Source organism: Georgenia sp. SUBG003, assembly GCF_000715355.2.
Lineage (GTDB): Bacteria > Actinomycetota > Actinomycetes > Actinomycetales > Actinomycetaceae > Georgenia.
In genome coordinates this window covers 2904520-2959756 of sequence record NZ_CP180204.1, presented here as the reverse complement: position 1 = coordinate 2959756, position 55237 = coordinate 2904520, and the positions used below count along the sequence as shown (strand labels likewise).

Here is a 55237-nt window from a genome sequence, read left to right as displayed (position 1 = left end):
CGGGGATGTCGGGAATGGCCATGCGTCCAAGGGTAGGCGGGGACGGGAGTGCCTGCGTGACGGGCCCGCGCGGCCGCCGCGACACCTGAAGGAGACTCCGTGTCCATGCCGACGTCGGTGGGCGGTGGCAGTATCGGGCCATGCACGAGCGCGCCGGCACCCCAGCCCTGCCCGAGGACCTCATCGACGTCGACGCGGTCGTCTCCGCGTACTACGACCGCACGCCCGATCTCGACGACCCGGCCCAGCAGGTCGTCTTCGGCACGTCGGGCCACCGCGGCTCCAGCCTCGACGGTGCGTTCAACGAGGCGCACATCGTCGCCACCACGGCCGCGATCGTCGAGTACCGCCGCGCGCAGGGCTACGACGGCGCCCTCTACCTCGGCCGGGACACCCACGCCCTGTCCGAGCCGGCCTGGCGCACCGCGCTCGAGGTGCTGGCCGCCGCGGGCGTGGAGACGCGGATCGACGCCCGCGACTCGTGGACGCCGACGCCCGCGCTCTCGCACGCGATCCTGCGGGACAACGGCGCCGGCACCTCCGGCGGCGTGCGCACCGAGGGGCCTGGCCTCGCGGACGGCATCGTCGTCACGCCGTCCCACAACCCCCCCGCGCGACGGCGGCTTCAAGTACAACCCGCCGCACGGCGGCCCGGCCGGCTCCGACGCCACCAGCGTGATCGCCGCGCGCGCGAACGAGATCCTGCGCGAGGGCTGGCAGAAGGTGGGGCGCGTCCCCTTCGATCGCGCCGTGGCGGCCGGGACGACGCGGAAGAACGACTTCATCACCGCCTACGTCGACGACCTCGCCAACGTCCTCGACCTCGCCGCGATCCGCCGGGCCGGGGTGCGCATCGGCGCCGACCCGCTCGGCGGTGCGTCCGTGGAGTACTGGGCGGCGATCGCGGAGCGCCACGGCCTCGAGCTGACGGTGGTCAACCCCGAGGTCGACCCGCGCTGGTCCTTCATGACGCTGGACTGGGACGGCAAGATCCGCATGGACTGCTCCTCCCCGTACGCGATGGCCTCCCTGCGGGAGAAGATGCGCGGCGACGGCGGAGCCGCGCCCTTCGACGTCGCCACCGGGAACGACGCCGACTCCGACCGGCACGGCATCGTCACCCCGGACGGTGGCCTGATGAACCCCAACCACTACCTCGCCGTCGCGATCGAGTACCTCTTCTCCCACCGGCCCGACTGGCCGGCGACGGCCGCCGTCGGCAAGACGCTCGTCTCCTCGGCGCTGATCGACCGGGTGGCCGGGGGCCTGGGACGGAAGCTCATCGAGGTGCCGGTGGGCTTCAAGTACTTCGTGCCCGGGCTGATCGACGGCTCCGTCGGGTTCGGCGGGGAGGAGTCCGCGGGGGCGTCGTTCCTGCGCAAGGACGGCACGGTGTGGACCACGGACAAGGACGGGATCCTCCTGGCGCTGCTCGCCTCGGAGATCATCGCGGTCACCGGGAAGTCCCCGAGCCAGCTGCACGCCGAGCTGGTCGAGCGCTACGGAGCCAGCTCCTACGCCCGCATCGACGCCGCCGCCACCAAGGCGCAGAAGGCGAAGCTGGGCAAGCTCCGGCCCGCCGACGTCACCGCCACCGAGGTCGCCGGCGAGCCGATCGTGGCCCGGCTCGTCGACGCGCCCGGCAACGGCGAGGCGATCGGCGGGCTGAAGGTCACCACCGACAACGCCTGGTTCGCCGCCCGCCCGTCCGGCACGGAGGACGTCTACAAGATATACGCCGAGTCCTTCCGCGGCGACGACCACCTCGCGCAGGTCCAGGCGGAGGCGAAGAAGGTCGTCGACGCGGCGCTGGCCGAGTAGCTCGGCCGGCCGGCCGGCGCGGAGGGAGGTGCCCCGGGCCGGCCGCGGAGAGCCTGGCGTCAGGCCGGTGTCAGGACCTCGGCCTCGAGGCGGGCGTAGCTCATCTCCTGGCCGTCGACCATGCCGGTCGCGAGCACCTGGTCGCGGGTCTGTGGGTCCGGGTAGGTGATGACGACGGTGAGCAGCGTGCCGCCCTCGACAGGGGTGAGGGTCAGCTCGTTGACGGTGCCCGGCCCCTCGACGCCGACCATCCGCTCGGTCGTGACGGCGCGGTGCGGCGGCAGCGACTCGAGCAGCTCACCGGTGAACCCGAACCTGCCCCCGCCGCCCTCCTGCTCCCACTCGAACCGGTAGGAGTCTCCGACCTTGGTCGCGACCTCGCACACGGGCATCGTCCAGCCGTCGGGGCCGAGCATCCAGCGCCGCAGCAGCGCCGGGTCGTGGTGGGCGTCCCACACGGACCGGAGCGGGCCCCGGATGACGCGGCTCACCCGGACCTGCGCGTCGCTGAGGATCTGCAGCTCGGCGGCCCGGCCCGCGGCGAAGGACGCGAGGTCGGCGACGACGGCATCCATCTGGCCCATGGCGGCCGTCATGCCTTCCTGCATGCCCATCTCGAGCAGCTTCTGCAGGTCGTCGAGGGAGTCGAACGACGTGGTCGTCGTGACGCGCGCACCGGCGCCGGTCTCCTCGAACGTGCAGGTCATGCGCGTGGTCGGCATCGCCGGGTCGGGCGTGCCGTCCGGGCCGGCGAACCCGTCGAGCACCTCGAAGGACCGCTCCGGCTCGACGGCGAGGAACTCCCAGTACGCACCCGCCCGCTCACCGCCCGGGCCGGTCATGTAGTAGCTGGACCGACCGCCCGGCGCCATGTCGTGGCGGGCGAACGTGGCCGGCCACCCGGGCGGGCCCCAGAACTTCTCGATCTGCCGGGGATCGGCGTACGCGTCCCAGAGCCGGCGGACGGGCACCGGGAACTCGGCGACGATGGTCATCGTGAGGGCGTCGAGGTCCTTCTCGACGGAGCTGATGGGCATGGCTACGCCTTCCTGAAGCGAGATCACTCGTCGGTGAGGAGCGCGTCGAGCCGGTCGACCCGTCCGCGCCAGATCTGCTCGTACTGGTCCAGCAGGGTCTGCGCCCTGCGGATGGTGTCGGGGTTCCCGCGCACGTATCTCTCCCGGCCCTGCTGGTGCTTCGTCACGAGGCCGGCCCCTTCCAGGACGGCGACGTGCTTCTGCACCGCCGCGAACGACATGGCGTACGCAGCGGCGAGCTGCGTCACGCTCGCCTCCTCGGTGAGGGTGCGGCGGACGATGTCGCGCCGGGTGGCGTCGGCGAGCGCCCGGAAGATCCGGTCGACCTCGTCGTCCGCGAGCGCTGGCCACTCTCCGCTACGTACAACCATTTGGTTGTACGTTAGGGGGCGGCCCCGGCACCCGTCAAGAGGTCCACCGCCGGCAGCACCGCCGCGGGGAACGCCGCGTCGACCGGTCCGGCGCGGGCGGTCAGCGGCCGCGGAGCACGACGAGCTGCTGGGTGGCCCGTGTCATCGCGACGTAGCGGTCGACCGCTCCCGCGATCCCCGTCCCGAACGCCTCCGGCTCGACGAGCACGACCAGGTCGAACTCGAGGCCCTTCACCAGCTCCGGGGTGAGCGAGCGGACGCGGGAGGTCTCCCGGAAGGTGGGGTCGCCGACGACGCACGCGGTCCCCTCGGCATGCTCGGCGAGCCAGGACTCGAGGACCGGGCCCAGCTCCGCCGTCGTCCTGTGACTGACCGGAGTTCCGCCGGTGCGGACGGAGGTGGGCACGTTGGCGTCCGGGAGGGCGGCGCGGATGACCGGCTCCGCCTCCGCCATGATCTCCTTCGGCGTGCGGTAGTTGATGTCCAGCGAGGCCACCTCGACCGTGCCGAACCCGAGCCGGCCCAGCCGTTCCTGCCAGGACTCCGCAAACCCGTGCCGGGCCTGCGCCCGGTCCCCGACGACGGTGAAGCTGCGCGACGGGCAGCGGCCCAGCAGCATCTGCCACTCGGCGTCCGTGAGCTCCTGCGCCTCGTCGACGACGACGTGGGCGAACGGCCCGGCGAGCAGGTCCTGTCCGGCGCCCGGTGGCGCGGCGGCGCCGTCGAGCGCGTCACGCAGGTCCTGCCCACGGAGCATCGACATGATCTGCAGGTCGCTGTCGTCGGTCTCGACCAGGTGGTCGACGACCCGGGCCATCTCCTCGCGCCGCGCCGCGGCGGCCGCCACCTGCCGCCGCCTGCGCCGGGACGGCGGCGACGTCGTGCGGCGCGGCCAGCAGCCCCGTTGTCGCGGTCCCGCACCGCCTCGGCGACGCCGCCGGCGGTGGTGGCGACGACGGGCAGGCCGCAGGCGAGCGCCTCGACGACGACGTTCGGCACGCCGTCCCGGTCGCCGTCGGCGGTGACGAAGGGGGTGAGGGCGAAGAGGTCGGACCGGCGCAGGGCCGCGACGACGAGGTCGTTCGTCCGCTCCCCGGCGAACGTGACGAGCCGGCGCAGGCCGAGCCGGTCGCGCAGGCGCTCCAGCTCGGCACGCTGGGGGCCGTCCCCGTAGACGGTCAGGGCGACGTCACGCCCTGCGGCGACGACGGCGAACGCGCGCAGGAGGTCGGGAAAGCCCTTCTTCTCGACGAGCCGGCCGACCGAGACGATCCGGACCGTCCCGCCGTCGGGGCGGGCGGGGCCGGGCGTGAGCCGCCGCAGGTCGACTCCGTGGTGGATCACGCGGACCCGCGCCGCGTCCGCCGGGGCCAGGTGGGCCTCCAGGTAGGCGCGGTTCGCGTGGCAGCAGGTCAGGACGGCCTTCGCGGCGCTGGCACGGACGCGGAGGTTGTGGACGGGGGTCTGGTACAGGTCACGGGCGTGGGCGGTGACGGTGTACGGCACACCGGTCAGCCGGCCCACGAGGTGGGCGACCAGCGCCGGGTCGTGGGCGAAGTGCGCGTGCAGGTGGGTGACCGGAGTGCCCCGGGCCGCCAGCCGCAGGCACCTGGCCGCCACCTGCACGGCGAGGTCGAAGCACTGGCCGGTGGTCGCCGTCGCGTAGCCGGCGGCCAGGCCGGGGTGGGTGCGGGCGAACCGGGCCGTGTCGGCGTAGCGGCCGGGCTCGTGCCGGGCGACGAGGAGGTGGTCGTGCCGTGCGGACCCGGGGGACGCGCGATCGAGGTAGGTAACGGGTGCGCGCACCTCCTCGACCTGCGGCTGGCGCAACACCTCGCCCGACGCCGTGAGTGCGACGATCTCGAGGTCCGCCCCCAGCCTCTCGAGGGCGAGCACCTCGCCCACGATGAACGTCTGCGAGAGTCGTGGCCAGCTGCGGGTGAGGTACATCAGCCGGGCAGGCACGACAGCCCCCTCGCGAGCCGGCGGACGCCCCTCAGGACCAGCTCCTCGGTCAGCCGGCCCGCGAGCTCCTGCTTGGTGATCTTCAGCTGGGTGTAGGCGTGGAAGAAGGCGAGCCGCAGGCCGGGATCGGGGCCGGTGGGCGGCCCGTACGCCTCCAGCAGGGCGTCCCGGACCAAGAGCGCGCCCGCGGCCCCCGCGTCGTCGACGTAGGCGGACAGGTGCGCGAGGTCGAGGAGCGGATCGCCCATCCTCGCCTCGTCCAGGTCGATCACGGTGGCGGTCCCGTCGTCCTCGACCAGCACGTGCCCGAGGTGGAGGTCCTTGTGGATCGGTGCGTCGAGGACGACCGGCAGGTCCGCGACGGTGGCCGACAGGCGGGCGGCGAGCCGACGGGCCGGGGTCGTGAGCAGCTCGTCGGCCCCCGCCACGTCCTCCGCCCACCGACCGAGGTTCCGGGCCTCCTGCTCCAGGTCGAGCGTGCGGTTCAGGGCGAGCCGGCTGGTGTGGAGCGCCCTCAGCCAGGTGCCGAAGCGGCGTGCGACGTCGAGCAGCTGCTCCGGAGGCGAGTCCAGGGCGACGTCGGACAGCGGACGCCCGTCCACCGCGCCGAGCAGGACGATGCCACGGTCGGGCAGGAGCCCGACCGGACGCGGGGTCCCGACCCGCGTGGCGGGGTCGTGCAGGCGGTCGAGCAGGACGAGGTGGCGGTGGACCAGCGCTGCGCGGGCCGGGTCGGCGTACGCCTTGGCGATGAGATCCGCCCCGCCGTCGGCCCCTCCGGCCACGTGGTAGCGCACCACGACGCGCCGACCGTGGGCGACCCGGAGCGTCCGGGCCGACGTCACGGTGACCGGTCCCGCGCCGCGTGCGTCGAGGACCGGGCGCAGCAGGCCGGTCATCGTCTGCGGATCGGTGAGGTCGGGGCCCCCGTGGGGGCGGCGGAGGGGGGTGCCCTCGTCGGCGGGGGAGTCCGTCAGGAGCGCCGTCGCGCGGGCGGCCGGTTCGCCGGGCTCGACCTGCTCGGCGTCGCCGACCTCCTCGGCCCGCACGAGCGCGCCCGCCTGGCCGAGGTGCACCACCTGGCGCAGACGCGTCTGCGCCACCAGTCGGTCGAGCCGTGGAACCGGGAGGAGTTCGCCCCCGACCTCCTCGCCGTGCTCGCCGACGCCGGGCTGGGGGCACTCCAGCTCTCGGGAACCAGCGCCCTCTTCCGCGGCCTCGTCCACGCCGAGGTGGCCCGCGCCGACCTGTCGATGTCCACCGTCCTGGGCGTTCACAACGAGCTCGTCGTCGGGCTGATCGACGCGCTCGGCTCACCCGAGCAGCGGCGCACCCTCCTGCCGCGTCTCGCCGCCATGCGCACCCTCGGGGCGTTCGCGCTCACCGAGCCGGACCACGGCTCCGACGTCGCCCGCGGACTCACCACCACCGCACGGCGCGACGGCGCGGGGTGGGTGCTCGACGGCGCCAAGCGGTGGATCGGGCTGGCCACCGTCGCCGACTTCGCGATCGTTTGGGCGCGGGACGTGACGGACGGGACGGTCCGGGCGTTCGTCGTCGGGACGGATACCCCGGGCCTCGCCGTCGTCCCGATCCGGAACAAGATCGGCCTGCGCATCGTGCAGAACGCCGACGTCACCCTCGACTGCGTCCGCGTCCCGGACGACGCCCGTCTGCCCGGCGCGGCGGGGTTCGCCTCCGTCAACACCGTGCTGCGCCACTCGCGCGCCTGGGTCGGCTGGCAGGCCGTCGGTCTTCAGCTGGCGGCCCTCGACGTGGCCCGGCGGTACACGGTCGACCGGCAGCAGTTCGGCCGTCCGCTGGCCGCGTCCCAGCTGGTCCAGCATTCCCTCGCGCGCGTGGCCGGCAACGCGGCGTCCTCCCTCGCGCTCATGGTGCAGGTGGCCCGGCTGCAGGACGCCGGCACGCTGGAGATGCCGCACGCGGCGATGGCCAAGGCGACGTGCACGGCCCACGCCCGCGAGACCGTGGCGCTCGGCCGGAACCTCCTCGGCGGCAACGGCATGACCACCGACTTCGAGATGGCCAAGCTCTTCGGCGACGCCGAGGCCATGTACACCTACGAGGGGACGCGGGAGATCAACCAGCTCATCGTCGGGCGGGCGCTGACGGGGCTGTCGGCGTTCGTGTGACCGGCGGGCGCTCGAGGGACGGCGGCGGAGCGGCCGCCTCGAGCTCCACCGTGCTCACCACGGTCACGTGGCTGGGGGCGGCGGGCGTGGAGCTGAACCCGAAGCGGGCGGGCGGGTCGACGGGCCGCAGGTCGCCGAGGTCGGTGCCGTCCCACCGCAGCCGAGCGGCGCGGACCCCGCGAGCCCGCAGTCGACGTGGGCGGGGCCGCGCAGCGGGCGCGGCGTGATGAGCAGGTCCGCGCCGTCGTCCCCGGCAGGCTCGACCGACACCCCCAGCGCCCGCAGCGCCCGGACCATGAGCTCGGAGTCCCGCGAGTGCAGCGGCCGGACGAGCTCGGTGGGGCCGGACGCGAGCGCGGCGAGGACGAGGTAGCGGTTGGTCAGCGACTTCGAGCCGGGCACGTCGACGACGGCGTCCAGGGGCTCGGTGGCGGTGGGAGCGGGCCAGGCGGCCGTGGACAGGGTCATACCGCGCCAGCGTAGTCAGTCGGAGTAACGGTCCTTCACGTGGGCCTTGGCCTGGCGCAGCTCGGAGCGGTGCTCGCGCGCGTTGCTCACGCGCCAGCCCCAGGAGGGCTTGCCGGCGAGGTCGGCGGCCGCGAGGAGCAGGCCGCCGCCGAGGCTCAGGCCCCTGACCAGACCGCTGAGGTACTGCTTGCGCTGCTGCCCGCCGTGCGCGGCCCAGACGGGGTTGTTGACCACCGTCATGGGGACGTTGAGCAGCGCCAGGGTGAGCGCGGCGCTGCGCGGACGGCGGCCGGTGGCGAGCATGAGGCCGGAGACGGCGGAGACGGCGCCGCTGACGCGGGCGAGCCTCTTCGGGTCCGCGTACAGCGCCTGGGGGGACGCCTGCTCGCTCGAGCGCGGGGGTGATCTTCCGGAACCTCTCCGCGTGCGCCTCGGGATGGATGACGGCGTCGACCCCGTCCGTGACGAACGTGGCGGCGAGCATCGGGCGCGCGAGCAGGCGAAGGAGGTTCATGCCACATTGCTACCGCACAACCGCTCCGACGGCGAGCGCTTCGGCGGTCGCGCGGGCCCGCGGACGCAAATCCCGGGGCGGGTGCCCGGAATGCGCGGCACGGGTCCTCGGTTGTACCTCGCATGACCAGCCCGTCCCTCGTCCTGCACGCGCCCGCGCCTCCTCCTGCGGCGGTGGCGGCCACCGGGGGCTGGGCACCTGAAGCGGGGCTAGGCTCGTCGATGATGACCGAGACGAACGAGGGGAACCTCGACCGCACGCCCGACGGCGAGTCCGACGCCGATCGGGCGACGCGCTTCGAGCAGGAGGCGCTGCCGTACCTCGACCAGCTCTACGGCGCGGCGATGCGCATGACGCGTAACCCCACGGACGCCGAGGACCTCGTCCAGGAGACGTTCGCGAAGGCGTTCGCGTCCTTCCACCAGTACCGGCCGGGGACCAACCTCAAGGCCTGGCTGTACCGGATCCTGACGAACACGTTCATCAACTCGTACCGCAAGAAGCAGCGCGAGCCGCAGCAGTCCGACGCCGAGCAGGTCGAGGACTGGCAGATCCACCGGGCCGCGTCCCACACCTCCACCGGGCTGCGCTCCGCCGAGGCGGAGGCAATGGATCTCCTGCCCGACTCGGAGATCAAGGACGCCATGAACGAGCTGCCCGAGGACTTCCGTATCGCGGTGTACCTCGCCGACGTCGAGGGCTTCGCGTACAAGGAGATCGCCGAGATCATGGGCACCCCGATCGGGACGGTGATGTCGCGGCTGCACCGCGGGCGGCGGCAGCTGAGGGAGCTCCTGGTCGACCACGCACGCGCGATGGGAATCCGGACGGAGGCCAAGGCATGAGCGAGGACGCCGCGAACCTCACCGAACGGGCCGAGCAGGCCGTTCGTCGGCGGGCGGGGGGACGTGCGACCCCCTGCAGCTGCGACGAGCTCCTCGAGCATCTCTTCGAGTTCCTCGACTCCGAGCTCGACGACGACCAGCAGGCCCGCTTCCGCAGGCACGCCGAGGAGTGCCCGACGTGCACCGAGGCCACCGACGCGGAGCAGCACATCCGTGCGCTCGTGCGGCGCTCGTGCGCCGAGGTCGCCCCGAGCTCGCTGCGGGTGCGCGTGCAGTCGCAGCTGACCGTCCTCCGGGTCAACGGGATCCGGACGGTCGACTGAGGCCCCGGGTGCCCACGCCGTGAGCTCCGCCGTCCCCGCCAGGATCGTCCGGGCGGTGGACGCGCTCGGCCTCGCCGGCGGTGAGCGGGTGCTGGAGATCGGGTGCGGGAACGGCGCCGCCGCTCAGCTCGTGCTCGACCGGCACCCGGACGTGACGTACGTCGCCGTCGACCGGTCCGCGGTCGCCGTCGCGCGGACCGCCGAACGCAACGCCGCCGCGGCCAGGGCGGGACGGCTGCGGGTCGTCCGCAGCCCAGTGGAACGCCTCGCCGAGGAGCTCTCGGGCCCGTTCGACCTCGCCTTCGCCGTCAACGTCAACGTCTTCTGGACCTCGGTGGCGACCGGGCCCGCGCAGGTTCTCGCCGACCTCCTGGTCCCCGGCGGGGCGATCTGGCTCTTCTACGACGGCCCGGACGGCGCAGGCGCCCGCCGCACGGTCGCTCCCGTGCTGCGCTCGCTCGCGGTGCCGGCACTCCGCGCGCACGAGGCAGACGTTCCCGTGCCGGCGGCTGTGCGCGCCGTCCGCGGGTGAGCAGGGTTGCGCGCGGGAGGGCGGCGATGTGTGGGACGATGTGGTGCTGAAATCCGCCCTCGGGCAGCAACAGATCGGGAGAGAACCATGAGCAAGCGCGGTCGCAAGCGCCGGTCCCGCAAGGGCAGCGCCGCCAACCACGGCAAGCGCCCCAACGCCTGAGCCGTGGGCGGGCGATCGCCCGCCCGGCTCGACGGGCCGGTCACCGCGCGCGGTGACCGGCCCGTCGCCGTCTGCACGACCAGCGCGCCACCGCACGCCCCTCTGTCTGCACGGCCGCCCGGTCTGGACGGCCGCCCGCCGCCTCCCGCGGCTAGGGTGTGCGCCATGCGCTGCGCCTTCGTCCGGAACCAGGACGCCGAGGACCCGCTCGCAGGGCTCGAGATCGGCGAGCTCGACGTCGAGCCGCCCGCCGGCTGGGTGGCGGTGACGGTGCGCGCGGCGTCGCTCAACCACCACGACCTCTGGTCGTTGCGCGGCGTCGGCCTTCCGGCGGACCGGCTGCCCATGATCCTCGGTACCGACGCCGCCGGCGTCCTCGACGACGGCACCGAGGTCGTGGTGCACTCCGTCATCCCGAGCGAGGGCTGGCACGGGGAGGAGACCCTCGACCCGCGCCGCACCCTCCTCTCCGAGCTCCATCCGGGCACGCTCGCCGAGCGCGTCTGGGTGCCCGCACGCAACGCCGTTCCCAAGGATCCCTCGCTGAGCTGGGCCGAGGCCGCGTGCCTGCCGACCGCCTACCTCACCGCCTACCGGATGCTCTTCGACGCCGCCGCTCTGCGACCCGGCCAGACGGTGCTCGTCCAGGGCGCCGGGGGGAGGGGTGGCGACGGCGGCGATCCTCCTCGCACGGGCCGCGGGCCTACGGGTCTGGTGCACCTCCCGCACAGAGGCCAAGCGTTCGCGTGCGCTCGAGCTCGGCGCCCACGAGGCCTTCGAGACCGGGGCCCGTCTGCCCCAGCAGGTCGACGCGGTGGTGGAGACCGTCGGCGAGGCCACCTGGGCCCACTCCCTCAGGGCGCTGCGACCGGGCGGGACGGTGGCGGTCGCCGGCGCCACGTCCGGTTCCATGCCGCCCGCCGACCTGAACCGGGTGTTCTTCCGCTCCCTGCGCATCGCGGGGACCACCATGGGCACGCGCGAGCAGCTCGTCACGGTGCAGCAGATGCTCGTCGCCGCCGGCGTCGGCCCGCTCGTCGACTCCGTCGTCCCGCTCGACGGCGTCGGGGAGGCCCTGGCCCGGATGGGCGCGGGCGACGTCGTCGGGAAGATCGTGGTCGAGCCCCGGTCCTAGGCCGGTGCCGGACGCGTAGGGTCGGGGCATGGCAACCCGGTCCTGGATCGTCCCGAACCCCTCCCAGCACGACGTCGAGGGCGTGGCCCGCCTCCGCGTGCAGCTCGTGGCCGGCTTGGTCACGGTGGTCGGTCACGACGCGACCGGCGTGCGGGTCGACGTCGCCGAGGTCGACGGCAACCCGCTCGAGCTCACGGTCGAGGGCGACCGGCTCACGATCGGCTACCCGTTCCTCGGCTGGGACGGCTGGGTGAAGCGGCTGCGCTCCTACCGTTCCACGGACACCGCCCGCCTGACGGTGCATGTTCCCCGCGCCACCGCCGTCACGGTCGCGACCGCCCTCGCCGGCGCCTCGGTCGCCGACCTCGCCGAGGACGTCTCCCTCACCACCGCCAGCGGTCAGCTGCGCGTGACCGGGTGCCGCGGCGCGGTGTCGCTGAGGTCGGCCTCGGGCGGGGTGGACGTCTCCGGGCACGACGGCCCCGTGCGGGTCAGCACGGCGGCCGGCCGCACCACGGTCACGGGCGACCTGCCGCGGGTGGAGGCCACGACCGTGGCGGGGGCGGTCGACGTCGCCACCTCGGCGCGAACGTCGATGGTCGACCTCTCCACCGTCTCGGGGGCGCTCAAGGTGTCCCTCCCCACCGGCACGGGGGTGTCGCTGACCGCGCGGACCGTCGCCGGGGCGGTGCGGGTCGACGGCGTCGACCGCCGGTCCCCGGGCCTCGGTGCGACCACCGTGGAGGAGCGAACCGCGGAGGGGATCTGCTTCCTCAGCACCCGGTCCGTCTCCGGCAACCTCGACGTCGTGCGGGCCGCCGTGCTCCCCGGGGCCCCGCGGTGACCGACGACCGGCGGATCGCCCCGGTCGAGGGGATCGCGGACGACACCGTCGCCGGCTTCCGGGCGCAGGTGGCGCAGGCCGCCCGTGACCGTGCCGGCAGCGTCGGCGAGCAGGCGGTTGACGCCTGCGGCGACGGCGTCGCTGCTGCCCGCCGTCCACAGCCGGCGCAGCGCGGGGCGCAGGTCGCGCACCGCCTGCAGCTCGGCTTCGTCGTGGGCGCGCGACCCGGTGAACTCCCAGCGCGTCACGAACGCGTCGAGATCGGCCGGGGTCACGAGCCGGTCCTCGCGGACTCCCCGCGTGTTGACCAGCGCCGCAGCGGTGCTGAGCGCGACCTCGGTGTCGCGGGCGAAGACCATCTTGACCCCTGTCCTCGGCGAACCTACTGTAATGAGCGTAACAAAGTTTGGTCCTGACAGGGGTGCCCTGGCTCGCCGCAGCGGCGAGGCTCCGCCGCGGACGGCGGGACGACGGGGCGCTCCCGGCCGCCGGCTGCGGTTCGTGAGGGCCCGAGGAGGGTGGGTGACCGTGGACGAGACGACCGTGCGGCGCGCGAGCGGCCTGTGGCTCGCGCTGGTCTCCGCGGCCGCGTTCGGCACCTCGGGCTCGCTCGCGAAGTCGCTGCTCGAGACGGGGTGGACCCCGGGGGCCGCGGTGATCACCCGCATCGGCGGTGCCGCGCTCGTCCTCGCTGTCCCGGCCGCTCTCGCCCTGCGGGGCCGCTGGCACCTCCTCCGCCGGCACGCCGGCACGATCGGCGCGTACGGGCTCGTGGCGATGGCCGCCTGCCAGCTCTTCTACTTCAACGCGGTGACCACCCTGTCGGTGGGGGTCGCGCTCCTGCTCGAGTACCTCGGGCCGGTGCTGGTCGTGGGCTGGCTGTGGCTGCGGCACGGCCGCCGTCCCCGACGCTTCACCGTGCTCGGCATCGTGCTGTCCCTCGCCGGCCTCGTACTCGTCCTCGACGTCACCGGGGGCCTGCGCGTGGACCCGGGCGGGGTTCTGTGGGGCCTCGGGGCCGCCGTCGGCCTCGCCGTCTACTTCGTCCTCTCCGCTCACGAGACCTCCGGGCTGCCGCCGATCGTGATGGCCGCGGGCGGGATGGTGGTGGCGACGGCCGCCCTCGCCCTGGCCGGGCTCACCGGCGTCATGCCGCTCGCCTGGTCGACGGCGGACGTGCGCCTGGCGGGCACCGCGCTGCCCTGGGTCGCCCCCCGTGCTGATGCTGGTCGTCGTCGCCGCGGCGCTCGCCTACGCGCTCGGCATCGCCGGCACGCGGCGGCTCGGCTCGACCGTGGCGGCGTTCGTGGGGCTCTCGGAGGTCCTCTTCTCGGTGCTCTTCGCGTGGCTGCTCATCGGCGAGCTGCCGCTGCCGGTCCAGCTCCTCGGCGGGGTGCTCATCGTCGGCGGCGTCGTCGCGGTCCGGTACGACGAGCTGCGCCCGGCCAAGCTGGCGACTCTCGCGTTCCCGTCGCCGAGGTCGCCGAGGTCGCCGAGAGAGCCTGAGGACGCGGCGGGGCGAAGCGGCGGGCCGGCCTACCAGGCCGGCACGAGCTGGATGCGCTCGCTGCGGATCGCACGGAGGAAGAGCGGGTCCTGCAGCAGCCGCAACTCCCACATCCGCTTGCGCCCCTCCGCCCGGTCGAGCAGGCCGGCGGCCGCCGCGGGGGCGGGATGGACGATCAGCTCCGAGACCCCGTCGGGCAGCGAGCGCAGCTGGCTGAGCACGTTGCGGCGCAGCTGCGCGTAGCCGGTGAGCAGCCGGCCGGGCAGCCACGCCCCGATGATCGACTCGGGCAGGCGCACCCCGTAGGCCCCGGCGGCGGCGACCGCCTCGTCGTAACGACGGCGCAGGGGACCACGGACCGTGACGTCCAGCAGGCGGGGGAGCCGGCGCGGCAGGCGGAAACCGAGCGAGTTCTCCGCGCAGAACCGCAGCGCGGTGTCCATGAGCGGCCCGCCCCGGTGGCTGTACAGGACGCCGGAGTGGGAGTCGAGGGCGCCGGGCCGCAGGCCCGCGTCGGTCATCCAGGACAGCTGCGCCTCCATCTCGAGGCCGACGTCGTGCGGGCTCGCGGCGCCCTGCGAGCGTGCGAGCTCGACGTGGAAGAGTCCGTGGCGGTCGGTCAGCGACGGGACGTCGGCGGCGAGCGGGCGCCACGGCCGCAGCTCGCGGGGGCTGGTGAGCGTCACGTGCAGCCGGGGGGTCCGGCAGGCCGGCGGCGCGCATTCGGCCGACCGCGTCGCCGGCGCCGGGCGCGACCGTCATGAGCGTCGACGAGGTGACCGTGCCGCGCTCCATCAGTTCCACGATCGCCTCGTTGGTGGCCGTGCCGAGACCGAGGTCGTCGGCGGTCACCACGAGCTGTCGGGTCATTCGAGGATGCTCCGTCCGAAGGTGATGATCGACGGTAGTCCCAAGTGGTGCCCGGCGCGAACAGGACGGGGGAGACCGTGATCGGTCCCACCGCTCAGCGGGAGTCGGGCACCCCGTACGGCAGCCGGGCGATCCGTGCCGATTCGGCCTCGTCGCGCTGGCGCGCCCGGAGCCCCACGGCGTACTCGCGGTCGCGCCGGGAGACCAGGACGGCGGCGAGGAACCGCTCCGGATGCGTGCCCCACGGCGGCGGCGGGGCGACGAACGGCTCGACCTGGGCCGCCAGGGACGTGCCCATCTGCGCGCGCGCCTGCGGCGTCATCGTGCCGGTGCGGCCCAGGAAGCGCCTCGCCGCGAGGCCGACGCCGTCGGGCAGGGCCCGGATGTCGGCGGACGCCGCCCACGCCTGAAGCTCCGGCGGCATCACGAGCGGCGGCTCGCGGCGCTCGCCGCCGCGCACGCGCACGGCGTAGGTGCCGGCCAGCAGGTCGCCGAGCCGCTTGCCGCGGCGGTTCACCGCGGCCGAGGTGATCGCGACGGCGCCGGCGGTGAGCCACAGCTCTCCGATGCCGACGAGCGCGCGGGCCAGCGAGTGGCGGAACCGCACGGGTCCGCCGTCGTCGCGGACCACGCGGATGCCGGTGGCGACCTTTCCGAGCGAGCGCCCGCGCGTGAGCGTCTCCACGGTCGTGGGGGCGAGCACCTGGACGAGGGCGAACACGCTGACCTGCACCACGCCCAGCTGCGCCGAGTTCAGCGTCCCGAGGAGCCGGCTCGCGGCGAGGACGAGGAGCACCGCCCCGAGCGCGTAGACCGCCGCGTCGAGGACGGCGCCGAGCACCCGGACGCCCACGGACGCGGGCCGGATCTCCAGCGCCACCGCCTCGCCGGTGACGACGAGGTCCTCCTGCAGGCGGGCGCGCGCCAGCGCGGCCTCGGGGCCGGACCTGCGCGCGCTCACGTGTGGCAGGGTACCGGTGTGGATGTCGACGCCTTCGCCGCGGTGCACGAACCGGAGTGGCGCCGGCTCGAGCAGCTCAGCAGGCAGCGCCGGCTCACCGGCCCCGAGGCCGACGAGCTCGTCCGCCTCTACCAGGCCACCGCCGGGCACCTGTCCGCCGTGCGCACCTCGGCCCCCCGACCCCCATCTCGTCGGCCGGCTCTCCGCCGTGCTGGGGCAGGCACGCGGCCGGGTGGCCGGCGCGCACGAGCTGCGCCTCGCCGACGTCTCCCGGTTCTTCGTCCTCACGCTCCCGGCCGCGTTCTACCGCGTGCGGTGGTGGACGGTGGCCGTGATGGCGGCCTGGGTGTCCCTCGCCGTCGTCGTCGGTGCCCATGCCGCCGGCACCCCCGCGGTCCTGGCGTCCCTCGGCTCGCCGAGCCAGCTCGAGAACTACGCGCAGGAGGCCTTCGCGGCCTACTACTCCGACTACCCGGCGCCGGACTTCGCCGCACAGGTCTGGACCAACAACGCGTGGATCGCGGCGCAGTGCATCGGGCTCGGGATCACGGGCGTCTTCCCCGTGTACGTGCTCGCCGTCAACGCCGTCGGCGTGGGTCAGGCCGGGGCCATCATGTCCGTGTACGGGGACCTGGGGGTCTTCTTCGGCCTGATCCTGCCGCACGGCTTCATGGAGCTGACGGCCGTCTTCATCGCGGGCGGGACCGGGCTGAAGCTGTTCTGGACGGCCGTGGCGCCGGGCGGGCGCACCCGGGCGCGGGCGCTCGCGCAGGAGGGTCGCTCGCTGGTCACCGTCGCCGTGGGGCTGGTGCTCGTCCTCGCCGTCTCGGGGCTCGTCGAGGGGTTCGTCACCCCGTCGGCGCTGCCCGGCTGGCTCAAGCTCGTCATCGGCGCGCTCGTCCTGGCGGGGTACTGGACCTACACGATCGTGCTGGGCCGCCGCGCCGTCGCCGCGGGGGAGACCGGGGACCTCGAGGAGGACCTCGCCGGCCACACCCTCGCCCAGGCCGGCTGACCGGGCCCGCCCGACGGCGGGGTCGACCGGGCCGGCCGACCGGCCCGCCGAACTGGTGTCCGCCTCCGGCCGGCGCGCCGACGGCCGGCGCCCGCCCCACCTGGCCGGTGCTCCTCGGCTACACCCTGGCCCTGCAGCTCGCGCTGTGGACCTCCCTCGTCGGGCCCGTGCTCCACGGTGGAGCCGACTTCGCCGGGGGCGTGATCGCTGCCGCGAAGATCGCGCTGGCGTGCGGGTACCTGCTCCTGCTCTACGCCGCCGCGGCACCCCGGCTGCGGGCCGGGGACCACCGGATCCTCGACGTCTGGGCCGCCACCGCCACCGCGGCCGCCCTGGTGGGCGTCGGCGCCAGCGCCCTGTACGCCGCGGGCGTGGACCTCGGCCTGTCCTACTTCTGGAGGGCCTCGGGCACGTTCGAGGACCCCAACGCGTTCAGCGTCTACCTGCTGCTCTCCCTCGGCGTCGTCATCGCCGCCCAGCGCCTGCGCACCGGGCGGCCCTGGTCCTGGCAGGTCGTCGTCATCGTCGTCGCCGTCCTGCTCTCCGGCTCGCGGGCGGCCCTGGCCGCGATGGCGCTGGCCGCCGTCGTCACCGTGCTGCTCACCCTCGGCACCCGGGCGGGGGTCGCGTTCCGGCGCCTCGCCGCCGTCACCGCGGTCCTCGGCGTCGTCGCCGTGGTGGTGCTGCCCGACCAGTGGGTCGGGGACGTGCTGGCCCGCGCCACGAGCGTCTTCACCCCCCGACGACGGCGCCGCGCCGGACGCGCGCTACGAGCTGTGGTCCGTGGCGCTGCAGCAGTGGGCCGGCAGCCCCGTGCTCGGCGTCGGCGCCGGGCAGTACATCCCGGTGGCCCAGCAGATGGTCGGGCCCCAGATGGACACGGTCCCGCACAGCACGTACCTGGGCTTCCTCGCCCAGACCGGCGTGGTGGGGCTGGCGGTGTTCCTGCTCGTGCCCGCGCTCGTGGTCGCCCGGACGCTGCGTGCGGCCCACGCGGGCGACGCGGGAGCGCCGTACCTGCTCTTCTCGGTGCTCTGCCTGCTGGTGCAGGCGGCCACGCTCAGCCTCGAGAACACCCGGCCCATGTGGGCGTTCCTCGGCCTGGTCCTGGCGATGTACGACCCGCTCCGGGGCGGCCCCGTCGAGACGCCCCAACTCGCCACCCCGCACGGGCGTGGTCTGCCACACTCGAGTCCCGCCCGAAGGGGGCTGCGATGGAGCTGAACGGAATTCTGCGCGTGCTGCGCAAGCGGTGGGTCAGCGTGCTCGCCACGCTGGGGGTGGCGCTGCTGCTCGCCGTGGCCGTCACGGCGCTGATGCCCGCCCGGTACACGGCGACGGCGAAGATGTTCTTCTCCGCCCGCTCCGGCCAGTCGATCACCGAGCTGAACGAGGGCACCACGTTCGCGGCGAGCCAGATGAGCTCGCTGGCGGACATCGCCACCTCGCCGCTCGTGCTCGACCCGGTGGCGGAAGACCTCGGCCTCGACGTCACCGCCGAGGAGCTGGCCGAGACGGTGCACGTCACCGTTCCGGAGGGGACGGCGATCCTGCAGATCTCGGCCACGGCGCCGACGGCGCAGGGCGCCGCCGACGTCGCCAACGCCGTTGCCGGGGAGCTCTCCGACGCCGCGGACGGGCTGTTCCCCGTCGCGGCCGACGGCGGCGAGGCGGTACGCGCGACGATCCACACCCCGGGCGCGGTGCCGGTGAGGCCCTCGGTGCCGAACCCGGCGGTGAACCTCGTCCTCGGTGTGGTGCTGGGTCTCCTGGTCGGCGTCGGCGTCGCGGCCCTGCGCGAGGCGCGTGACACGCGCGTGCGCGGGGAGCGCGACCTCGCCGAGGTCACGGACGCCACGGTGCTGGCCCGGCTCGCCTCGTCGACGAGGGCGAGGACGTCGTGTTCATGCAGTCCGACCCGCGGGGCCAGCGCGCCGAGGCGGTGCGCGCCCTGCGGACCAACCTGCACTTCCTCACCGCGACGGGCTCGACGCGCACGATCGTCGTCACCTCCGCCACCGCCGGAGAGGGCAAGACGACGACGGCGGTCAACCTTGCCGTCGCCCTGGCGGACACCGGGACCTCGGTGCTCCTCGTCGACGCCGACATGCGTCGCCCCGCCGTCTGGCGCACCCTCGGGATCGAGGGGCGGGCCGGGCTGTCCACGCTGCTCATCGGCCAGGCGACCCTGGACGACCTCGCCCAGCGCTGGGGCGACCGGCCGCTGGACGTGCTGCCCGCCGGACGGGTGCCCCCGAACCCGAGCGAGCTGCTCTCCTCGGCGGCGATGGCCGACCTGCTGGCCGAGGCCGCGGGCCGCTACGACGTCGTCGTCGTCGACAGCCCCCCCGGTCCTGGCGGTCACCGACGCCGCCGTCCTGAGCACGATCGCGGGCGGGACGCTGATGGTCGTGGCCACCGGCCGGCACCGCAAGACCGAGCTGCGAGAGGCGCTCGGCCGCCTCGAGCACGTCGGTGCCCGGGTGCTGGGGCTGGTGCTCAACCGGGCGAGCGTGGGCAGGGAGGACACCCGCCGGTACGAGGAGTACGTCGAGGACGGTCCGCACGGGCCCGGCGCCGACTCCCGTCCGGCTGAACCTGGCGCGCCAACCCGCGCCGTTGCGCTCGTACAGGCGCCCGTCCGCCGTCGCGACGACGATGGACCGGTCGCCGCGGCCGGCCGTGAGGGAGACGGCCCCCTCCACCACCGGCAGCCGGGTCGCCGGCCCGCCGAGCGGCAGCTGGTGGACGCTCGGCACCGGCTCGGCGGCGGTGGTGCCGAGCACGGCCACCATGCTCTCCTCCACCCAGGCCACGTCGACGGCGTCCGTGAGCCGGCTGCCGAACCGTACGGGCTCGGCAAGGCTTCGGGGCGTCCCGTCCGGGCCGCGCACCACCGCGGCGACGTCCAGCACCGCGTTGCCCGCGCTCTCCCAGATCACCACGACGCGTGCCCCCTCGCGGGAGACCCGCAGTGCGCGCACCGTCCCCTTCTGCAGCCACGGGGCGTCGACCTCGGCGGTCTCGCCGTTGGCGCGCACCGCGCGCAGCGTGCCGTCCGTGCGCGCCGAGGTGGTCCACACCCACCCCTGGCGGTCCGTCGAGGGCGCAACGAGGCCGGTGCCTTCCAGGAGGACGGACGGCTGCCCCTGGGCCGGGGCGCTCACGAGCCGGTCGGGCCCGTCGAGCACCACCGTGGTGGGCGCGTTCTGCTCGTACCCGAGAGCCGGGTCGCGCGGGGTCAGGCCGGCGAGCTGTCCGCCGGCCCGCGGGACGACGTCACCGCCGACGACGTCCGCGAGCGCGCCGTCGCTGACCACGGCGAGCGGGCTGGAGATGTAGGGGTAGGCCGACAGGTCGGGGACCGGCTCCTCGAGCTCGTAGGGCGCGCCCGCCGCGGTGACCTCCACGTCCTGGACCTCCGGCACCTGGTCCAGGGTGCGGTCCAGCTGCGCGTACAGCAGCGAGCGGTCCTCCGCCGCCAGGGAGTCGGCGGACAGGTCCACGCGCGCCGTCCCCTCGGAGACCTGCACGGACTCCACGGTCATGCGTGTGCCCACGGGCACCATGGTGACCACCCCGGGGGGCGAGCCAGCTGGAGGGGCCGCCGAGCAGCGCCCGCACCAGGGAGCTCGCCAGGTCCTGCTGGGGGAACCAGCGCACCTCCGGCACGAGGGCGCTGCGGTCGGGCGTGAGGAAGTACAGGGCGCTCTGGGTGTAGACCGACTGAAAGTTCGGCGCCGGCAGCAGCACGCCGTCGTCGAGCTCGATGATGCGCCACTCGCCGTCGCCGTTGCGGGCCAGGGTGAAGTCGGCGTCGATCGTCGTGCCGGTGGGCGCCTCCGTGTAGCGGCCGGCGGCGTCGAGCGAGGCCTCTCCGGTCACGCTGAGCCGGACCCCGCCGTCGTCCGCCCGGGTGAGCTGGGGCGCGGGTGCGTCCGAGTAGATCCGGACCTGCTCGAGCGGCTGCCACGTCTCGACGGCGGGGCCGGCGAGGAACTCGCGGGCGACCCGGAACTCGTCGGAGTATCCCGCCCACGAGGCGGTGAGGAACCCGTCGACGATCTCCTCCGGGGACGCCCCGGCCTGCGGCCCGCTGGCGAAGAACCCGATCCCCTGCGGCGCCGGCAGGTCGGGGTCGGAGGCCGTCACCGGCCCGGACCTGGGCAGGGCCGCGCAGCCGGCGAGGGCGAGGGCCAGCACGACCAGCGCCAGGTGCCGCCGTCGTCCTCGTCCACGCCGGCCGGCCCGTGGCCGTCGTCGAGCCGGCCGCCGTCCGCGAGGTGCCCTACGAGCAGCGGCCCCTGACGCCCGTGACCGCCGTCGCCCGGCCCCTCTCGCCGCAGCAGGTCGTGTCGGCCCTGAGCGGGCCGCAGGCGGTGACCGCGGTGAGCGTCGCGCAGCACCACGGGCCCGTCGTCGTCCTCCACGACGGCGTCACCGTCCTCGGTGTGGTCGAGGTCGCCGCGGTGGCCCGGGCCCTGCAGGCGCGCCGCCCGTAGACTCGCCCGTCGTGACCAGCGAGCCGGACCTCCAGCCCACCACCAGCCCCGACGGCGAACTCGAGGGCGCCCCGGCGCGCGGCGAGAGCGCGTCCGACCTGCCCGGCCCCGCACGCCGCCGCGGACCGCTGCGCGCGGGGGAGCGCGTCCAGCTGACCGACACCAAGGGCCGGCTCTACACGGTGCTGCTCACCGTCGACGGCTACTTCCAGTCCCAGCGCGGCTCGTTCCGGCACACCGAGCTGATCGGCCGGCCCGAGGGCACCGTGCTGACCACCGCCACCGGGCACCAGCTGCTCGCGCTGCGCCCGCTGCTGAGCGACTACGTGCTCTCCATGCCGCGCGGCGCCGCCGTCGTGTATCCCAAGGACGCCGGGCAGATCGTCCAGATGGGCGACATCTTCCCCGGCGCCACCGTCGTCGAGGCCGGCGTCGGCTCCGGCGCGCTGAGCATGAGCCTGCTCTCCGCGGTCGGGGAGCGTGGCCACCTCATCTCCGTCGAGCGTCGCGACGACTTCGCCGACATCGCCATCGGCAACGTCGAGTCCTGGTTCGGCGGCCCCCACCCCGCCTGGGAGGTCCGCACCGGCGACCTCGCCGACGTCCTTCCCGACGCCGCGGAGCCGGGCTCGGTGGACCGCATGGTGCTGGACATGCTGGCCCCCTGGGAGAACCTCGGCGTCGCGGCGGAGGCGCTGGTCCCCGGCGGCGTGCTGACCGCGTACGTCGCCACCACGACGCAGCTGAGCCGGTTCGTCGAGGACGTGCGCGCCACGGAGCAGTTCACCGAGCCGCAGGCGTGGGAGTCCATGGTGCGGACGTGGCACGTCGAGGGCCTCGCGGTACGCCCGGACCACCGGATGATCGGGCACACCGGCTTCCTCGTCACCACCCGCCGCCTCGCGCCCGGGCACGTGCCGCCGCAGCGCACCCGCCGCCCGGCCAAGGGCGCCTACACGCCCGACGGCGAGTGGAGCCCGGCCGACGTGGGCGAGCGGGCGATCTCCGACAAGAAGATCCGGCGCGTGCGCCGCGACATCCACCGCCGCGCCGAGATCGAGCAGACGGGCATGGCGTCGCAACCGGGGCCGCAGCCCGGGTCGACGACGCAGCCCGGGTCGACGACGCGGCCCGGGTCGACGGCGCAGCCGCCGGCCGCCACGCCGGACGAGGCCTGACGCTAGGCGCGCGCCACCCGCACGAGCACCACGAACGCCAGGAGCGCCGCGACCGTCAGCGCGGGGTGCTGCTTCGCGACCCCGACGAACGCCGCCACAGCGGTCCCGACGGCCTCGATCGGCCGCGCGCCGCTCGGAACCTCCTCGACGTAGGTCCCAGGTGCGTGCGCGCCGCGCCGGCTCTCCGACCTCGTTGTCCCAGCCATGTCGTCCTCCGATCACCCGTCAGGCGGAACTTCCGTCAGGCTCACCCGCACAGACGTTCCGCACAACGGTCCCAGGCGGGTGCCGGCGCAGGCAACGGGAGGCCCGCACAAATCGCGTCGCGCGGTGCCCGGTAGCGCCGTCAGGTGGACCGTGCCCTCGCCGCGTCGGTGCCACCGCCTAGGCTGGACGGGTCGATCGTCGAAGGGACCGTCATGGCAGAGGCCGACCGCTTCAGCGAGGCCCGTGCGCGCGAGCTCGAGCAGCAGGCCATCTCGCTCGCCGGCAAGAACGAGCGGCTGGCGCAGGCGCTCGACGCCGCCCGCCAGCGTCTCGTGCAGCTCCAGGAGCAGCTCGACTCCGTCTCGAGGCCCCCGGGCTCGTACGGCACCTTCCTCGCCGCCCACCTCGACGAGCGCGAGGCCGACGTGTTCGTCGCCGGCCGCAAGATGCGCCTGGCCGTCTCCGCCGCCGTTCCGCTCGGCGCACTGCGCCCCGGGCAGGAGGTGCGGCTGAACGAGCAGCTGCTCGTCATCGGCGCCGGCACGTACGAGGTCACGGGCGAGATCGTCACCGTCAAGGAGGTCCTCGACGGCGACCGCGTGCTGGTCCTCGCCCGCTCCGACGACGAGCGCGTCATGCGGATGGCCGGCCCGCTGCTCACCTCCGGCGTGCGCGTGGGCGACGCGCTGACGGCGGACATGCGCACCGGTTTCGTCAGCGAGCGCGTCGTGCGCTCCGAGGTCGAGGAGCTGCTGCTGGAGGAGGTGCCGGACACCGAGTACTCGGACATCGGCGGTCTGGGCCCGCAGATCGAGCAGATCCGCGACACTGTCGAGCTGCCGTTCCTCCACCCCGACCTCTACCGCGAGCACGGTCTGAAGCCCCCCAAGGGCGTGCTGCTCTACGGTCCGCCCGGGTGCGGCAAGACGCTCATCGCCAAGGCCGTGGCCACCTCGCTGGCGGCGACGGCGGAGCAGACGCGCATCGAGCGGGGCGAGCAGCCGGCCGGGCGGTCGGAGGGTCCGCGCAGCTACTTCCTCAACATCAAGGGACCGGAGCTGCTCAACAAGTACGTCGGCGAGACCGAGCGGCAGGTCCGGGTCATCTTCGCCCGCGCCCGCGAGAAGGCCGCCCGCGGCATCCCCGTGGTCATCTTCTTCGACGAGATGGAGTCCCTGTTCCGCACCCGCGGCACCGGGGTGAGCTCCGACGTCGAGACCACCGTCGTCCCGCAGCTGCTCAGCGAGATCGACGGCGTGGAGAAGCTCGAGAACGTCATCGTCATCGGCGCCTCCAACCGCGAGGACATGATCGACCCGGCGATCCTGCGGCCCGGCCGCCTGGACGTGAAGATCAAGATCGAGCGGCCCGACGCCGAGGGCGCCCGGGAGATCTTCGCCAAGTACCTCACCCCCGACCTGCCGCTGCACGAGGACGAGCTCGCCCGCCACGGCGGCGACCCGGCGGCCACCGTCGAGGCGATGATCGGCACGGTCGTCGAGTCGCTGTACGCCACGACCGCGGAGACCGAGTTCCTCGAGGTCACCTACGCGAGCGGCGACAAGGAGGTCCTGCACTTCAAGGACTTCGCCTCCGGCGCCATGATCGCCAACATCGTCGACCGCGCGAAGAAGCGGGCCATCAAGGACCTGCTCGCCACCGGCGGCCGTGGCCTGCGCACCGGGCACCTGCTCGGCGCGCTGTCCGCGGAGATGCGTGAGAACGAGGACCTGCCCAACACCACCAACCCCGACGACTGGGCACGAGTGAGCGGCAAGAAGGGCGAGCGCATCACCTACCTGCGCACCCTCGCCCACGGCGAGGGCCTCGCCCCCAGGGGCCCCGCCGCGCGCGTCGGCCACCACTCGACCACGCCGACCGCCCTCGCGGGCACCGCGGGGCCGGAGGAGGGCGACGGCGGGGCCGGGTCGCGCCGTCGAGCAGCCAGGTGAACGCGGCCCGGACCCCGTCCGCCGTCGGGTCCGTGCGGAGCATGGCGTGGAGGTCCTGGGCGAGCGGTGCGTGCAGCCCCGCGAGGAGCTCGGCGGCCCGGCGGGGCGCGCGGAAGCCGCACATCGCCCGGAAGGTGGTCAGGGCGAAGACGAGCTCGGGCTTGTGGTTGGGGTCCCGGTAGCTGCGGGTCGGGTCGTCCAGCGCGATGCCGGCGGCGGACTCGGCGGCGAAGCGTTCCCGCGCGCGCTCGACGCTGGGGTGGACCTGGAGCGAGAGCGGCCTCGCGGGCGCGATGAGCTTGAGCAGGAACGGCAGCTCCGGCCCGAAGCGGGAGACGACGTCCTCGCCGAGCGCGCCGACCGGGTCCGCGGCGATGTGGGTGCGCAGGTCCGGGCCGGTGTCCCCGAAGACCGCGTCCAGGCGCGCCGGCGCGTCGGGGTGGGCGCCGAACCACAGCTCGGCCACGGGAGCGCCCGTGGGCTGCCGGCCCAGCAGGGTGGGGATGGCGTCGGGGGACCCCCAGGCGTAGTCGCGCTCGACGCCGACGATCCGCTGCACGCGTCCCTCCCTCCTCGTCGTCCCGGCATCATATGGACCGCGGATGACAGATACGTGCCGATCGACGGTGCGCGGCCCCCGATGTCCCGCGTGAGTTCCGTCTCGTCCGCTCCGGCGGCCCCGTTGCCCGCACCAGTCGTCGAGAGCGTCATTGTGCTCGTCCGGGCGGGCGCTAGGGGTCCGTTCGGCCCCGGACGGGCAGGTTCACGTGCCGGGCGTCGGGCGTTCACCCCGCCGTCGCCTCCGGTCCCTAGCGTCAGCCCCGGACGCCTGACGCACCGCCGGGCGCACGAGAAGGGGGATCAGGACCGATGAAGCGAAGCATCTCGGTGGCAGGCGTGAGCCTGCTCGCCGCACTGACGCCAGCAGCTGCAGCCGCCGCCACCGTGGATGAGCCCGCCGCCGAGCCGGTCCCCGTACAGCTGCTGTCGATCACCGACCTGCACGGGTACTTCGGTGACTACACCACCACGGTCCCGGGCTCGCGCACGGGCGAAGCCGCCGAGACCGTCGGCGGCGGTGCCTACCTGACCACCCACGTCCGGCAGCTCCAGGAGGGCCAGGAAAACTCGATCCTGTTCTCCGCCGGCGACGACTTCTCCGGGTGGCCCGACAGCACCGAGTGGTTCTGGAACGAGCCCACCATCGAGTACCTGAACCACCTCGGGCTGGACTTCTCCACCGTCGGCAACCACGAGCTCGACCGGAACTTCACGTACCTCGAGCATATGACGGACGGCACCTGTGCCGGACGTCCGGACGACGACCTCTGCTTCCCCGACTCGACGGGCCACACCTTCAGCGGCGCCGACTTCCCGTACTACAGCGCGAACGTCGTCGACGAGAGCACGGGGAAAGCCGGCCCTGCCGCCGTACCACGTGCGCCAGATCGACGACGGCGCCGGCGGCACGATCCCGGTCGGCTTCGTCCACGCCACGTTCGAGGGGTCGCTGCGCGAAGGCATGTCCTACACGCCGAGCGGCTACCACGCCGAGGACGAGGCCGACGCGGTCAACAGGTACACAGAGGAGCTGCGGGCGCAGGGCGTCGAGACGGTGGTCGCCGTCGTGCACGAGGGGTTCACCCAGCAGGCCGGCTCGGGGCGTAACGACTGCCGCAACCCCTCGGGCCCGGTGGTCGACGACCTCAACGCGCGCATCAGCCCGGAGGTCGACGCCATCGTCACGGGCCACTGGCACGGCATCGTGAACTGCGTGCTGGAGGACCCGGCCGGCGAGCCGCGGCCCGTCGTCCAGGGCGGCAACCACGGACGGCTGGTCAGCGAGATCAACCTCTTCATCGACCCCGACACCGGCGACGTGCTACGTGACCGGACCGTCTCGACGCTCCACGCCAACACCCAGGACGTCGAGCCCGACGCCGGCACGCTCGCCATCGCGGACCACTGGGAGCAGATGGCGGCGGAGCGCGGCGCGACCAAGGTCGCGGAGGTGAGCGCCGACCTCCCGCGCTCGGCGGGGGACGTGGCGGAGTCCCCGCTGGCCAACCTCACCGCCGACGCCTTCCTGGCGGCCGCACGGACCGACGTCGGCGCCGATCTGGGCCTGGTGCTTCCGGGCACCGTCCTGCGCGACGTGAGCTACGCGCCGTCGTCGCACCCGGCCGACGCTCCGGGGACGGTGCTCTTCGGCGAGGTCGTCGTCGGCACCGTCGTCGACAGCGGGATCGGGCACGGCGTCGTCAGCGGTGACCTGACCGGGCGTGACCTGGACGCGCTGCTCGAGAGCCAGTGGCAGCAGGCGGCGACCGGAGCGGTGACCCACAAGCACCTCGCCGTATCCGGCAACGTGCGCTACACGTACGACCTGGACAGGCCGGTGGGGAGCCGGATCGACCCGGGCGACGTGCGCATCGACGGCAGGCCTCTCAGGCCGAACGCGACGTACCGCGTCGCGTCGACCTCCGGAGCGTTCCTGCAGCCCGGCACCTCGCAGTTCGCCGACATGACGCACGCCGCCGGCCAGGAGCGCAGCCTGTTCAACGCCAACGACGCGCTGTGGCACCACATGGCCGACGGGTCGCCCGTCGCGCCCCCGGCGACGGACAGGTCGCAGGCCCGCCACTGACCGGGGCGCCCCGCCTGGCAGCGCGACGCTGCGGGACGACGAGGTCCTGCCCGGAGGCGGGCAGGGCCTCGGTCAAACCCGACGGATCGGGCGCCATCGGCGCGGGCGCCGGCAGGGCCCGGTGCTCGACGAGGCGCTGGGGCCGGTTGTCAGCGTGGGCGCCACGCCTCGTCGTAGGCGGGGTGGTCGTCGTAGACGGCGGCCAGCTCGCGCACGGTGGGGCACGGGTAGCCGGCCGTGGTGTCGGCGACGTTGCCGCACGTCAGGCAGCCGTGGAACCCCCAGATGTCGGAGAGTCCCTGGTGCAGCTCCAGGATGGCGCGCTTGGCGCCCAGCTCCGCCCGACGGCGGCGCAGCGCGACCGGGTCGGCCGGCCGGGTCGCCGGTCCCGGGCCGTGGGGCTCGTCCAGGGTCCTCGCGTCGCGGAGCAGCGCCTCCTCGTCCTCGGCGAGACGGGCACGCAGGAACTCGGTGACGTCCATCCCACCGATGGTCTCAGGTGAGCTGGCTGACCACCTGCACGGCGGTAGCGACGGCCACCCCGGCGAGCAGCAGACCGAACGCGAGAGACAGCGCCTCGGGGCGGGCCCGGGCGGAGATCCGGGCGCCGACCTGGCCGGCGGCGATCGACGCCGCCATGAACGCTCCGACGAGGACCCAGTCGACGTCCGGGTGCGTCCCGAGGCGTGCCAGCAGACCGACGGCCGAGTTGACCACGATGACCAGCAGCGACGTGCCGACGGCCTCCCGCATGCCGAACCCGAGCGCCAGCGTGAGGGCCGGGACGACGGCGAACCCGCCTCCTACCCCGAAGAACCCGGTGAGGACACCGACCAGGGCCGCCCAGAACATGATCTGCCCGGCCCGGCGCCAGGCCGGCCGGATCCGGGCACGTCCGACGCCCCGGCCCGCCCCGACGACTGCCCGGGCTGCGCGCCCCGTGCACACCGGTACCCTCGCCGGGGACGGGCGCCACCGGCCCGTCGCACCTGCGTCAGATGGGTCCCGCTCCGTGCTCCGTGTCCTGACCTCGCCGCTGCTCGCCGCCGTCTCGGCCCTGATCGCCCTGTGCTCGGTGGTCTTCACCTACGTGACCGACCCGTTCTCCCGGTTCACGATGGTGCGCGCGACCTACACCGCCCGCTTCACCGACGGAGTCCTGCGGACCGTCGACCGCAACGACCGCCTCGTCGTCCGTCAGGGAGCCCTCTGGCGGATGCTCGCCGTCTACGCCTGCGGCCTGCAGGTGCTCGGCACCCGTTACCTCCGCAGCCCCCGGTCCCGGGCGGGCACCGTCGACGGCGTGATCGCCGACGTCCACGCGCTCCGGTTCGACCCCGGCCGCCTGCTGCTCATCTCCGGCGACCACTTCACGGCGCTGTTCGTGCGCAACCTCGGCGTGTTCTTCTACCCCATGCTCGACCGGGCGATCCCCGGCACCGCCCAGGACTGGCGGAACCGTCAGGTCACGTACCTCCAGACGCTCGCGCACGCCCTCGGGGTGTTCGACAAGCAGCCCGAGCTCACCACCACCATCGTCGCCACCGGGCGCAACGCCACCACGTGCGTGAACTTCTACCACTACCCGTCGGACACGCTGTTCGGGATGCTGTACGCGCTCGCGGCGCTCTCCGGTCTCGAGCCGGGCCGGCCGGCGCCGTACGCGCCCGACGTGCACGAGCTCGGCACCGCCGGGGCGGCCGCCGAGCTGACGCGCCGCTACCGCGACAGCCTCGCGCACCACTACCGCACCTACCGCGAACGCGTCCTCGACCCGGAGCGGGTCCTCGTGAGGCGGTCCCTGCGCCTGTCCGGGGCGAAGGACATCACCCAGCGCCGCTCCGCCCTCTACGACAACGTGGTCCTCTGGAAGACGGCCGAGCTCGCGGCCCGCCTCGGGATCGTGGAGGACGACGCCGCCTTCCGCGACGACCTCAAGGCGTCGATCCTCGAGGCGTTCTGGCTTCCCGAGGACGGCTACTTCCTCGAGGACCTCTCGGACGAGGGCGTCGCCCGGAGGTACTACTCCTCCGACTGGCTGATCGTCCTGGCCACCGGCTTCCTCGACCCCATGGCCCCGGCCGAGCGCGAGTACTTCACCCGGTCCGTCGAGCACGTCCGGGCGAACGGGATCGCCGAGCCGCTGGCCATCAAGTACCACGCGGACACGCGCGCGCACCGCCAGGTCCCGGTGGTACGGCTCGCCGTCGCCTCGTACGGCGGGGACTCGATCTGGAGCTTCTGGGGCATGGAGTACGTCAAGACGCTCGTGCTGCTCCACCGCGCGACGGGAGAGAGGCACTACCTCGACGAGGCGGGCCGGCACCTCGACTCCTACGCCGACGCGATGGTCGCCAACGGCGGCTTCCCGGAGGTCTACGACGCCGACGGGGAGATGCTCACCACGCCCTTCTACCGCAGCATCCGGCAGACGGGCTGGGTGATCGGCTTCGAGCAGGCTCGTGAGATGTACCGGGCGGCCCGCGCCGCGTCATGAGCACGGTCCGGGGCGGTCCAGAATGGTGCCCGTGACGCTCACCCGCGGGTTCCTCTCCGACAACTCCTCCGGCGTGCACCCCAAGGTCCTCGCCGCCCTCGCCGCAGCCAACGAGGGGCACGCCCCCTCCTACGGCGCCGACCCGTTCACCGCGGCCCTGCAGGAACACGTCCGCGACCTCTTCGGCCCGGACGCGACGATCTTTCCGGTCTTCAACGGCACGGGCGCCAACGTCGTGGCCGTCCAGGCCCTGCTGCAGCGGTGGGACGCCGTCGTCGCCACGGTCGAGTCCCACATGGTCAACGACGAGTCCACCGCGCCCCAGCTGGTCGGCGGCACCCGCATCGTCACCGTCGCGTCGCAGGAGGGCAAGGCGACGCCGGAGCTGCTCGCGCCCGCCTTCGACGCCTACGACGGCACCGTCCACCACGCCCGGCCCGCCGCCGTCTCCGTGGCCCAGAGCACCGAGCTCGGCACCACCTACACCCTCGACGAGCTCACCGCCCTCACCGGCTTCGCGCGCGAGCGGGGCGCCCGCGTCCACGTCGACGGCGCCCGCGTCGCCAACGCCGCCGCCCGCCTGGGCACGGGGCTGCGCGAGCTGACCTCCGGCGTCGACGTCCTGTCCTTCGGCGGCACGAAGAACGGCCTGCTCCTCGGCGACGCCGTCGTCGTGCTCGATCCCGCCCTCGCCGAGCCCGTGGACCGGCTCCGCAAGGCCTCCACCCAGCTCGCCTCGAAGCTGCGGTTCGTCTCGGCCCAGATCCTCGCCCTCCTCGAGGACGACCTGTGGCGGGAGAACGCCGCGCGCGCCAACGCCGCGGCGGACCTCCTCGTCGAGCGCCTCGCCGGTCTCGGCGTGACCCCGCGCCACCCCGTCCAGGCCAACGCCGTCTTCGTCCCGGTGCCGCCCGAGGTGCTGCCGCGCGTCGTCGCGGAGGCGCCGGTGCTCGCCTGGGACGCCGGCACCGTCCGAGCCGTCGCCTCGTTCGACACGACCGAGGAGGACGTCGACGCCCTGGTCGCGAAGCTGGCGCCCCTCCTGCCCGCGTAGGGCGCTCTCCGGCCGGGTGCCGGAGCTCAGCGACGACCGCCCGCGGCCGTCTCGGCCCGGCGCGCACGGGACGCGGTGCGCACCGGGCCGCGACGCCCGCTGTGGGAGACCGGCGTGTTTCCGACGGCGCAGGCGTCCCGCGCCGTAGCATCCGGCCAGGTCAGGACGTCTCGCCGAGTCCGCGACATGCCGGCGCAGCCCGGCGTGTCAGCCTTCAACCGTCCCGAGCACTGGAGCACGGATGAGTCAGCTGGCGATCGAGACCACGGCGCTGCGCCGCACCTACCGCGGCAGGGCCGGCGCGGGTGGGGGGTGGGAGGGCCTCGACCTGCGGGTGCCCGCAGGCGGCGTGCACGGGTTCCTCGGTCCGAACGGCTCGGGCAAGACCACCACGATCCGGATGCTGCTCGGGCTCGTGCGGGCGGAGTCGGGGACCATGCGGATCTTCGGCCACGAGGTGCCGGCGTCCCTGCCCCGGGTGGTCGGTCGTGTCGGTGCGATCGTGGAGTCGCCGAAGTTCTTCCCGACCTTCACCGGGCGCAGGAACCTCGAGCTGCTCGCCGGGGCGATCGGCGCACCGCCCGCCCGCGTGGACGAGGTGCTGGAGTCCACCGGGCTCGCGGACCGCGCGCGCGACCGGTACAAGGGCTACTCGCTCGGCATGAAGCAGCGCCTCGCCATCGCGGCGACCCTGCTGAAGTCGCCCGACCTGCTCATCTTCGACGAGCCGACCAACGGGCTCGACCCCGCGGGCATCCGCGAGATCCGCCAGACCATGCGCCGGCTCGGTGACGAGGGCCGCACCGTGCTGGTGTCCAGCCACATCCTGGCCGAGGTCGAGCAGGTGGCGGACACGGTCACCATCATCGGCCGCGGACGCGTGCTCGCCGAGGGCCGCGTGGCGGACGTCATCGGTGAGCGGGGGTTCACCGCGGTACGGGTCGGGGTCCCGGACCCCGGTGCGGCGGCGGAGGTCCTGACCGCGGCGGGGCTGCGGGTGCGGCGGGACGGGCCGGCGCTGCGGGTGCGCGGCGGTCGAGGACCCCGCCCGGATCACCGAGCTGCTCGCCCGCAACGGCATCTACGTCCACGAGCTCACGCCGCTGCGCGTCGACCTCGAGCAGGTCTTCATCGACCTCACCGCCGGCGAGGGGCTCGCGCAGGCGCCGCCGCCCAGGGGCCGGCACGCGGACCCCGGTGGCGGCCGGGACTGGCAAGCCATGATCGGCCGGCTCTCCCGGGTGGAGCTCCGCCGGCTCTTCTCCCGCCGCCTCGTGGTCCTGGCGATGGCCGGCGCGCTCGCGGTCACCGGCCTGCTGCTCCTCGGCGTGCGGCAGTCGGCCCAGCCGATGTCGGACGAGGCCCGGGCGCAGGCGCAGGCGGAGTACGAGCGTGCCCGTGCCGACTGGGAGGAGAACGGCGAGGAGATCGAGGCGCAGTGCCGCGCGGACGAGGAGCTGGAACGCGAGAGCACGGGCCAGGACGTCGACTTCGGCTGCGAGAGCCTCGAGCCCCAGCCGGAGTGGTTTCTCGTCAGCGCGCCTGAGCTCCAGGACTCCCTGCCGGGCACGGTCGGGGCTGCCGCGACGCTGCTGGTGTTCCTGGCCTTCCTCGTCGGCGCGACCTTCACCGCGGCGGAGGTGAGCACCGGCTCCCTGAGCACGTGGCTCACGTTCGAGCCGCGCCGTCTGCGCGTGTACGTCGCCAAGCTGCTCGCGGCCGCGCTCGGTGTGCTGCCGGCCGCCGCGGTCGTCCTCGTCGTGACGGTGGCGGGCGCCTGGGCCGTCACGGACCGGTACGGACTGGCGGACGGCATGACCACACGGCACTGGTCCGGCACCGGGACGATGGTGCTCCGCATCCTCGCCCTCACCGCCCTCTTCGCCCTCGTCGGTGCCGCCCTCGGGTTCCTCCTCCGGCACACGGCGGCCGTCCTGGGGGTCGTCGTCGGCTACGTGATCGTCGTGGAGCTGATGCTCATGAACTACCTCGGCGAGCTCCAGCCGTGGCTGGTGGTGAAGAACGTGGAAGGCTGGATCAACCGAGGCGCCAGCTACTTCGTGGACGTGTGCACCACCGGGCCGACCGGCACCACGTGCGAGTTCACGGAGAGATCGCTCGCGTTCGGGCACTCGGCCGTCTACCTCGTCACCCTCACCGCCGTCGTCGTGCTGGCGGGCGCGCTCGTGCTCCGCCGCCGGGACGCGGTTTGACGCCCGTGGGAACCACACGCGTGGGACCGTGGAGCATGGGTGACCACGGGGTCCCCTGGCCCGCTCTGTGGGGCGGCTTCGGGGGAGGCGAGGGGCGGGACGACGACGTTCCGCGGGTGACGGGGCCGCGCCGGTGGTGGTGCGGTCCCCTGGACGTCGAGGGGCTGGCCGTGGGCGCCGTCCGAGCACCTCGACCGGCGCGGCCTCACGCGGCGGCTGCCCGACGACCGCCGCGAGGTCACCGGGCGGGCGGCCGGCACCGAGCCGGCGGCCCGCCCGGGCGCACCGGCGGGGGCACGCGGTCGCGATACTCTCGCGCGGTGAAGCCCACGACCGCGACGCTCGCCGTCGACTGCGGCGGCGGCGGCATCAAGGCGTCGGTGCTCGACGCCGCCGGCACGATGCACGCCCAGCCCGTGCGGGCCACCACCCCGTACCCGCTCCCGCCGTCCAGGCTGGTGCGCACCATCGCCTCCCTCGCCGAGCAGCTGCCGCCCGCCGACCGCGCGACGGTGGGGATGCCGGGCATGCTGCGCCACGGCGTCGTCATCCGAACGCCGCACTACATCACCAAGGCAGGACCGCGGACCCGGGTCCTGCCCGAGCTGGAGCTGCACTGGTCCGGGTTCGACATGAAGGGCGCCGTCGAGCGCGAGCTCGGCATGCCGGCGCTGGTGCTCAACGACGCCGAGGTGCACGGCGCCGGCGCGATCACCGGCGCCGGCCTGGAGATGATCGTGACCCTGGGAACCGGCCTGGGCAACGCCGTGTTCGACGGCGGCACGCTCGCTCCGCACGTCGAGCTGAGCCAGGGGCCGGTGAAGTGGGGCCTGACCTACGACGACTACATCGGCGAGCACGAGCGTCTCCGGCTCGGGGACGCCATGTGGTCGCGCCGGGTGCGCAACGTCGTCGAGGCGCTGCGCCCGATGTACCTGTGGGACCGGCTCTACCTCGGTGGGGGCAACTCGCGCCGGATCACCCCGCAGGCCCTGGCCCGGCTCGGCGACGACGTCGTCATCGTGCCGAACTCGGCCGGGATCGTGGGTGGCGTCAGGGCGTGGGACCTGCGCGTCCCGGGACGGGAGCCGCGGGTTCCGTGACCGGCGCCCCGGCGTCCGTGACGGGTGCCGCGGGCTCGGTGAGGGCGTCGGCGGGACCCGTGTCCGCGTCGGCGGGCTCCCCGGCACGGGCGACCTCGTCCACGAGCTCGAGCAGCACCCGGTTGAACGCCACCGGCCGGACCAGCGACACCAGGTGGGTCGCCCCCGGGACGACGACGAGCCGCGAGTCGCGCGCCGCCGCGACGAAGCGCCGCTCGTCCCCGCGGAAGTGGTCCCACCGGCCGTTGACGAACCAGATCGGCACGTCGATGCGGGCGACGTCCGCAAGGGCGTCGACGTTCGCCATCCCCTCCAGCGCGGCCGACATGACCGACATCGTCATCCCGCCCGCCGCGAGGTCCTGCTGGGCCGGCTCGGGGACGAACCGGCGGACCATGAGGTCGTTGAGCCCGGCTCCGCCGTCGGGCAGCCGGCCGATCAGGCCGGCCACCCGCCGGTAGAGGGCCAGGGCCGCCCCGCGGGGCGTGCGTCGTGCAGGACGCCGCGAGGAGCGCCTCGGGGCGGCGCCCGGTCCGCGCGGCCCAGTGCAGGGTGAGGTACCCGCCCAGCGACAGGCCGGCCACGACGAACGGCCCGTCGATCCCGGCGACGGCCGACTCGATCGTCTCGAGCGCGGCGGCGACGGTGAAGGCCTCGCCCGCCCGGGAGCCGTGCCCGGGCAGGTCGGGGGCGACGGCCGGGACGCCGGCGGCCTCGAGCGCGCCGAGCTGGTGCAGCCACATGGTGCGCGAGGCGCGGATGCCGTGGACGAGGACGACGGTGGGGGCGGTCACATGCCCAGGCTAGAGGTGCGTACGCGAAGGGCCCAGACCATCTCGGTCCGGGCCCCTCGGGACGGACGGGACGCCGACGGCGTCACGTCCGCGGGTGGATCACTTGCGCGGGTCGGTCGACCCCTTGGACTGGCCGGCCTGGGCGTCCGTGGCCTGCTCGGTGGCCGCGGCGGCGGACTGCTCCGCCTCGTTCTGCTGGGCCTCGACCGTCGCCGCGGCCTCGACGGCCTCGGTGGCGGAACCCTGCTCGCCGGGTGCCTCGGCCTCGACGGCCTCGGCGGTGGTGTCGGCGACCTGCTCCTCGGCCGGGGCCTCGGTGGCCGGCGCCTCGGTGGCGGCGGCGCGCGCGGTGGCCTTCTCGGCCTCGCGCACGGTGGCCTGCTTGGGGCTGACCGGCTCGAGCACGAGCTCGATGACCGCCATGGGGGCGTTGTCACCCTTGCGCGGGCCCACCTTGGTGATGCGGGTGTAGCCGCCGTTGCGCTCGGCGAACTTCGGCGCGGTCTCCTCGAACAGCTCGGCGACGACGTCCTTGCGGCGCACGGTCGTCATAACCTTGCGGCGGGCGTGGAGGTCGCCGCGCTTGGCCAGCGTGATGAGCTTCTCCGCGACCGGCTGCAGCCGCTTGGCGCGGTGCTCGGTGGTGGTGATCCGCTTGTGCTCGAACAGCGCGGTGGCGAGGTTGGCCAGCATGAGGCGCTCGTGCGCGGGGCTGCCACCCAGACGGGGGACTTGGCGGGGGTAGGCATGTGTTTCTCCTGGTAGTGGTGTCGGGTGAGCAGGTCAGCTGGGCTGCTCGTCGCTGAACTGGATGTCGCCGTAGGCGTCCTCGTCGTCGGCCGCGCCCGGGTGGCTGGCGAGGTCGAAGTCGGCCGGGCTGTCCTTGAGGCTCAGGCCCAGGCCCGCGAGCTTCTCCTTGATCTCGCCGATCGACTTGGCACCGAAGTTGCGGATGTCGAGGAGGTCGGCCTCCGAGCGGGCGACGAGCTCGCCCACCGTGTGGATGCCCTCGCGCTTGAGGCAGTTGTAGGACCGGGACAGCAGACCGAGGTCCTCGATCGGCAGGGCGAGGTCCTGGGCGAGCGCGGCGTCCGTCGGGGAGGGGCCGATCTCGATGCCCTCGGCCTCGACGTTGAGCTCACGCGCCAGGCCGAAGAGCTCGACCAGCGTCTTGCCGGCGGAGGCGAGCGCGTCGCGCGGGGCGATCGCATTCTTGGTCTCGACGTCGACGATGAGCTTGTCGAAGTCGGTGCGCTGCTCGACGCGGGTGGCCTCGACCTTGTAGGTGACCTTCAGGACCGGGGAGTAGATGGAGTCGACCGGGATGCGGCCGATCTCCGAGTCCGCGCTCTTGTTCTGCACGGCGGAGACGTAGCCGCGGCCACGCTCGACCGTGAGCTCGATCTCCAGCTTGCCCTTGGAGTTGATGGTCGCGATGTGCAGGTCGGGGTTGTGCACCTCGACGCCGGCGGGCGGGGTGATGTCGCCGGCGGTGACGACACCCGGGCCCTGCTTGCGCAGGTACATCACGACGGGCTCGTCGTTCTCGGAGGAGACGACGACGTTCTTGATGTTCAGGATGATCTCGGTGACGTCCTCCTTGACACCGGGAACGGTCGAGAACTCGTGGAGCACGCCGTCGATGCGGATGGAGGTCACGGCGGCACCCGGGATGGAGGAGAGCAGGGTGCGACGCAGCGAGTTGCCGAGGGTGTAGCCGAAACCGGGCTCGAGGGGCTCGATGACGAACCGCGAGCGGTAGTCGGAGACGACCTCTTCGGTCAGTGCGGGGCGCTGTGCGATGAGCACTTGAGGGTTCCTTTCAGCCGACGTCCGCTATATGACGTCCGGGCGAGGACCTGCCGGCATCGGTCCGTCCGGCAGGGGTGGTGCTGGGAGTCGTGCAGCGGGGTGCGCACGCCGCGCGCGCGCACCCCGCTGATGCACTGTCGTCGTCAGACGCGGCGGCGCTTCGGCGGGCGGCAGCCGTTGTGCGCCTGCGGCGTGACGTCCTGGATCGAGCCGACCTCGAGGCCGGTGGCCTGGAGGGAGCGGATCGCGGTCTCGCGGCCGGAGCCGGGACCCTTGACGAAGACGTCGACCTTCTTCATGCCGTGCTCCTGGGCGCGGCGAGCGGCGGCCTCGGCGGCCATCTGCGCGGCGAACGGGGTCGACTTGCGCGAGCCCTTGAAGCCGACCTGGCCCGAGGAGGCCCAGGCGATGACGGCACCGGTCGGGTCCGTGATGGACACGATGGTGTTGTTGAAGGTGCTCTTGATGTAGGCGTGGCCGTGGGAGACGTTCTTCCGCTCCTTGCGGCGCGGCTTGCGCGCCGCGGTCGCCGTACGGGTCTTGGGGGGCATAGAGGGTTCCTACTCCTGTGAGGTCGTCGGACCGGTCCGGCGCCGGCGGGGCACCGGTCTCGGACTGCTACTTCTTGCCGGCCTTCTTCTTGCCGGCGACGGTGCGCTTCGGGCCCTTGCGGGTGCGCGCGTTGGTCTTGGTGCGCTGACCGTGGACGGGCAGGCCACGGCGGTGGCGCAGACCCTGGTAGCTGCCGATCTCCACCTTGCGGCGGATGTCCGCGGCGACCTCGCGGCGGAGGTCACCCTCGACCTTGAAGTTGCCCTCGATGTAGTCACGCAGCGCGACGAGGTCCGCGTCGGTCATGTCCTTGACCCGCAGGTCAGGGCTCACGCCGGTGGCGGCGAGCGTCTCGGCCGCGCGCGTGCGGCCGACGCCGTAGATGTAGGTGAGCGCAACCTCGAGCCGCTTCTCGCGGGGGAGGTCGACGCCGGAGAGACGTGCCAACTTTGACTCCTGTTGTGGGTCGGAGGTCTTCCGCACCGCCATCCCGCGGGATGCGGGCCCCGGCCTCCGAGCCGGGGGCTGCGCCGTCGTTGCCGACGGTGCTGGCGGCGCGCGGTGCCGGGGCGCTGCTCCCGGCGGTCAGGGTCTCAGCCCTGGCGCTGCTTGTGGCGAACGTTGGTGCAGATGACCATGACGCGGCCGTGCCGACGGATCACCTTGCAGTTGTCGCAGATCTTCTTGACGCTGGGCTTGACCTTCATGTCTTCCTCCGCCGCCGCGCACGGTGGACCCAGGTCCGCCGACGGCGTTTCGATCGTGGTGGTTACTTGTAGCGGTAGACGATGCGACCCCGGGTGAGGTCGTACGGGCTCAGCTCGACGACCACCCGGTCCTCGGGGAGGATCCGGATGTAGTGCTGGCGCATCTTGCCCGAGATGTGGGCGAGGACCTTGTGCCCGTTGCTCAGCTCCACGCGGAACATCGCGTTCGGAAGAGCCTCGACAACACTGCCCTCGATCTCGATGACGCCGTCCTTCTTCGCCATTACTCCCGCTCACGTTGGTTGCTGCTGTCATGGTGATGGCTCGCCACGGTCTCGCGCAGGCGCGACGAAGGTGAAGCCATGCCCAGCAGTCCATCCTACGGCATGACGCGCACACCGGGAACCGGGGCGGCCGGTGACCGAGGTCACCCGGAGTTCGTTCTCCGGGTCCGCCCGGCGGGCCGCCCACCATACCCGACGGACGTGGCGAGGGGCCGCCCGGACGTGGCACGGGCCCGCCCTCCCCGGGGGAAGAGAGAGCGGACCCGTGGTCGGTGCGGCCGCCCTGCGGGGCGGCCGGGCCTGCGTGCCGCCGCCTCCCGCCTCGACGCCCTCATCCCGCTGGCCGCCGCCCACCGCGCCGCGGTGGACCCCGACCTCGACGACATCGTCGACCCGTACCGGCGCGAGCTGTCGCTCTACCGGGAGTCCTTCGACCAGATCCTCCCCGCGGTGCGCACGATCGCGCAGATCGCCCTGCGTCTCTGAGGTCTCGGGCGCACGCCGGTCCGGTGAACCTGGGCTGTGTCCTTCCCGTTCCCCGGAGACGGAACGCGACGGCACCCGGGCATGGTGGACGAGGCGCTCCTCCCCCAGGCAGAAGGCCCGCGGGCGGAGCGCCTCGTCCGCGTTCTCCCTGCGGCTACCCCAGGGGCTGGGCGCGGCGGCGCACCAGCACCAGACCCGCGACCACCAGCGCCGCAGCGGTCAGGAGCAGGCCGATCTGGCCGGCACCGGTCGACGGCAGGCTGCCCAGACCCGAGGGCGCGGGGGCCGGGCCGGTCGGCGCGAGGATCATCAGCGTGTCCCAGCCCAGGAGGGTGCCGTCGGCGGCCGTGACCGCGAGGCGGTGCTCGCCGGCGGGCACGTCGGCCGGGACGGTGAACTCCGCCGTGCCCTCCGCGCTGACCGTCGCCGCGCCGAGGAAGACGGGATCGCTGAAGAGCCAGCCGTGCACCGCGCGCCCGGCGTGCTCGGCTCCCACGGTGACGGTCACGGCGTCGCCGGCGATCGCGGTCGCGGGGGCGTCCACCGTGCCGCGCCGTTCCTCCGTGAGGTCGGAGGGCGACGGCGCAGCGGGCTTCTCGTCGGGCGCGTCCGTGGCGCCCCCCGGTCGGCTCGTCGGTCGGGTCCTCCGTGGGGCTGTCCGTCGGCTCCTCGGTGGGCTCCTCGGTAGGCGGCGCCGTGCCCGGCTCCTCCGTGGCGATGGCCATCGAGCGGACCTGGAACGGCAGGTTGTCGCCGCCGCGCAGCCGCATGTCGGCGCTGGCGTTCTGCCGGTTCTGGAAGAGGGCGGCGGGCAGGTGGATCGTGGCGGTCCGCCAGGTGTCGACGTCCTCCGCGGCCACCGTGACCGGCTCGGCGGTGTGGTAGGCGGTGCCCGTGGTGGCGTCGTCGTACTGCAGGACGATCTCGCCCGGCACCGGCGAGCGGTACTCGAAGCTGAACCACACCTCGTGCGGCCCGCCGGCCAGCAGGGCGTCGTCGGCGCCCAGGTAGAGGTTGTTGCCCGCGTTCACCGGGTTGCGCTGCACCTGCAGGTAGCTGCCGGTCTCGTCGGACTCGATCGTGAACGGGCCGCTCTCGTACACGAGCGGGCCGAACCCGGCGGACCGCTCGGGCGTCCAGGACACCGGGCTCAGCACGCTGCCCGGCACGGTCGGCCCGGGCTGGGGCTCCGGCTCCGGCGTCGTGGCGGGGTCCACGGTCGTCAGGACGATCTCGGAGACCACCAGCGGGAAGTTCTTCGGAAGACGCAGCCGGAGGTCGGCGCTGCCGTTCTGGCGGTTGTTGAACGCCGCGTCCGGCAGCGCCACGGTGGCGGTCTGCCAGGCGCCCATCTGCTCGTCGGTGACTGTGACGGCGTCGGCGCTGAAGTACGTCGTGCCCTCGGCGCCGTTCTCGTACTGGACCTGGAACCGGCCGGCTTCCTCGGGGCGGTAGGTCAGCGTCAGCCAGGCGTCCTGCGGGCCGCCAGCCAGGTAGCGGTCGTCGACGGCGAGGTACAGGTTGCCGGTCGCACCCTCGGGGTTCGGCTGCGTGAGAAGCACCTGCCGGCCGTCCACCTCGCCCCACGTGAACGGACCGCTGGGGTACTCGACGGCGGACAGGCCGTCCGGCTCCTGACCGGCCACCAGGCTGGCGGTGACGCCGGGCAGCTCCTCCACCGTGCTGCGGATCGTCATGGCGGAGATGGCGACCGGCAGGTTGTCCGAGGCAAGCACGCGCAGGTCGGAACTGCCGTTCTGGCGGTTGTTGAAGCTGGCGGCGGGCAGCGGGACGGTGGCGGTCTGCCAGGTGCCGACCTCGTCGGCGCCGATGCTCACGCCGTCGGCCCGGGAGTACGCCTGCCCGGTCGCGCCGTTCTCGTACTGCAGGGTGAAGGTGCCCGCCACGTCGCTGCGGTAGGTCACCTCGGCCTCCATGTCGTACGGGCCGCCGGACATGGCGGCGTCGTCGACGTGCAGGTACAGGTGGTTGCCTCCGCCGTCGGGGTTGCGCAGCAGCTGGATGGCCGGGCGACCGTCCACCTCGGTCTGCTCCCAGGGCCCGTCGGTGAACTGCACGGCCTCCAGGCCGTCCGCGCGGCCGGCCGCGAGGTCGAAGGAGACCTCCGGGCGGGCGGGGACCGCCGGGTTCGGGTCGGTTCCGGTGCCGGGGTCCCCGACCTCGGACTGGTCAAGGACCACGGTGTCGCCATCGGCGTCGTGGCCGAGGGTGAACTCGTACATCGTCTCCCCGCCGAGAGCGACGAACTCCGCCCGCAGCGTGTCCTCGGTGATGGTCAGCCGCATCGCGCCGAGGTTCTCGTTGTCGCGCCACTGGCTTCCCGTGGTCGGGGCGAACAGGCTGGTCGTGCCGTCGCCGCCGATGCCGGTGACCACGAGGTTGTCCCCGTCCGGGGTGATGACGTGCTCGGCGTGGTGGTCGTGGCCGGAGATCATCAGGTCGACGTCGGGGTGGACGGCCCAGCGCCGGTTGAGGTTGTTGCCGGACTTGCCGGAGGAGTACGGCGGCTGGTGGACCCCGGTCAGCACCCACGTCGCCTCGGACTGCTCGACCGTCGCGACGTAGTCGTCGTAGATGCCGGGCATCCGGTCACCGCTGGAGGTCTCGCAGGCACCGTTGGGGTTGACCCACTCGAGCAGGCCGTTGCCCAGCACGGCGCGGTAGGACTGCGGCACGCCGAGGTACTGGATGGAGTACTTCGCTCCCTCGGCGTCGCAGCTGTTGCCGTAGTCGTGGTTGCCGAAGATGGGGAAGAAGATCCCGGCCTCGATGTCCTCCGCGTACGGCGCGACCGAGAGCCGGACCTGCTCCTCGGTGGCCTGCTGCTGGTTGTTGTCCCCGCCGGTGAGGATGAAGTCCGGATCCCAGGAGTGGACCATGTCGGCGACCGCCTGCTCGTCCGCGCACTTGGCCGGGACGCCGTAGCCGCACGCGCCGTAGTCGCTGATGACGGCGACCTCGAGCGCCTCCGCGCGGGGCCGGGCGGGGTCGACGTCGTCCGTGATCAGCTCCAGCCCGGAGGCGGAGGTCGTGCTGGCGCCGGCCAGGGGCCCGACGGCGACCAGGCCGGCCCAGGCGAGGACTGCCGCGGACGCGACGGCCGCCAGCCGTCTGGACGCGGGGGATGTCGGCATCGAGATCTATCTCCTTGAGGGGATTCGGGATGGCTCCGCCCCGGAACGTAGGAGATGCGACCGAACAGCCGGCGACCGTGGGGCCAACGGAGTCTGAAATCCGGGGGGTGGGCGTGCCTCTCCCTGACGGTGACCAGGCGGAAGAAGTCGACGGAGCGACCGTGCAGCCTGATCGCGACGGCAGAGCCTGCGCCGCGCTGCGTGCCGGACCCGACGGGCGTCGAGCAGCTCAGCCGATGCGGACGAGACCCGGACGTGCGAGGTTGGAAACCCCGAACCAACGTCGAGGAGATCCCGCATGATCGGATTCATCGTCGCCGGCCTGATCATCGGCGCACTCGCCCGACTGATCAAGCCCGGCAAACAGGACCTCGGCCTGCTGGCGACGCTGCTGCTCGGACTTGCGGGCTCCGTCATCGGCGGCGTGGTCGCGAACCTCCTCGGCACCGGCGACATCTTCGAGCTCAACGTTCTCGGCTTCGTCGTCGCGGTCATCGCCGCGGTGCTCCTCATCGGTGTCGCCGAGAGTCTCGCCGGCCGCCGCACGCACCGCTGACCGGTTCCGCGACGTGCGGTCGGTCATGCCGGAGACGGGGAACATGACCGGGTACCACCGTGCGGCCGGGCGGCGGCGCTGCTACCTGGAGCGGAGTGCGGCGTCCGTCGTCCCGACGGCGGAGCCGAGCCGGGCGCCGAGCCACCGGATCTGGCGCCCGAGCTGCTCGGCGGCGCCGCCCTCGTGGCCGTTGAACGGGTAGACGACGATCTCCTTGTCCGTGCCGTCCGCCGGCCGCCCGTAGAGGTTGTACGCCGCGAACACGGTCGACGGCGGGCAGGTGACGTCCATGAGGGCGACGGAGAAGAGCGCCGGCGCGACCGCCCGGCGTGAGAAGTTGACCGCGTCGACGTAGGAGAGCGTGCGGAAGGCCCGCTCGACCTCGCCGCGGTGCACGGCGAGGTAGGCCGACACCTCGGAGTAGGGGCGCGCGTCGGTGATCTCCACCGCGCGGCGCACGTGGCACAGGAAGGGTACGTCGGCCATGACGGCGGCGACGTCCGGGACGAGCCCCGCCACCGCGAGCGCGATCCCGCCGCCCTGGCTCCCTCCCACGACGGCGACGCGCGCCGGGTCGACCCCCGCGACGCTCCGCACGGCGTCGACCGCCCGCACGGCGTCGGTGAAGACGCGCCGGTAGTAGTGCTCGTGCGGGTCGAGCAGCCCGCGGGTGAGGAAGCCCGGGTAGGCGGGGCCGGAGCCGACCGGGTCGGGCGTGTCCCCGCCGGCACCCCAGGCGCTTCCCTGCCCGCGGGTGTCCATGACGAGGTGGACGTAGCCCGCCGCCGCCCAGGCCAGCCGCTCGTGCGGGAGGCCGCGGCCGCCGCCGTAGCCGAGGAACTCCACGACCGCCGGAAGCGGTTCCTCCTGCCCCGCCGGGCGGGTCAGCCAGCCGCGGACGGGGTGGCCGCCGAAGCCGGCGAAGGTGACGTCGGAGGTCTCCACGAGCCTCAGCCCGGTGTCGACGCGTGCGAGCCGCACGTCCACCTCGACCGTGCGCGCCTCCGCGAGCGTCCGGGCCCAGAACCCGTCGAAGTCCTCCGGCTCCGGCACCTCCGGCCGGTAGGTCTCGAGCTCGGCCAGGGGCAGGTCGTAGAGGGGCATCTGTTCTCCGGGTGGCGGGGGGACGGCGTCGTCACGTGGGCCCGGTCGGGTCCCCGTCCATCCTGCCAGGGCCGTTACTTTTTCGTGACACGCCGTCGCTAAAGTTGCGTTCAGCGACGTCACCCGTTCCCGACGTCGGCCATTTCCTCAGACGACGAAGGATCCTCCATGTCATCGCCCGTGCCCCCGCCCCCGGCTGGAAGCCAGCCGTCCTACGTCCCGCCCAACGGCGAGCAGCAGAACCCGTACGCCCCCGAGGCCGGCTCGCACGAGGACCAGGCGCCCTACGGCCAGGCGCCCCAGGGCCAGCCGGCCGACTACGGCCAGGCTCCCTACGGCCAGCCGGCCGACTACGGCCAGGCTCCCTACGGCCAGGCGCCGGGCCAGCCGTACGGGCAGCCGTACGGTGCGCCGTCGTTTCCCGGCGGGCAGCGCCCCTCGAGCGGCCTGGCGATCGCCGCGCTCGTCGTCGGCGTGGTCTCCCTCCTCCTGTGCTGGATCCCCCGTGGTCAACTTCGTGTCGATGGTCGGCGGGATCGTCGCCGTCGTCCTGGGGGCCCTCGCGCTGCGCAAGGCGAGCCGGGGCGCCGCGGGCGGCAAGGGCATGGCGATCGCCGGCACAGTGCTCGGCGGGGTCGCCCTGATCGCGGCCATCATCGTGACCGCCGTCCTCGGCGCCGCGATCAGCGACGCGGTCGACGCCGTGGAGAGCGCCGCTCCCGCCGCCGAGGTGGTCTCCTACGGGGTGGCCGCCTTCGTGATGGGCATGGGTGTGCTGATGGTGGTCCTGGGTGCCGCGTTCCGCTCGCTCGTGCCGGCGGCCGCCCCCGAGGTCGCCCGCGCCGTCCGCGCCGACGCGGTGCCGGTCCCCGTGACGGCCTGACCCCCAAGGCAGCCACGCACAGCGGCCCGCCGGACACCTCGTCCGGTGGGCCGCTCCGCGTGCCGCCACAGCTCCACGCTCAGGCTGTCCGGAGAGGGCGGGGGTCAGTCGGCGTCCTCGGCGGCTCCCTCCCCGTGGTCGGCGAACTCCTGGGGGATGGAGCCCGGGTCCCCGTCGGCGGTGAGGAACAGGTGGACATGGCGATCGCTGCTACCGACCATGAGGCTGTCGAGCTGCGCGGCGCCGGCCAGCCACAGCTCGACCGCCGCGTCCCGGCGGCCCGCGAGGGCGCTGGGCCCGTCGACGGTCCCGGCGCTACCCGCCGCAAGGTCCCGCAGCGCAGCGTCGAGCAGGTCCACCGCGCCCAGGAGCGCGGCACGGGTGACGGTGTGCTCGCTCGTCCCTTCCGGGACCGCGCTGAGGGACGCCCGCGCTGCGGCGACCTCCTGGACCCACCGGTCGACGTCGGCCTGGTGCGCCGTCGGGCCGGTCCCCCCGCCCACGGGCAGCGACTCGGAGACCTCCGCGAGGACGGGCATGAGCCGGTCGTACGCCTCCTCGCCCGCCTCGGACAGGTCGGCGGCGAGCTCGGCGCGGTCGGCGGCCTGATCCGCGGCGAGCTGCGCGGCGATCGCCTCGACGGAGCCCGGCTCCGGAGCCTCCGTCGGGCCCGCGTCGCCCGCGGCCTGGGTAGCGCCGTCGTCCCTCGAGCCTGTGGCCGGCGCGTCTGTGGTGCGGCCGAGGGCGTATCCGGTGCCGCCGGCCGCCAGGACGGCGAGGGCAGCGACGAGGACGACCGGGCGGACGCGTCCCGGCTTCCGGTCTGCGGGTGCGGGTGCGTTCACGACACTTCCTCTCCGTTGACGGCGGTCTGGCGCACAGAATAGTTTGTTGCGACGCCGTACTAATACGGCGTCCCACCGAAGGAGCGCAATGAAGCGAAACCACAGCCCTGCACTCGTAGGCGCACTCGGCGCCTCCGTCGCCCTCTCCCTGGTCGTCGCCATGGCACCGGCCCAGGCCGCAGCCGACGACTACGACGTGCTGGTCGTCGGGAAGACCACGGGCTTCCGGCACAGCAGCATCGACGAGGCGACGACGGCCGTCATGGCGCTCGGCGAGGCGAACGGGTTCACCGTCGACGTATGGGACCCGCCGACGCCGGCCGGGCGATGGGGCGCGAGCCCCGGCCAGCCCGAGCGGACCCTCGAGTCCACCCCGTTCACCAGCGCCGAGAACCTGGCGAAGTACGAGACGATCGTCTTCGTCTCCACCGTCGACGGGACCAACAGCCTCGACCCGGCCCTCCCGACGCTGCTCGACGGCTCCGAGCTCGAGGCGTTCCAGGGATACATCCGGGCGGGCGGCGGGTACGCCGGCGTCCACGCAGCCACGGACTCGATGCACACCGTCCCCTGGTACGGGCAGCTGACGGGCGGCGGAGCCCGCTTCATCAGCCACCCGGCGCAGCAGACCGCCACCCAGACGGTCGAGGACGGCACACACCCCTCGACCGAGCACCTCGACGAGAGCTGGACCCGGTTCGACGAGTGGTACAACTTCACGCAGAGCCCGCGGCCGGTGGTGCGCGTCCTGACGAACCTCGAGGAGACCACCTACAACCCGGGCCGCAACGCCATGGGTGAGGACCACCCGCTGTCGTGGTGCCAGAACATCGAGGGCGCCCGCTCGTGGTACACGGGCGGCGGCCACACCGAGGCGTCGTACACGGACCCGGCCTTCCTCCAGCACCTGCTGGGCGGCATCGCCTGGACCGCGCGGGCCGTCAGCGGCGGTGGTGACTGCGTCACCTGGTACGAGGTCGACACGCTGGTCAGCGACCTGCTCGACGAGGGGGCAATCTCGCAGAAGGCCGCCACGCAGCTCGACAGGCAGCTGGCGGAGGCCCAGGAACTCGCTGACGCCGGCGAGCCGGCCGAGGCGGCCGAGAAGCTGAACGCCGCCGCGGCACAGGTGCGTGCGCACGTCCGTGACAACGCGGACGCGCGGGAGACCCTCGCCGGCAAGGTGTCGGACCTGCAGACCTGGCAGCGGGAGCTCGGCTGACGAACCTCGACCCCGGTAGCACCGCGTCGAGTCATCGGCGCCCATGACGCAGCGCGACGGTCGGAGCAGGTCTCCGGCCGTCGCGCTCGTCGTCGGGGGACGGGCTCGCGGGAGACCGTGACCCACCCCGGTCGCGCGATGGGCGGCGACAGAACGGCCGGTTGCTGACCCGGTGGCGGTGTGAGCGGCGGTTCAGGACTTCTGTCCCGCTTTGCCGGGTTTGGCCCGTCCTACGTTTGTCCCGTAGGAAGCAGGACCGGTCCGATACCGGGACTGCCGCAACGCGCGGGCCGCTCATGGGGAGTTGTCCGCACCTGACGGGAACACAGCCATGAACAGCAGCATCGCCAAGGTCGCCGGCATCCTCGCCATCGTCGCCGGAGCGCTCTTCGTCCTCGCCGGGGGCGTGACGTGGGGTCTGATCACCACCAACCTGGCCGAGCAGAACATCACGGTCGCCGAGGACTCCAAGATGCTCCCGGGCGACGACGTCAACGGCCCGTTCTCCGCCTTCGCGCAGGCGCAGATCATCGACGAGCACGCGATGGCCGGCACCGAGGGGCGTACCTACGCCGAGCTCGGGGGCCTGGTGAAGGAGGCCGAGGCGGCGGGTGACACGGCCCTGGCCGAGGAGCTGCAGGGCCAGCGCACCACGGTCATGAACGCCTCGGCGTCCGCCGAGTCCTGGCTGGGCGCGCCCGTGCCGGAGATGGAGCCGGGCGCCGCCCTCGCGGAGCTCGTTCGCCGCTGGCTGCGCGCCTTCGGCCCCGGGACCGAGCGGGACCTCACCTGGTGGCTCGGCGACACCCTCACGCGCGTCCGCGCCGCCCTGCGCGCGGTGGGGGCCGTGAAGGTCTCGCTGCAGGACGGCGGCACGGGCTATGTCCTGCCGGACGACCTCGAGCCCGACGAGCCCGTCGAGCCCTGGGCCGCCCTGCTGCCCACGCTCGACCCGACGACGATGGGGTGGCAGGCGAGGGACTGGTACCTCGGCCGCCACCGCTCCCACCTGTTCGACACCGCCGGCAACGGCGGCACCACCGCCTGGTGGGACGGCCGCATCGTCGGGGCCTGGCACCAGCTGGACGGCGAGCGCGTGCAGGTCCACCTGCTCGAGGACGTCGCCCGCGACGGGGTGCGGGCGCTGGAAGTTGAGGCGGAGCGGCTCACCGAGTGGCTCGACGGCGCACGTCCCGGAGCCCGGTGGCCGTCGCCGGTCCTTGCCGCCCTCCGGAAGGCCCGGGCGACGTAGGGCGACAGCAAAGGGCACCTCCGCGTGCGAGTCATAGTGGCATCCGTGTGGGCGCCGGCTGATAGATGTTCGTCATGGCACCCGCAGACCCGGCGGCACCGGCGATCCCGCCCGGCTGGCCGGCACCCGACCCGGCAGTCCTCGACCGGGCGCACGCGGCCGCCCTCGACGCACTCTCGACCTCCGGACCCCGGCCCGTGCAGGAGCGGCTCGCGCGGTACTACGACCCCGCCCTCGACGAGGTGGGCTCGACGTTCCTCGACGTCAGCCCGAACCTGGCCGACGACGTCACCGCCGCAGACCTGCTCGCCGTCCACCTTCTCGGCACCGACGTCCGTGCCCTCGACGTCCGCCACCTGCTCCAGGCCGGCCCCCTGCGCAGCGTCGTGCTGACCTCCCTGGCCGCCCTGCCCGACGGCGACCTCACGGTGGCCGACGACGAGACGCTCGTGGCGATGGAGCTGCTCCGGGTCGACGTCGCAGCGGCGCTCGAGTCGCGCGGGGCGAGCGGTGGCCGGTGGACCGTCGCGGAGCAGCTGTGCGCCAGGAAGCGCCCCGACCTCTTCCCGGTGCCGGACCCGGTGGCGCGCAGGCTGCTCCTGCCGGGCGCGCGGCGGGAGCGACCACCGGACGGACTGGCTGGTCCTGCGGCACCTCCTGCGCACCGACGACGTCCGCGCCGCGCTGTGGACGGCGCAGGACGCCGCCCGCGAGGTGGCCGGGCACGAGAATGTCGTGCTCGACCTCGGGCTCCTGCGCCTCCTCGGTGTGGCGCTGCAGACGTACGTCGCCAGGAACGGGCCGACCGCGTCGTCGGCCGCCGAGGCGGGGTGAGGAGAGCCGGTCGGCGCTCCGATCAGGGGGTGAACAGCGCGGACGACGGCGTGTTCGTGGCGATGGAGATGACGTCGGTGGTGATCCCGTACAGGCCCCACGCCACCATGAGCACGAACAGGGCCCGGCCGGCCACCGTGACGGCGTCGCTGCGCCAGAACCGCAGCGCGGCCTCGGACCTGCTGATGCCGAACGCGGCGACGACCGGCACGGCCACGACGACGAGAGCGATGTTGAGCGCCGCGCCGGCGACCAGCAGGACCAGCCACGCCGGGCGCCGCCGCACCCAGCCGCCCGGTGCGTCCAGCCGGTCGACCACCGCTGGGACGAGCAGCCCGAACAGGGTCGGGACGGCGAGGAACGAGAGCACCGCGAGCCACTCGGGCTTCAGCACCGAGTAGTCGAACGAAGGGTGGTCGTGCACGAGGAACGCGCCACCGATACTTCCCACGAACAGCGCGAACAGCCCCGCCCGCGCCCGGGACGACGGCGGCAGCACCCGCCTGACCCAGAGGTAGACGAGCCCGGCGATCGCGCCGAGCGCGATGGTCGTGACGAACAGCTGCAGAGTGCCGCCGAGCGAGATCTGCCCGACCGGCTGCATGTCGTCCGTCAGCCGGTCCGTGACGTGCTTCGGCGACGTCACCGCCAGGACCCGCATCAGGATCCGGCCCAGCACGCCGCCCGTGAGCAGGCCGACGAGCCCGCCGCCGATGGCACCGACCGCCAGCGTGCGCCAGAACTCGAGCGAGCTCGGCCGCGTCGCGAGCCGGCCGCCGTCGGCCGCCCGTCCCTCCACCACTGCCATACGTGCCTCCGCTTCTGCGCCGACCTCTCCAGCGCGACAAGGATGTCTGCGGGCACGACTTCTGTCTGGCGTATGGGACGACGATCTCCCGGGGTAACCGTCGGCCACCAAAGCGTTGGCAGGCGCACCCGCTGCGGCATAGTGTGAACTGGCTCACGTCAATCGCAGGAGGCTGCCATGACCGTGATGGACCTGCCCCCCGGTGACGACCTGTTCGGTCACCGGGTGCTCGTACAACGACGAGCACGAGCACTGCCACGCCGGCGCGATCACCATCAGCGGTGCGGGTGCCGACGCCGCGTGCGCGACGTTCATTCCCCTCTCCCGTCACGGCGGGCTGGAGAAGGTCGTCGCCCACGTCGGTGCCTGCTCCCGGCAGGACTGCGTGCACAACGACTCGCTCGAGTGCGCGGCCGAGTCCGTGCGCGTCGGGCCGGGGCGTGACTCGGCGGACTGCCTCACCTACGCCCCGCGCTGACCTCCTCGGCGGACGGTCCGGGCGCCTGCACCAGGACCTGCGGCCGCTGCAGCGTGCCGTCGCGCGTCCGGCTTCCGGCGGTGGTCCCGTCCCCCATGGCGGTATGCGGGCGAATCAGGCCGTGGGAGGCCAGGGTGTCGTACACGGACCCCGCGAGGACAATGATGCGGTCCTGATCGGGTTGACTGTTCAGGCCCAGGGCGAGGACCACCCCGGAGTCTGGGAAGTACATGTGGAGCACCCGGAACCCGAACGTGCCGCCGAGGTACAGCCACAGGGTGCCGAACTTCTCGTGCGTGCCCTGGCTGACGCCCAGCCCGAACCCGCCCGGATCGGCCGGTGAGGTCCGGTCGATGGGCTGCGCCGTTCTCGTCGAGATCAGGCTCGTCAGCTCGAGCTGCTGCTCCGGAGGCAGCAGCTCGCCGGTGTACACGCCCACGCCCACCGCGTCAGGTCGCTCATGGTGCTGAGGATGCCTCCCGCACCGCGACCCCAGGACACCGTGTCCCGGCTCACGTCCCGTCCGACCATCCTCGAGAACTCCGGGACCTGGTTGAAGTAGAGATAGCCAGCCGGCTGCCGGCTGACGATCAGGCGGGGGTACAGGTGCGGACGGTAGTCGAGGTCCGAGAGGCCCAGAGGTTCGACGATCCGCTCGTACAGCTCGTCCCTGTAGCTGTCGCCGGTCACCCGCTCGATGATCATCTCGGCGAGGATGTAGTTGGTGTTCGAGTAGCCGTATCCGGAGGTCGCGGGCAGGTCCGCGACGTACCCGACCAGGCGTTCCTTCGAGAAGCGCACGAACGGGTCGGCCGCGTAGTCGGCGAGGAAGGCGGACTGCTCGTCGTATGTGGGGATGCCGCTGGTCATGTTCAGCAGCCGTCTGATCGTGACGTCGCGCCACTGCGGATACTGCGGCAGCCACCTGCCCACCGTGTCCTCGATCGACAGCCGCCCCTCCGCTTCGAGCTGCAGCAGCAGCACCGAGGTGAACGCCTTGGTGTTGCTGCCGATCTGCCAGACACTGTCCGCCGGTACGGGCGCCGAGCCGCGGAACTGCATCGTCCCGGCGCTCACGTCCACGCTGGTCTCCTCGCCCGGAAGGCTCACGCTGAGGGCGGCGGCGGACGCATGCTCGGGCGAGCCGCGCGCTCGCAGATAGCTCTCGAGGTCCTCACTCAGCTCGGCCACCAGGACCGAGTCGCAGTCCGGGCTCGTGCACTCGGCATCCCCGGGGGCCGCCTGCGCCGGCACCGTCGCAGCACCTGGTACCCAGAGGCCGACGACGGCCAGCAGCGCAGCGATGATCAGCCCGGCCAGACGCGTGAGCGCGGGAAGGGGACGAGCGGTCAGGGGACTCATCACGGGCACCGCCAGCCGAGTCGGCATCGTGCCGGGCGCTCATCGCCCAGTGCGATCAACTCCCGATGGTGTTCCCCGCGCCGGTGGTCGTCAAGGCTCCGGCGGGGCACTCGACCCCCACACTCCGGCAGTGGTCCCGGACCCTACCTCTTCCTCATCCGCCGATCCGCCTAGGCTCAGCCCATGCCGAACCCCACCGCCGCCATGCTCGTCATCGGTGACGAGATCCTGTCCGGACGCACCCGCGAGGCCAACGCGTACCACCTCGCCGGGGAGCTGACCCGGGTCGGGATCGACCTGCGCGAGATCCGCGTGGTGCCCGACGACCACGAGGTCATCGTCGAGGCGCTCAACGCCCTGCGCGCCGGCTACACGCACGTGTTCACGTCCGGCGGGATCGGCCCCACCCACGACGACATCACCGCCGACGCCGTCGCGGCGGCCTTCGGCGTCGGGATCGACGTGCGCGACGACGCGCGCGAGCTCCTCGAGGCGGCGCTCGCCCGGCGGGGGCTCACCCCGACCGCGGACCAGCTGCGAATGGCCCGCATCCCCGACGGCGCCACCCTCATCGTCAACGACCTCTCCGGCGCGCCCGGCTTCAGCGTCGGCAACGTCCACGTCATGGCGGGCGTGCCGAGCATCTTCGTGGCCATGGTCGAGACCGTCCTGCCGACCCTCGAGACCGGCGCGCCGCGCCTCTCCCGCGAGGTCCGCTTCGAGGTCGGCGAGGGCCGGATCGCCACGCCGCTGCGCGAGCTCGCCGAGGCCATGCCGCACCTGAGCTTCGGCTCCTATCCGTTCCGCGAGGGCGAGGTCCGCGGCACGAACATCGTCGTGCGTGGCACGGACCCGGCCCTCCTGGACGACGCCGTCGCTCGCCTCGAGGCGATCAGGACCGCGACGGCGATCGCGCGGTAGCCGCGGCGGCCGGCTGGGAGGTGGTCGCGATGGTCGTCCTGCGGTGGCTCGGCCGTGGCGGCCTGGTCCTCGCCGGCGTGCTGGGCGCCACCGCGCTTGGCGTGGTGGTGATGCTGGCGGCGGGCGACGCCGGTGCGTCGCCGCAGCAGGCCCAGGACGGTCTCGCCCGGCCGGCGCTCGGGCTCCTGGGCGAGGTAGCCCACCGTGGCGTGGGGCGGCGCCAGCGTGGTGCGGCCCTCGAGGTCGGCGCCGGACGGGAGCCCGGCGAGGGCGGAGAGGAGCGTGGACTTGCCGGCGCCGTTGGCGCCGACGAGGCCCCACACGTCGCCCGGGGCGACGGTGAAGGTGAGGTCGGAGAACAGCCGGCGTGCCCCGTGGGACGCGCCGAAGTCCGTCACGTGCAGGGTGGCCGGCATGGACCCGAGGTTACGTGGTCGGACGGGTCTGCAACCCCGGCCGACGTTGCGGCGCGGTCACGCCCGAGGCGCCGCCGCGCCGGTCGCCGCGCCGTCCGTCACAGGTGACGGTCGGCGAAGGCCTTCATCGCGTCGCGGACGAGGACGGCACCTTCCGTGCCGCCGTAGCTGGCCGCGAACCTGGGGTCGGCCACGTACATCTCCGCGAGGCCGACGAAGTACTCCTTCGTCGGTCCTCCCGCGCCGCCCGGCGTGCCGGGGACACCGCGGAGCCACTCGAGCTGGCGCCGGGCGAGCGCCTGCGCCTCGGCGCTGTCCGGGGCGACGTGCCGTTCCGCCGCCGCTGTCCAGTCGGCGCCGAGCTGTGCCGCGCGGTGCTGCCAGGCCCTCTTCTCGTCCTCGCCCAGGCCGCGCCACCACCGGTCACCGGCGGCGTACGCGTCCTTGCCCCAGCGCTCCTCGACCTCGTCCTTGTACCGCGTGTGGTCGAAACCGTCGAACATCTCCTCTGCCACGAGCTGTTCACCTCCTTCCCGCTTCTCGATCGTGCGACGTACCGACGCGATCTGCCGGTCCACCCGGTCGCGCTCCTGCTCGAGGAGGGCGAGGTGGGTGTGCAGCGCCTCGGTGACGTCCTGTCCGCCGTCGAGCACGTCGGCGATCGCGGCGAGCGACAGGCCCAGCCCGCGCAGCAGCAGGATGCGCTGCAGGCGCACGAGCGCGTCCTCGTCGTAGTACCGCAGGCCGGCGTGACCCGTCCGGGACGGCGCGAGCAGCCCGATGTGCCCGTAGTGGCGCAGCGTGCGGCTCGTGGTGCCGGTGGCTCTGGTGATCTCGGTCATCGACCACTCCATGGCTCCTCCGTCCCTCGACCGGACCAGCATGCCGGTTGACGTCACGTCAACCGCAAGGGCCTGCAGCAGGGATGGCCGACGGCGGTCGGAGCGCCGGCCGAGGCCGTCCCGACGAACCCGGTGAACCGGACGTGTCCGGCTGGTGTACGCCCGTCCACAGCCTGAGGCGCGGGAGTGTGCGTATGTGCACAACCCTGTGGGTAACTTCGGTGGAAAACCTCTCGCCCGAGGGCGGCGCCGCCACCTCAGAGCGGGCGGACGTCGCCCGTCAGGTGCACCTCGCCGGACCGGCGGCCCCGCACCGCGAACCGCAGGCCGCCGGTGCTCGCCCGCTCGGCGGGCGCACGCCGTCGTCCACCCCCGCAAGCGGGTGGCGGCGGGCGGCCGTTACCCGGAGTGACGCGGGGTGCCGGCCGTTGACGCCGCACCCGGAGCGGCGCGGCGTAGGGTGGACGGTCGCCGGGCACGTGCCCGCCCCCAGGAGGAGAGACGTTTGCCCAGGAAGTGGTCCACCCAGACAGAGCTCGGCCGGCAGTTCGGGCTCACCGCCCGCCAGATCGGCGCCCACCTGACCGAGCTGGGCCTCAAGGACGGCGCCCGCGCCACGGAGAGGGCGGTCGCCGACGGGCTCGCCGCCGAGCGCACCCTGAAGGACGGCACCCCGTTCTACGTCTGGAACGGCGAGGAGATCACCTCGATGCTCACGGAACGCGGCCTGACGCCGGCCGCACCCGGCGCTCCCGCGCGGACCGGGAAGGCGGCGTTGTCGGCCGACCGGCCCCCGCGCCCCACCGACGGCTACGACACGGTCATCGCCACCGACGGATCGGCGCTCGGCAACCCCGGGCCGACGGGCTGGGCGTGGGTCGACCAGGGCACCGGCGAGTCCGGCTCCGGCGGTCTCCCGCACGGCACGAACAACATCGGCGAGCTGCTGGCGCTCCGGGAGGCGCTGCGTCACGTCGGCCCGGGGCCGAACCTGCTGATCCGCGCCGACTCCCAGTACGTCATCAACATCGCCACCAAGTGGGCGAAGGGCTGGAAACGGCGCGGCTGGCGCAAGGGGGACGGCAAGGTCCCGGAGAACCTCGAGCTGATCAAGGAGATCGACGCCCTCCTCGAGGCCCGGCGCGGCCGGACCGACTTCGAGTGGGTGCGCGGGCACACCGGTGACGAGCACAACGAACGTGCGGACGAGCTGGCGGTCGCGGCGGCGAAGGCGGCGTCCTCCGGAGGAACCTCCGCAAGGACGACGACGGGCGCGCGCACCGGGGGTCCTGCTGCCGCGATGACGGACGCGGCCGGCCCCGACGCTGCGGAGGAGCCGGCCACCCTCTGGTGACGTCTGCGGTGCCGGGCCGCCGCCGGCCGGTGGCGGGCGGCGGCGCGGCCGCCGTCACATCAGCGCGGGCATGACCTCGCGCTCGAACAGCTCGATCGAGTCCGTGGTGTAGGCGGCGTCGGGGAAGTAGAAGATCCCGTACGTCATGCCCTGCTCCTTCAACGCCGTCAGGTTCTCGACCACCTGCTCCGGCGTGCCGTACGCCGGCATGCCGCGGAACCCGCGCAGCTGCTTCTCGAGGTGGTCGTCGTCCAGATGGGGGCTGAGCCGTGCGGCCAGCTCCGCCGTGCGCTCCTCGACCTCCGCCTCGGTGGACCCGATGATCACGTTGTAGTTGGCCGACCGGGTGATCTGGTCGAAGTCGGTGCCCACCGCCGCGCAGTGCTCGCGCAGGATCTGGCTCTTGCGGGCGAACCCCTCGAGCGTGCCGTCGAAGTTGGTGTACCGGGCGTGCTGCGCGGCGATGCGGAGGGTGACCTTCTCGCCGCCACCAGCGATCCACAGCGGCACCCCGCCGGGCTGCAGGGGCAGCGGACGGCAGATGGCGCCGTCGACGTCGTAGTGCTCGCCGTGGAAGGTGGCGACCCCGTCGCGCCACGCCTGCTCGAAGATCTGCACGCCCTCGTCGAGCATCTTCAGGCGAACCCCGGCACGGGGGAAGCCGTAGCCGTACGCCCGCCACTCGTGCTCGTAC

General features: G+C 73.6%; 52 protein-coding genes and 18 pseudogenes (2 of these 70 running past the window's edge). 34 read left to right on the top strand and 36 right to left on the bottom strand.

The window, feature by feature from the left end; translation table 11 throughout:
* Positions 1-22: the 5' end (the start) of a rhodanese-like domain-containing protein gene (locus tag DA06_RS15200; RefSeq protein WP_043501594.1), read on the bottom strand. Its footprint begins 332 nt before the window's first position; 22 of the gene's 354 nt are visible here — the first part of the coding sequence; it begins with the start codon at positions 20-22; its stop codon lies off the left edge, out of view.
* A gap of 118 nt (positions 23-140) precedes the next feature.
* Between DA06_RS15200 and pgm the strand changes: the two are divergent.
* Positions 141-1821 (top strand): annotated as a pseudogene (gene pgm / locus DA06_RS15195) (phosphoglucomutase (alpha-D-glucose-1,6-bisphosphate-dependent)).
* A gap of 59 nt (positions 1822-1880) precedes the next feature.
* Here the strand turns inward: pgm and DA06_RS15190 are convergent.
* The 5 genes and pseudogenes from DA06_RS15190 to DA06_RS15170 all read right to left on the bottom strand — a co-directional run bounded on the left by DA06_RS15190 (position 1881) and on the right by DA06_RS15170 (position 6297).
* Complete coding sequence (locus tag DA06_RS15190; protein ID WP_043501592.1) at positions 1881-2858, bottom strand: SRPBCC family protein; 978 nt, start codon at positions 2856-2858, stop codon at positions 1881-1883.
* A 23-nt stretch (positions 2859-2881) separates the two neighbouring features.
* Positions 2882-3229, bottom strand: coding sequence for an ArsR/SmtB family transcription factor (locus DA06_RS15185; RefSeq protein ID WP_043501589.1), 348 nt, complete (start codon positions 3227-3229; stop codon positions 2882-2884).
* Between the two features lie 100 nt (positions 3230-3329).
* Positions 3330-4097 (bottom strand): annotated as a pseudogene (locus DA06_RS15180) (AAA family ATPase); the annotation flags it as partial.
* A 41-nt stretch (positions 4098-4138) separates the two neighbouring features.
* Positions 4139-5179 (bottom strand): annotated as a pseudogene (locus DA06_RS15175) (glycosyltransferase); the annotation flags it as partial.
* The gene (locus DA06_RS15170) at positions 5179-6297 is read right to left on the bottom strand and encodes a phosphotransferase family protein (protein WP_418605389.1); all 1119 of its coding nucleotides are present in this window, start codon (positions 6295-6297) and stop codon (positions 5179-5181) included. The pseudogene DA06_RS15175 and the gene DA06_RS15170, both read right to left, overlap by 1 nt.
* Between DA06_RS15170 and DA06_RS15165 the strand changes: the two genes are divergently transcribed.
* Positions 6265-7347, top strand: coding sequence for an acyl-CoA dehydrogenase family protein (locus tag DA06_RS15165; protein ID WP_418605388.1), 1083 nt, complete (start codon positions 6265-6267; stop codon positions 7345-7347). The two genes, DA06_RS15170 and DA06_RS15165, sit on opposite strands and share 33 nt — an antisense overlap.
* Positions 7348-7410: 63 nt before the next feature.
* Here DA06_RS15165 and DA06_RS15160 read toward each other — a convergent pair whose 3' ends face one another.
* Complete coding sequence (locus DA06_RS15160) at positions 7411-7815, bottom strand: hypothetical protein (protein ID WP_418605386.1); 405 nt, start codon at positions 7813-7815, stop codon at positions 7411-7413.
* A 15-nt stretch (positions 7816-7830) separates the two neighbouring features.
* On the bottom strand, positions 7831-8118 hold the full coding sequence (locus DA06_RS15155; protein ID WP_418605385.1) for a hypothetical protein: 288 nt from the start codon (positions 8116-8118) through the stop codon (positions 7831-7833).
* A 333-nt stretch (positions 8119-8451) separates the two neighbouring features.
* On the opposite strand from DA06_RS15155, the gene DA06_RS15150 reads away from it, so the two are divergent.
* The 9 genes and pseudogenes from DA06_RS15150 to DA06_RS15110 all read left to right on the top strand — a co-directional run.
* Positions 8452-9174 (top strand): sigma-70 family RNA polymerase sigma factor, encoded by a 723-nt coding sequence (locus DA06_RS15150; RefSeq protein ID WP_418605384.1) that lies wholly within the window; start codon positions 8452-8454, stop codon positions 9172-9174.
* Complete coding sequence (gene rsrA, locus DA06_RS15145; protein ID WP_052436807.1) at positions 9171-9497, top strand: mycothiol system anti-sigma-R factor; 327 nt, start codon at positions 9171-9173, stop codon at positions 9495-9497. The genes DA06_RS15150 and rsrA overlap by 4 nt, the downstream gene beginning before the upstream one ends.
* 19 nt (positions 9498-9516) lie before the next feature.
* Complete coding sequence (locus DA06_RS15140; RefSeq protein ID WP_052436806.1) at positions 9517-10029, top strand: class I SAM-dependent methyltransferase; 513 nt, start codon at positions 9517-9519, stop codon at positions 10027-10029.
* An 87-nt stretch (positions 10030-10116) separates the two neighbouring features.
* Positions 10117-10191 carry a 50S ribosomal protein bL37 gene (locus DA06_RS15135; protein WP_156968370.1) on the top strand — a complete coding sequence of 25 codons (75 nt, stop codon included), beginning with the start codon at positions 10117-10119 and terminating at the stop codon, positions 10189-10191.
* Between the two features lie 165 nt (positions 10192-10356).
* Positions 10357-11326 (top strand): annotated as a pseudogene (locus DA06_RS15130) (zinc-binding dehydrogenase).
* A gap of 28 nt (positions 11327-11354) precedes the next feature.
* Positions 11355-12170, top strand: a complete 816-nt coding sequence (locus DA06_RS15125) for a DUF4097 family beta strand repeat-containing protein (protein WP_043501564.1) — start codon at positions 11355-11357, stop codon at positions 12168-12170.
* Positions 12167-12586 carry a hypothetical protein gene (locus DA06_RS15120; RefSeq protein WP_418605383.1) on the top strand — a complete coding sequence of 140 codons (420 nt, stop codon included), beginning with the start codon at positions 12167-12169 and terminating at the stop codon, positions 12584-12586. The genes DA06_RS15125 and DA06_RS15120 overlap by 4 nt, the downstream gene beginning before the upstream one ends.
* Positions 12561-13073: pseudogene (locus DA06_RS15115) on the top strand (EamA family transporter); the annotation flags it as partial. The gene DA06_RS15120 and the pseudogene DA06_RS15115, both read left to right, overlap by 26 nt.
* Positions 13074-13392: 319 nt before the next feature.
* Positions 13393-13533: pseudogene (locus DA06_RS15110) on the top strand (EamA/RhaT family transporter); the annotation flags it as partial.
* Positions 13534-13706: 173 nt separating this feature from the next.
* Here DA06_RS15110 and DA06_RS15105 read toward each other — a convergent pair.
* From DA06_RS15105 to DA06_RS15095, 3 genes and pseudogenes are all read right to left on the bottom strand, one after another.
* Positions 13707-14363 (bottom strand): ChbG/HpnK family deacetylase, encoded by a 657-nt coding sequence (locus DA06_RS15105; protein WP_043501556.1) that lies wholly within the window; start codon positions 14361-14363, stop codon positions 13707-13709.
* A gap of 40 nt (positions 14364-14403) precedes the next feature.
* Positions 14404-14547 (bottom strand): annotated as a pseudogene (locus tag DA06_RS15100) (ChbG/HpnK family deacetylase); the annotation flags it as partial.
* Between the two features lie 94 nt (positions 14548-14641).
* On the bottom strand, positions 14642-15658 hold the full coding sequence (locus DA06_RS15095; protein WP_418605381.1) for an RDD family protein: 1017 nt from the start codon (positions 15656-15658) through the stop codon (positions 14642-14644).
* Between DA06_RS15095 and DA06_RS15090 the strand changes: the two are divergent.
* Positions 15551-16523 (top strand): annotated as a pseudogene (locus DA06_RS15090) (stage II sporulation protein M). The gene DA06_RS15095 and the pseudogene DA06_RS15090 sit on opposite strands and share 108 nt — an antisense overlap.
* Positions 16524-16962: 439 nt before the next feature.
* On the opposite strand, the gene DA06_RS15085 reads toward DA06_RS15090, so the two are convergent.
* On the bottom strand, positions 16963-17259 hold the full coding sequence (locus tag DA06_RS15085; RefSeq protein ID WP_043501551.1) for a hypothetical protein: 297 nt from the start codon (positions 17257-17259) through the stop codon (positions 16963-16965).
* Positions 17260-17294: 35 nt separating this feature from the next.
* Here DA06_RS15085 and DA06_RS15080 point away from each other — a divergent pair.
* The 3 pseudogenes from DA06_RS15080 to DA06_RS15070 all read left to right on the top strand — a co-directional run.
* Positions 17295-17747 (top strand): annotated as a pseudogene (locus DA06_RS15080) (O-antigen ligase family protein); the annotation flags it as partial.
* Positions 17738-17944: pseudogene (locus DA06_RS15075) on the top strand (Wzz/FepE/Etk N-terminal domain-containing protein); the annotation flags it as partial. The pseudogenes DA06_RS15080 and DA06_RS15075, both read left to right, overlap by 10 nt.
* A gap of 485 nt (positions 17945-18429) precedes the next feature.
* A pseudogene (locus tag DA06_RS15070) lies at positions 18430-18813 on the top strand (CpsD/CapB family tyrosine-protein kinase); the annotation flags it as partial.
* On the opposite strand, the gene DA06_RS15065 reads toward DA06_RS15070, so the two are convergent.
* The gene (locus DA06_RS15065) at positions 18695-20071 is read right to left on the bottom strand and encodes an LpqB family beta-propeller domain-containing protein (protein WP_418605380.1); all 1377 of its coding nucleotides are present in this window, start codon (positions 20069-20071) and stop codon (positions 18695-18697) included. The pseudogene DA06_RS15070 and the gene DA06_RS15065 sit on opposite strands and share 119 nt — an antisense overlap.
* Positions 20072-20773: 702 nt before the next feature.
* Between DA06_RS15065 and DA06_RS15060 the strand changes: the two genes are divergently transcribed.
* The gene (locus DA06_RS15060; RefSeq protein ID WP_418605378.1) at positions 20774-21025 is read left to right on the top strand and encodes a hypothetical protein; all 252 of its coding nucleotides are present in this window, start codon (positions 20774-20776) and stop codon (positions 21023-21025) included.
* 11 nt (positions 21026-21036) lie between these two features.
* Complete coding sequence (locus DA06_RS15055; RefSeq protein ID WP_418605376.1) at positions 21037-22203, top strand: tRNA (adenine-N1)-methyltransferase; 1167 nt, start codon at positions 21037-21039, stop codon at positions 22201-22203.
* A gap of 2 nt (positions 22204-22205) precedes the next feature.
* Here DA06_RS15055 and DA06_RS15050 read toward each other — a convergent pair whose 3' ends face one another.
* The gene (locus DA06_RS15050; protein WP_043501530.1) at positions 22206-22409 is read right to left on the bottom strand and encodes a hypothetical protein; all 204 of its coding nucleotides are present in this window, start codon (positions 22407-22409) and stop codon (positions 22206-22208) included.
* A 213-nt stretch (positions 22410-22622) separates the two neighbouring features.
* Between DA06_RS15050 and arc the strand changes: the two genes are divergently transcribed.
* A complete protein-coding gene (gene arc, locus DA06_RS15045) occupies positions 22623-24362 on the top strand; it encodes a proteasome ATPase (protein WP_418605375.1) in 1740 nt (579 codons plus the stop codon).
* Positions 24363-24483: 121 nt separating this feature from the next.
* Here arc and DA06_RS15040 read toward each other — a convergent pair.
* Both DA06_RS15040 and DA06_RS15035 read right to left on the bottom strand, forming a co-directional pair.
* A pseudogene (locus DA06_RS15040) lies at positions 24484-24921 on the bottom strand (type I phosphomannose isomerase catalytic subunit); the annotation flags it as partial.
* Positions 24922-25444: 523 nt separating this feature from the next.
* Positions 25445-25603, bottom strand: a complete 159-nt coding sequence (locus tag DA06_RS15035) for a hypothetical protein (RefSeq protein WP_418605374.1) — start codon at positions 25601-25603, stop codon at positions 25445-25447.
* Positions 25604-25800: 197 nt separating this feature from the next.
* Here DA06_RS15035 and DA06_RS15030 point away from each other — a divergent pair, with 197 nt between their 5' ends.
* Positions 25801-27009, top strand: coding sequence for a bifunctional metallophosphatase/5'-nucleotidase (locus DA06_RS15030; protein ID WP_052436802.1), 1209 nt, complete (start codon positions 25801-25803; stop codon positions 27007-27009).
* A gap of 149 nt (positions 27010-27158) precedes the next feature.
* Here the strand turns inward: DA06_RS15030 and DA06_RS15025 are convergent, their stop codons facing one another.
* Entirely contained in the window at positions 27159-27491 is a 333-nt protein-coding gene (locus DA06_RS15025; protein ID WP_052436801.1) for a DUF6221 family protein, read from the bottom strand.
* Between the two features lie 13 nt (positions 27492-27504).
* The gene (locus tag DA06_RS15020) at positions 27505-27957 is read right to left on the bottom strand and encodes a TSUP family transporter (RefSeq protein WP_418605372.1); all 453 of its coding nucleotides are present in this window, start codon (positions 27955-27957) and stop codon (positions 27505-27507) included.
* Positions 27958-28021: 64 nt separating this feature from the next.
* Between DA06_RS15020 and DA06_RS15015 the strand changes: the two genes are divergently transcribed.
* The 5 genes and pseudogenes from DA06_RS15015 (at position 28022) to DA06_RS14995 (ending at position 33876) form a co-directional block, all read left to right on the top strand.
* Entirely contained in the window at positions 28022-29506 is a 1485-nt protein-coding gene (locus DA06_RS15015; RefSeq protein ID WP_043501508.1) for a hypothetical protein, read from the top strand.
* A 22-nt stretch (positions 29507-29528) separates the two neighbouring features.
* On the top strand, positions 29529-30560 hold the full coding sequence (locus DA06_RS15010) for a threonine aldolase family protein (RefSeq protein WP_043501504.1): 1032 nt from the start codon (positions 29529-29531) through the stop codon (positions 30558-30560).
* Positions 30561-30801: 241 nt separating this feature from the next.
* Positions 30802-31335 (top strand): annotated as a pseudogene (locus DA06_RS15005) (ABC transporter ATP-binding protein); the annotation flags it as partial.
* Between the two features lie 466 nt (positions 31336-31801).
* Complete coding sequence (locus DA06_RS15000) at positions 31802-32773, top strand: ABC transporter permease subunit (RefSeq protein ID WP_418605370.1); 972 nt, start codon at positions 31802-31804, stop codon at positions 32771-32773.
* Positions 32774-33093: 320 nt separating this feature from the next.
* The gene (locus DA06_RS14995) at positions 33094-33876 is read left to right on the top strand and encodes an ROK family protein (protein WP_043501495.1); all 783 of its coding nucleotides are present in this window, start codon (positions 33094-33096) and stop codon (positions 33874-33876) included.
* 119 nt (positions 33877-33995) lie between these two features.
* Here the strand turns inward: DA06_RS14995 and DA06_RS14990 are convergent.
* The 7 genes and pseudogenes from DA06_RS14990 to infA form a co-directional block, all read right to left on the bottom strand.
* Positions 33996-34619, bottom strand: a pseudogene (locus DA06_RS14990) (alpha/beta fold hydrolase); the annotation flags it as partial.
* A 150-nt stretch (positions 34620-34769) separates the two neighbouring features.
* A pseudogene (gene rplQ, locus DA06_RS14985) lies at positions 34770-35419 on the bottom strand (50S ribosomal protein L17).
* A 34-nt stretch (positions 35420-35453) separates the two neighbouring features.
* Positions 35454-36479 (bottom strand): DNA-directed RNA polymerase subunit alpha, encoded by a 1026-nt coding sequence (locus DA06_RS14980; RefSeq protein WP_043501494.1) that lies wholly within the window; start codon positions 36477-36479, stop codon positions 35454-35456.
* Positions 36480-36625: 146 nt separating this feature from the next.
* Positions 36626-37033 carry a 30S ribosomal protein S11 gene (gene rpsK / locus DA06_RS14975; RefSeq protein WP_043501492.1) on the bottom strand — a complete coding sequence of 136 codons (408 nt, stop codon included), beginning with the start codon at positions 37031-37033 and terminating at the stop codon, positions 36626-36628.
* A gap of 67 nt (positions 37034-37100) precedes the next feature.
* Positions 37101-37481: a 30S ribosomal protein S13 gene (rpsM, locus tag DA06_RS14970; protein ID WP_043501490.1), complete on the bottom strand. Its 381-nt coding sequence runs from the start codon at positions 37479-37481 to the stop codon at positions 37101-37103.
* 146 nt (positions 37482-37627) lie between these two features.
* A complete protein-coding gene (gene rpmJ, locus DA06_RS14965) occupies positions 37628-37741 on the bottom strand; it encodes a 50S ribosomal protein L36 (RefSeq protein WP_043501488.1) in 114 nt (37 codons plus the stop codon).
* 62 nt (positions 37742-37803) lie between these two features.
* The gene (gene infA / locus DA06_RS14960; protein WP_043501486.1) at positions 37804-38025 is read right to left on the bottom strand and encodes a translation initiation factor IF-1; all 222 of its coding nucleotides are present in this window, start codon (positions 38023-38025) and stop codon (positions 37804-37806) included.
* 78 nt (positions 38026-38103) lie between these two features.
* Between infA and DA06_RS14955 the strand changes: the two genes are divergently transcribed.
* On the top strand, positions 38104-38511 hold the full coding sequence (locus DA06_RS14955; protein WP_418605367.1) for a hypothetical protein: 408 nt from the start codon (positions 38104-38106) through the stop codon (positions 38509-38511).
* A gap of 154 nt (positions 38512-38665) precedes the next feature.
* On the opposite strand, the gene DA06_RS14950 is transcribed toward DA06_RS14955, so the two are convergent.
* Complete coding sequence (locus DA06_RS14950; protein WP_418608032.1) at positions 38666-39007, bottom strand: LPXTG cell wall anchor domain-containing protein; 342 nt, start codon at positions 39005-39007, stop codon at positions 38666-38668.
* Between the two features lie 1948 nt (positions 39008-40955).
* Positions 40956-41666, bottom strand: a pseudogene (locus tag DA06_RS14945) (metallophosphoesterase); the annotation flags it as partial.
* A gap of 298 nt (positions 41667-41964) precedes the next feature.
* Here DA06_RS14945 and DA06_RS14940 point away from each other — a divergent pair.
* Entirely contained in the window at positions 41965-42222 is a 258-nt protein-coding gene (locus DA06_RS14940) for a GlsB/YeaQ/YmgE family stress response membrane protein (RefSeq protein WP_043501477.1), read from the top strand.
* Positions 42223-42303: 81 nt separating this feature from the next.
* Here DA06_RS14940 and DA06_RS14935 read toward each other — a convergent pair whose 3' ends face one another.
* Entirely contained in the window at positions 42304-43326 is a 1023-nt protein-coding gene (locus DA06_RS14935) for an acetylxylan esterase (RefSeq protein ID WP_052436797.1), read from the bottom strand.
* Between the two features lie 171 nt (positions 43327-43497).
* A complete protein-coding gene (locus tag DA06_RS14930) occupies positions 43498-43839 on the bottom strand; it encodes a hypothetical protein (RefSeq protein WP_418605365.1) in 342 nt (113 codons plus the stop codon).
* Between DA06_RS14930 and DA06_RS14925 the strand changes: the two genes are divergently transcribed.
* A complete protein-coding gene (locus DA06_RS14925; protein WP_418605364.1) occupies positions 43832-44209 on the top strand; it encodes a DUF4190 domain-containing protein in 378 nt (125 codons plus the stop codon). The two genes, DA06_RS14930 and DA06_RS14925, sit on opposite strands and share 8 nt — an antisense overlap.
* A gap of 104 nt (positions 44210-44313) precedes the next feature.
* Here the strand turns inward: DA06_RS14925 and DA06_RS14920 are convergent, their stop codons facing one another.
* Positions 44314-45054 carry a hypothetical protein gene (locus DA06_RS14920; protein ID WP_043501467.1) on the bottom strand — a complete coding sequence of 247 codons (741 nt, stop codon included), beginning with the start codon at positions 45052-45054 and terminating at the stop codon, positions 44314-44316.
* A gap of 88 nt (positions 45055-45142) precedes the next feature.
* Here DA06_RS14920 and DA06_RS14915 point away from each other — a divergent pair, with 88 nt between their 5' ends.
* From DA06_RS14915 to DA06_RS14900, 4 genes and pseudogenes are all read left to right on the top strand, one after another.
* Positions 45143-46276 carry a ThuA domain-containing protein gene (locus DA06_RS14915; protein WP_052436796.1) on the top strand — a complete coding sequence of 378 codons (1134 nt, stop codon included), beginning with the start codon at positions 45143-45145 and terminating at the stop codon, positions 46274-46276.
* Positions 46277-46607: 331 nt separating this feature from the next.
* On the top strand, positions 46608-47528 hold the full coding sequence (locus tag DA06_RS14910; RefSeq protein WP_418605362.1) for a DNA glycosylase AlkZ-like family protein: 921 nt from the start codon (positions 46608-46610) through the stop codon (positions 47526-47528).
* A 65-nt stretch (positions 47529-47593) separates the two neighbouring features.
* Positions 47594-48076 (top strand): annotated as a pseudogene (locus DA06_RS14905) (DUF6308 family protein); the annotation flags it as partial.
* On the top strand, positions 48039-48362 hold the full coding sequence (locus DA06_RS14900) for a hypothetical protein (protein ID WP_043501461.1): 324 nt from the start codon (positions 48039-48041) through the stop codon (positions 48360-48362). The pseudogene DA06_RS14905 and the gene DA06_RS14900, both read left to right, overlap by 38 nt.
* A 22-nt stretch (positions 48363-48384) precedes the next feature.
* On the opposite strand, the gene DA06_RS14895 is transcribed toward DA06_RS14900, so the two are convergent.
* Entirely contained in the window at positions 48385-49170 is a 786-nt protein-coding gene (locus DA06_RS14895; RefSeq protein ID WP_418608333.1) for a hypothetical protein, read from the bottom strand.
* A gap of 202 nt (positions 49171-49372) precedes the next feature.
* On the opposite strand from DA06_RS14895, the gene DA06_RS14890 reads away from it, so the two are divergent.
* Positions 49373-49648: a DUF1540 domain-containing protein gene (locus DA06_RS14890; RefSeq protein WP_043501457.1), complete on the top strand. Its 276-nt coding sequence runs from the start codon at positions 49373-49375 to the stop codon at positions 49646-49648.
* Here the strand turns inward: DA06_RS14890 and DA06_RS14885 are convergent.
* Entirely contained in the window at positions 49629-50087 is a 459-nt protein-coding gene (locus tag DA06_RS14885) for a hypothetical protein (RefSeq protein ID WP_418605360.1), read from the bottom strand. The two genes, DA06_RS14890 and DA06_RS14885, sit on opposite strands and share 20 nt — an antisense overlap.
* Entirely contained in the window at positions 50036-51010 is a 975-nt protein-coding gene (locus DA06_RS14880; RefSeq protein ID WP_418605358.1) for a serine hydrolase domain-containing protein, read from the bottom strand. The genes DA06_RS14885 and DA06_RS14880 overlap by 52 nt, the downstream gene beginning before the upstream one ends.
* 183 nt (positions 51011-51193) lie before the next feature.
* Here DA06_RS14880 and DA06_RS14875 point away from each other — a divergent pair, with 183 nt between their 5' ends.
* Entirely contained in the window at positions 51194-51931 is a 738-nt protein-coding gene (locus DA06_RS14875) for a competence/damage-inducible protein A (protein ID WP_043501455.1), read from the top strand.
* A gap of 32 nt (positions 51932-51963) precedes the next feature.
* Here the strand turns inward: DA06_RS14875 and DA06_RS14870 are convergent.
* A pseudogene (locus tag DA06_RS14870) lies at positions 51964-52347 on the bottom strand (ATP-binding cassette domain-containing protein); the annotation flags it as partial.
* Between the two features lie 98 nt (positions 52348-52445).
* Complete coding sequence (locus tag DA06_RS14865) at positions 52446-53201, bottom strand: MerR family transcriptional regulator (RefSeq protein ID WP_043501450.1); 756 nt, start codon at positions 53199-53201, stop codon at positions 52446-52448.
* 493 nt (positions 53202-53694) lie between these two features.
* On the opposite strand from DA06_RS14865, the gene DA06_RS14860 reads away from it, so the two are divergent.
* Positions 53695-54543, top strand: coding sequence for a ribonuclease H family protein (locus DA06_RS14860; protein ID WP_418605356.1), 849 nt, complete (start codon positions 53695-53697; stop codon positions 54541-54543).
* Positions 54544-54597: 54 nt separating this feature from the next.
* Here the strand turns inward: DA06_RS14860 and DA06_RS14855 are convergent, their stop codons facing one another.
* On the bottom strand, positions 54598-55237 hold the 3' portion of the coding sequence (locus tag DA06_RS14855; RefSeq protein WP_043501441.1) for an LLM class F420-dependent oxidoreductase. The gene runs 350 nt beyond the window's last position; only the last 640 of its 990 coding nucleotides appear in the window; its start codon lies beyond the right edge, outside the window — the gene reads right to left on this strand; it ends in the stop codon at positions 54598-54600.

Coding starts and splice junctions, on each gene's coding strand:
- rsrA (WP_052436807.1), top strand. CDS start 9,171: ATGAGCGAGGACGCCGCGAACCTCACCGAACGGGCCGAGCAGGCCGTT.
- DA06_RS15155 (WP_418605385.1), bottom strand. CDS start 8,118: ATGCTCGCCACCGGCCGCCGTCCGCGCAGCGCCGCGCTCACCCTGGCG.
- DA06_RS15025 (WP_052436801.1), bottom strand. CDS start 27,491: ATGGACGTCACCGAGTTCCTGCGTGCCCGTCTCGCCGAGGACGAGGAG.
- DA06_RS14875 (WP_043501455.1), top strand. CDS start 51,194: ATGCCGAACCCCACCGCCGCCATGCTCGTCATCGGTGACGAGATCCTG.
- rpsK (WP_043501492.1), bottom strand. CDS start 37,033: ATGCCCCCCAAGACCCGTACGGCGACCGCGGCGCGCAAGCCGCGCCGC.
- DA06_RS15150 (WP_418605384.1), top strand. CDS start 8,452: ATGACCAGCCCGTCCCTCGTCCTGCACGCGCCCGCGCCTCCTCCTGCG.
- DA06_RS15160 (WP_418605386.1), bottom strand. CDS start 7,815: ATGACCCTGTCCACGGCCGCCTGGCCCGCTCCCACCGCCACCGAGCCC.
- DA06_RS15190 (WP_043501592.1), bottom strand. CDS start 2,858: ATGCCCATCAGCTCCGTCGAGAAGGACCTCGACGCCCTCACGATGACC.
- DA06_RS14915 (WP_052436796.1), top strand. CDS start 45,143: ATGAAGCGAAACCACAGCCCTGCACTCGTAGGCGCACTCGGCGCCTCC.
- DA06_RS14880 (WP_418605358.1), bottom strand. CDS start 51,010: ATGAGTCCCCTGACCGCTCGTCCCCTTCCCGCGCTCACGCGTCTGGCC.
- DA06_RS15010 (WP_043501504.1), top strand. CDS start 29,529: ATGGTGCCCGTGACGCTCACCCGCGGGTTCCTCTCCGACAACTCCTCC.
- DA06_RS14935 (WP_052436797.1), bottom strand. CDS start 43,326: ATGCCCCTCTACGACCTGCCCCTGGCCGAGCTCGAGACCTACCGGCCG.
- DA06_RS14910 (WP_418605362.1), top strand. CDS start 46,608: ATGAACAGCAGCATCGCCAAGGTCGCCGGCATCCTCGCCATCGTCGCC.
- DA06_RS15125 (WP_043501564.1), top strand. CDS start 11,355: ATGGCAACCCGGTCCTGGATCGTCCCGAACCCCTCCCAGCACGACGTC.
- arc (WP_418605375.1), top strand. CDS start 22,623: ATGGCAGAGGCCGACCGCTTCAGCGAGGCCCGTGCGCGCGAGCTCGAG.
- DA06_RS14955 (WP_418605367.1), top strand. CDS start 38,104: ATGCCCAGCAGTCCATCCTACGGCATGACGCGCACACCGGGAACCGGG.
- rpmJ (WP_043501488.1), bottom strand. CDS start 37,741: ATGAAGGTCAAGCCCAGCGTCAAGAAGATCTGCGACAACTGCAAGGTG.
- DA06_RS14895 (WP_418608333.1), bottom strand. CDS start 49,170: ATGGCAGTGGTGGAGGGACGGGCGGCCGACGGCGGCCGGCTCGCGACG.
- DA06_RS15050 (WP_043501530.1), bottom strand. CDS start 22,409: ATGGCTGGGACAACGAGGTCGGAGAGCCGGCGCGGCGCGCACGCACCT.
- DA06_RS14940 (WP_043501477.1), top strand. CDS start 41,965: ATGATCGGATTCATCGTCGCCGGCCTGATCATCGGCGCACTCGCCCGA.
- DA06_RS15185 (WP_043501589.1), bottom strand. CDS start 3,229: ATGGTTGTACGTAGCGGAGAGTGGCCAGCGCTCGCGGACGACGAGGTC.
- infA (WP_043501486.1), bottom strand. CDS start 38,025: ATGGCGAAGAAGGACGGCGTCATCGAGATCGAGGGCAGTGTTGTCGAG.
- DA06_RS14865 (WP_043501450.1), bottom strand. CDS start 53,201: ATGGAGTGGTCGATGACCGAGATCACCAGAGCCACCGGCACCACGAGC.
- DA06_RS15065 (WP_418605380.1), bottom strand. CDS start 20,071: ATGACCGTGGAGTCCGTGCAGGTCTCCGAGGGGACGGCGCGCGTGGAC.